The sequence below is a fragment of the Flavobacterium sp. CF136 genome (assembly GCF_000282055.1).
GTDB lineage: Bacteria > Bacteroidota > Bacteroidia > Flavobacteriales > Flavobacteriaceae > Flavobacterium.
The window spans coordinates 115344-173014 of record NZ_AKJZ01000010.1 but is presented as its reverse complement, the minus strand read 5'-3'; the positions used below and the strand labels follow the sequence as shown (position 1 = coordinate 173014).

Annotated in this window: 41 protein-coding genes and 1 riboswitch (2 of these 42 cut by a window edge); of the genes, 17 read left to right on the top strand and 24 right to left on the bottom strand. The window is 33.4% G+C overall.

Annotated features, from left to right (window positions below; all coding sequences use genetic code 11):
* Nucleotides 1–287, bottom strand: partial view of a sulfite exporter TauE/SafE family protein gene (locus PMI10_RS04395; RefSeq protein WP_007804942.1) — the 5' portion only. 616 nt of this gene lie to the left of the window's left edge; the window shows 287 of its 903 coding nt (coding positions 1–287); its start codon is at nt 285–287; its stop codon lies beyond the left edge, outside the window.
* A gap of 313 nt (nt 288–600) precedes the next feature.
* Between PMI10_RS04395 and PMI10_RS04390 the strand changes: the two genes are divergently transcribed.
* Nucleotides 601–1383 carry a sulfite exporter TauE/SafE family protein gene (locus PMI10_RS04390; protein WP_007804939.1) on the top strand — a complete coding sequence of 261 codons (783 nt, stop codon included), beginning with the start codon at nt 601–603 and terminating at the stop codon, nt 1381–1383.
* A 123-nt stretch (nt 1384–1506) separates the two neighbouring features.
* Here the strand turns inward: PMI10_RS04390 and PMI10_RS04385 are convergent, their stop codons facing one another.
* The 12 genes from PMI10_RS04385 to PMI10_RS04335 all read right to left on the bottom strand — a co-directional run bounded on the left by PMI10_RS04385 (nt 1507) and on the right by PMI10_RS04335 (nt 15839).
* The gene (locus PMI10_RS04385; protein WP_007804936.1) at nt 1507–1917 is read right to left on the bottom strand and encodes an RrF2 family transcriptional regulator; all 411 of its coding nucleotides are present in this window, start codon (nt 1915–1917) and stop codon (nt 1507–1509) included.
* A 130-nt stretch (nt 1918–2047) separates the two neighbouring features.
* Nucleotides 2048–2557 carry an RDD family protein gene (locus PMI10_RS04380; protein ID WP_007804934.1) on the bottom strand — a complete coding sequence of 170 codons (510 nt, stop codon included), beginning with the start codon at nt 2555–2557 and terminating at the stop codon, nt 2048–2050.
* Between the two features lie 108 nt (nt 2558–2665).
* Nucleotides 2666–3184: an RDD family protein gene (locus tag PMI10_RS04375; RefSeq protein ID WP_007804932.1), complete on the bottom strand. Its 519-nt coding sequence runs from the start codon at nt 3182–3184 to the stop codon at nt 2666–2668.
* Between the two features lie 161 nt (nt 3185–3345).
* Nucleotides 3346–4518, bottom strand: a complete 1173-nt coding sequence (locus PMI10_RS04370) for a trans-sulfuration enzyme family protein (RefSeq protein WP_007804930.1) — start codon at nt 4516–4518, stop codon at nt 3346–3348.
* Between the two features lie 177 nt (nt 4519–4695).
* The gene (locus tag PMI10_RS04365; protein ID WP_007804928.1) at nt 4696–5127 is read right to left on the bottom strand and encodes an OsmC family protein; all 432 of its coding nucleotides are present in this window, start codon (nt 5125–5127) and stop codon (nt 4696–4698) included.
* A 51-nt stretch (nt 5128–5178) separates the two neighbouring features.
* A complete protein-coding gene (gene thrA / locus PMI10_RS04360; protein WP_007804927.1) occupies nt 5179–7593 on the bottom strand; it encodes a bifunctional aspartate kinase/homoserine dehydrogenase I in 2415 nt (804 codons plus the stop codon).
* A 1-nt stretch (nt 7594) separates the two neighbouring features.
* Nucleotides 7595–8584, bottom strand: a complete 990-nt coding sequence (locus PMI10_RS04355; RefSeq protein WP_007804924.1) for an alpha/beta fold hydrolase — start codon at nt 8582–8584, stop codon at nt 7595–7597.
* Nucleotides 8585–8657: 73 nt separating this feature from the next.
* Nucleotides 8658–8765, bottom strand: a riboswitch (SAM riboswitch).
* Between the two features lie 182 nt (nt 8766–8947).
* A complete protein-coding gene (locus PMI10_RS04350; protein ID WP_007804922.1) occupies nt 8948–9148 on the bottom strand; it encodes a hypothetical protein in 201 nt (66 codons plus the stop codon).
* A 621-nt stretch (nt 9149–9769) separates the two neighbouring features.
* Complete coding sequence (locus PMI10_RS04345; protein ID WP_007804920.1) at nt 9770–10858, bottom strand: aspartokinase; 1089 nt, start codon at nt 10856–10858, stop codon at nt 9770–9772.
* Between the two features lie 168 nt (nt 10859–11026).
* The gene (locus PMI10_RS04340) at nt 11027–12331 is read right to left on the bottom strand and encodes an O-acetylhomoserine aminocarboxypropyltransferase/cysteine synthase family protein (protein ID WP_007804918.1); all 1305 of its coding nucleotides are present in this window, start codon (nt 12329–12331) and stop codon (nt 11027–11029) included.
* Nucleotides 12332–12381: 50 nt separating this feature from the next.
* On the bottom strand, nt 12382–12552 hold the full coding sequence (locus PMI10_RS22000) for a hypothetical protein (RefSeq protein ID WP_007804915.1): 171 nt from the start codon (nt 12550–12552) through the stop codon (nt 12382–12384).
* Nucleotides 12553–12992: 440 nt separating this feature from the next.
* Entirely contained in the window at nt 12993–15839 is a 2847-nt protein-coding gene (locus PMI10_RS04335) for a TonB-dependent receptor plug domain-containing protein (protein WP_007804912.1), read from the bottom strand.
* Between the two features lie 528 nt (nt 15840–16367).
* On the opposite strand from PMI10_RS04335, the gene metK reads away from it, so the two are divergent.
* Nucleotides 16368–17618 carry a methionine adenosyltransferase gene (gene metK / locus PMI10_RS04325; protein WP_007804911.1) on the top strand — a complete coding sequence of 417 codons (1251 nt, stop codon included), beginning with the start codon at nt 16368–16370 and terminating at the stop codon, nt 17616–17618.
* Between the two features lie 237 nt (nt 17619–17855).
* On the opposite strand, the gene PMI10_RS04320 is transcribed toward metK, so the two are convergent.
* Nucleotides 17856–19328, bottom strand: coding sequence for a M28 family metallopeptidase (locus tag PMI10_RS04320; protein WP_007804908.1), 1473 nt, complete (start codon nt 19326–19328; stop codon nt 17856–17858).
* Between the two features lie 140 nt (nt 19329–19468).
* Here PMI10_RS04320 and PMI10_RS04315 point away from each other — a divergent pair, with 140 nt between their 5' ends.
* The gene (locus PMI10_RS04315; RefSeq protein ID WP_007804907.1) at nt 19469–21241 is read left to right on the top strand and encodes a DUF4153 domain-containing protein; all 1773 of its coding nucleotides are present in this window, start codon (nt 19469–19471) and stop codon (nt 21239–21241) included.
* A 39-nt stretch (nt 21242–21280) separates the two neighbouring features.
* On the opposite strand, the gene PMI10_RS04310 is transcribed toward PMI10_RS04315, so the two are convergent.
* From PMI10_RS04310 to PMI10_RS04300, 3 genes are all read right to left on the bottom strand, one after another.
* Nucleotides 21281–23518 carry a hypothetical protein gene (locus PMI10_RS04310; RefSeq protein ID WP_007804905.1) on the bottom strand — a complete coding sequence of 746 codons (2238 nt, stop codon included), beginning with the start codon at nt 23516–23518 and terminating at the stop codon, nt 21281–21283.
* A gap of 95 nt (nt 23519–23613) precedes the next feature.
* Nucleotides 23614–26301 carry a carboxypeptidase-like regulatory domain-containing protein gene (locus PMI10_RS04305; protein ID WP_007804903.1) on the bottom strand — a complete coding sequence of 896 codons (2688 nt, stop codon included), beginning with the start codon at nt 26299–26301 and terminating at the stop codon, nt 23614–23616.
* A gap of 45 nt (nt 26302–26346) precedes the next feature.
* Nucleotides 26347–27246 (bottom strand): GLPGLI family protein, encoded by a 900-nt coding sequence (locus PMI10_RS04300; protein ID WP_007804901.1) that lies wholly within the window; start codon nt 27244–27246, stop codon nt 26347–26349.
* A 220-nt stretch (nt 27247–27466) separates the two neighbouring features.
* On the opposite strand from PMI10_RS04300, the gene PMI10_RS04295 reads away from it, so the two are divergent.
* Entirely contained in the window at nt 27467–28282 is an 816-nt protein-coding gene (locus PMI10_RS04295; RefSeq protein ID WP_007804899.1) for a hypothetical protein, read from the top strand.
* A complete protein-coding gene (locus PMI10_RS04290; protein ID WP_007804896.1) occupies nt 28282–28896 on the top strand; it encodes a deoxynucleoside kinase in 615 nt (204 codons plus the stop codon). The genes PMI10_RS04295 and PMI10_RS04290 overlap by 1 nt, the downstream gene beginning before the upstream one ends.
* 69 nt (nt 28897–28965) lie before the next feature.
* Here PMI10_RS04290 and PMI10_RS04285 read toward each other — a convergent pair whose 3' ends face one another.
* Entirely contained in the window at nt 28966–31845 is a 2880-nt protein-coding gene (locus PMI10_RS04285; RefSeq protein ID WP_007804894.1) for a triple tyrosine motif-containing protein, read from the bottom strand.
* Nucleotides 31846–32167: 322 nt separating this feature from the next.
* Here PMI10_RS04285 and PMI10_RS04280 point away from each other — a divergent pair, with 322 nt between their 5' ends.
* The 7 genes from PMI10_RS04280 (at nt 32168) to PMI10_RS04250 (ending at nt 44675) form a co-directional block, all read left to right on the top strand.
* On the top strand, nt 32168–35254 hold the full coding sequence (locus PMI10_RS04280) for a SusC/RagA family TonB-linked outer membrane protein (protein WP_007804889.1): 3087 nt from the start codon (nt 32168–32170) through the stop codon (nt 35252–35254).
* 28 nt (nt 35255–35282) lie between these two features.
* Nucleotides 35283–36827 carry a RagB/SusD family nutrient uptake outer membrane protein gene (locus PMI10_RS04275; protein WP_007804887.1) on the top strand — a complete coding sequence of 515 codons (1545 nt, stop codon included), beginning with the start codon at nt 35283–35285 and terminating at the stop codon, nt 36825–36827.
* 234 nt (nt 36828–37061) lie between these two features.
* On the top strand, nt 37062–38522 hold the full coding sequence (locus PMI10_RS04270) for a glycoside hydrolase family 30 protein (RefSeq protein WP_007804885.1): 1461 nt from the start codon (nt 37062–37064) through the stop codon (nt 38520–38522).
* Between the two features lie 120 nt (nt 38523–38642).
* A complete protein-coding gene (locus PMI10_RS04265; RefSeq protein ID WP_007804883.1) occupies nt 38643–40901 on the top strand; it encodes a glycoside hydrolase family 3 N-terminal domain-containing protein in 2259 nt (752 codons plus the stop codon).
* 155 nt (nt 40902–41056) lie between these two features.
* Nucleotides 41057–41896, top strand: a complete 840-nt coding sequence (locus PMI10_RS04260; protein ID WP_007804881.1) for an endonuclease/exonuclease/phosphatase family protein — start codon at nt 41057–41059, stop codon at nt 41894–41896.
* Nucleotides 41897–44125, top strand: coding sequence for a glycoside hydrolase family 3 N-terminal domain-containing protein (locus PMI10_RS04255; RefSeq protein ID WP_007804879.1), 2229 nt, complete (start codon nt 41897–41899; stop codon nt 44123–44125).
* A 52-nt stretch (nt 44126–44177) separates the two neighbouring features.
* Nucleotides 44178–44675, top strand: a complete 498-nt coding sequence (locus PMI10_RS04250; RefSeq protein WP_007804876.1) for a hypothetical protein — start codon at nt 44178–44180, stop codon at nt 44673–44675.
* Nucleotides 44676–44748: 73 nt separating this feature from the next.
* On the opposite strand, the gene PMI10_RS04245 is transcribed toward PMI10_RS04250, so the two are convergent.
* From PMI10_RS04245 to PMI10_RS04225, 5 genes are all read right to left on the bottom strand, one after another.
* Complete coding sequence (locus PMI10_RS04245) at nt 44749–47298, bottom strand: sodium-translocating pyrophosphatase (RefSeq protein ID WP_007804874.1); 2550 nt, start codon at nt 47296–47298, stop codon at nt 44749–44751.
* Between the two features lie 108 nt (nt 47299–47406).
* A complete protein-coding gene (locus PMI10_RS04240; protein WP_007804872.1) occupies nt 47407–47937 on the bottom strand; it encodes an inorganic diphosphatase in 531 nt (176 codons plus the stop codon).
* A 210-nt stretch (nt 47938–48147) separates the two neighbouring features.
* Complete coding sequence (locus PMI10_RS04235) at nt 48148–48747, bottom strand: DNA-3-methyladenine glycosylase family protein (protein ID WP_007804870.1); 600 nt, start codon at nt 48745–48747, stop codon at nt 48148–48150.
* Between the two features lie 282 nt (nt 48748–49029).
* The gene (locus PMI10_RS04230) at nt 49030–51531 is read right to left on the bottom strand and encodes a DUF5686 family protein (RefSeq protein WP_007804869.1); all 2502 of its coding nucleotides are present in this window, start codon (nt 51529–51531) and stop codon (nt 49030–49032) included.
* Between the two features lie 66 nt (nt 51532–51597).
* Nucleotides 51598–52575: a pyruvate dehydrogenase complex E1 component subunit beta gene (locus tag PMI10_RS04225; RefSeq protein ID WP_007804867.1), complete on the bottom strand. Its 978-nt coding sequence runs from the start codon at nt 52573–52575 to the stop codon at nt 51598–51600.
* A gap of 259 nt (nt 52576–52834) precedes the next feature.
* Between PMI10_RS04225 and PMI10_RS04220 the strand changes: the two genes are divergently transcribed.
* The 5 genes from PMI10_RS04220 to PMI10_RS04200 all read left to right on the top strand — a co-directional run bounded on the left by PMI10_RS04220 (nt 52835) and on the right by PMI10_RS04200 (nt 57551).
* A complete protein-coding gene (locus tag PMI10_RS04220) occupies nt 52835–53593 on the top strand; it encodes a hypothetical protein (protein ID WP_007804865.1) in 759 nt (252 codons plus the stop codon).
* A 467-nt stretch (nt 53594–54060) separates the two neighbouring features.
* Complete coding sequence (locus PMI10_RS04215; protein ID WP_007804859.1) at nt 54061–54807, top strand: electron transfer flavoprotein subunit beta/FixA family protein; 747 nt, start codon at nt 54061–54063, stop codon at nt 54805–54807.
* Between the two features lie 71 nt (nt 54808–54878).
* Nucleotides 54879–55847 (top strand): electron transfer flavoprotein subunit alpha/FixB family protein, encoded by a 969-nt coding sequence (locus PMI10_RS04210; protein ID WP_007804857.1) that lies wholly within the window; start codon nt 54879–54881, stop codon nt 55845–55847.
* Nucleotides 55848–56010: 163 nt separating this feature from the next.
* Nucleotides 56011–56634 carry a bifunctional nuclease domain-containing protein gene (locus PMI10_RS04205; RefSeq protein ID WP_007804855.1) on the top strand — a complete coding sequence of 208 codons (624 nt, stop codon included), beginning with the start codon at nt 56011–56013 and terminating at the stop codon, nt 56632–56634.
* Between the two features lie 65 nt (nt 56635–56699).
* On the top strand, nt 56700–57551 hold the full coding sequence (locus PMI10_RS04200; RefSeq protein WP_007804853.1) for a thymidylate synthase: 852 nt from the start codon (nt 56700–56702) through the stop codon (nt 57549–57551).
* Between the two features lie 29 nt (nt 57552–57580).
* Here the strand turns inward: PMI10_RS04200 and PMI10_RS04195 are convergent, their stop codons facing one another.
* On the bottom strand, nt 57581–57671 hold the 3' end of the coding sequence (locus PMI10_RS04195) for an isoamylase early set domain-containing protein (RefSeq protein WP_007804851.1). 206 nt of this gene lie beyond the right edge of the window; 91 of the gene's 297 nt are visible here — the last part of the coding sequence; its start codon lies off the right edge, out of view; the stop codon is at nt 57581–57583.

Below are 57671 nucleotides of genomic sequence, written 5' to 3'. Positions count from 1 at the left end.
ACCGGCGGCACTCCATAAGCTAATAAAAAAGATGTTGAAGTTGCTCCATACCCCATTCCCAAAGTTCCATCAACCAGTTGTGCAAAAACACCTATAAAGAAAAACACTAAAAACTCCTGATTAAATCCACTAATAAATCCGTTCCAGGAAAATTCAGCATGATGATTGTAAACAAGTGTCGTTATTAGACCGACTAATAAAACTACCGGAATTATAACCCACAATCTTTCTTTTAAAGACACTTCATTCTTTATTTCCACTGAGCCTGCTTTTAATCCTTTTCCCATATTTTTATTTTCAAATATTTCTTTTTAATCCATTACCCTATCGGCTTAGTAGATTACTGTGCAAAATTAGTATTTATTTGCAAATAACAAAACAATATTTAAAAAAATATTTTAAAAAAGAGCTGAATTTCAAACAATTAAAATAAAACTTACATTTTTTGTATAAAATCAATGATATCGAAAAAATATCAAAATCATTAAAAAGCTAAATTGCAAATACTTAACACACATTTATAAAATATTTCACATATAGTCTACAAGATCGATAGGATTATTATAAATTAGTTGTTATTTTTGGCAAAATTTTTTATTTATGGATTTCCAAATAGGGCTTATAATTGCAGGTTTATTCGTTGGTTTTGTGGTAGGAATGACCGGTGTGGGAGGTGGTTCACTGATGACACCTATCCTGTTATGGTTTGGTATTCCTCCTACTACTGCCGTTGGTACCGATTTATTGTATGCCGCTTTTACCAAAATAGGCGGTGTATATGTCCACAACAAAAAAAAGAATATTAATTGGACAATTACAGGCTGGCTTTCTCTGGGTAGCGTTCCCGCTGCTTTAATAACGTTATGGATACTGGAAAGTATCAAAACAGATATTACTGCCATGAACGCTATAATTAAATACAGTTTAGGCTGGGCTTTACTATTTACTTCTATTGCTGTCTTGTTTAAAAAGAGAATTATGATATTTTCTCAAAAACATGCCGGAGACAGATTTCATTACGAGAGCAAAACTCAAAATATGCTAACAGTTGCGATTGGTGTTTTATTAGGAGCCACTGTAACACTGACTTCGATTGGAGCAGGAGCTTTAGGAACTGTCACTTTATTTTTCCTTTACCCAATTTTACCTACGCCAAGGTTGGTTGGAACTGAAATTGCCCACGCTGTACCTTTGACTCTTGTTGCAGGAATAGGACATGCCTCAATGGGAAATTTAGATTTGGCTTTACTGGGACAGTTATTGCTAGGGTCTCTTCCGGGAATTTACATAGGCAGTATGTTAAGCGGAAAAGTTCCTGATTTATTCCTTAGAAATGCCATTGCCGTAATGCTGTTTATGGTAGGTTACAAATTGGTTTTTTAAATCTTTTATATTATTCTTAAAAAATATTACACAAAGATTCTTGATATCAAAACGACCATTTCAATGAGTTTTCTCAACGAAATGGTCGTTCTTATTTTGGTTGATTATTCGAGAAAAAGTGCTTTAAAAAGCAATATCAGCAAGTGAGTTGCTTTCTAATATCTTAAGTGTATTATCACGAACCTCAGTCATTAAACGACGGGCTGCACAAGTCGCTTCATTATCACAATCATCACATTTTTCGTAAAAATTGTGGCTTGCGCACGGAAGCAATGCAATTGGGCCTTCAAGAATACGGTATACTTTGGCCATACTGATATCTTTAGGATCTTTGATTAGATAATAGCCTCCGCCTTTTCCTTTTTTAGCTCCCAGAAAACCTGAATTTCGGAGCAATAACAAAATACTTTCCAGAAATTTAATCGAAATATGTTCACTTTTAGCAATTTCAGCAATTTGTACAGGCTCGTTATTCTCGCGTCTGGCCAAAAATGTTAAAGCTTTAATTCCGTATTTTGTTTTCTTTGAAAGCACTTTTTATATATTTAGATTTTAGATTTCTGACTAAAAGCAGTAATCTGCATATTTTTCTGCAACAAAAATATACTTTTTGGACGAGAATAATAACAAAATGAATGAGTATATTCTACTAAATTGATATAGTTTAGTCGTTTGTATCCTGAACTCCGATTAGTTTAAATTCATGAAACATTCTTACTTCTTCATCTAAAGCTTTTTTATTGACTACATAAGTGTCAGAAATAGAATCATGCCAGCCTCTACCTGAACTTCCCAAAAAAGAGAATGCATCAAAAGGAATCAACCTGCACAAACTTCTTTTAAAAATTGTTCCAAAATCAGGTTTTTCCCCGTTTTCATCTACTACTATAGTTCCGGTAATAAACTTTCCGAGCGATCTCCCGAAAAAACCTTCCATTAAAGTATAATATACAATCGAAATAACTATAATAACGCAATTCCAGCCTAAATCACCCATACTGCTAATCCAAAGACTTATACCGGTCATTCCAAATAATCCGATAAAAATTCCGAGTACAAAGCCAATTAGAATCAATATTAATACAAAAGCTGCCAGATCTAAAATATAATTTAAGAAACGACTTCCGTTAGAAGCTAATAATTTATCATCGAGAATGTAAGTAGAGTTACTCATGTGCAATTGGTTTTGTTTATGGTTATTAATATTTTTAGTTAATAACAAAAATATACTTTTTGATTGAAGAATTACAAAAGAATAAAAAACGATCCTATTCCTTTTATTTTATGATTCTGTTTCCTGAACTCCAATTAAGTTAAACTCATGAAACATTTTTATATCTTCTTCCAAACCTTGTTTATTAACTACATAAGTGTCAGAAATAGAATCATGCCAGCCAATGCCTGAGCTTCCTAAAAAAGAAAAAGCATCAAAAGGAATTGAGCGACATAAAGTTCTTTTAAAAATTGTTCCAAAACCAGGTTTTAAACCATTTTCATTTACAACAATTGTTCCGGTCATTAACTTACCTAAAGATCTTCCGAAAAAACCTTCCATCAAAATATAATAAATCATAGTCATTGCTATACCAACAAAAAACCATGTTATATTGCCTGCATTATAAACCCAAAATCCAAATCCTGTTAAACCAATAGAATCCAAAACATTGATAAAAAGAGGTAAAATCAGTCCAAATACATACGAAAAAGTATATGTAAAAGCATAATCGACAATATAATTTAAAAAACGTTGTCCGTTAGAAGCTAATAATCCTTCTTCTACAATATAGGTCGATTCACTCATGTTATAATTGGTTCAGTTTATAATCTTTTGACTTTTTCTTGACAAAAATATCCTTTTTACTTTTGCAATTACAAAATAAAATAACGATTTTTAACAGTAATAAATTTACAGTCAAAAATCGTTATTTATATCATTTTAGATTTCTAAAATCTAAAATATTTTTAAGAAAGCGCCTGCTCTAAATCAGCAATTACATCTTTTACAGTTTCCAAACCTACGGAAACACGTACTAAACCTTCGGTAATTCCAACAGCTAGCTTTTCTTCAACAGACAATTTACTGTGTGTTGTTGATGCCGGATGTGTCACAATAGTTTTAACGTCCCCAATATTTGCCGAAAGCGAACACAATTTAATCTTGTCCAGGAATTTTCTTCCTGCTTCAATACCGCCTTTAATTTCAAATGCAATAATATTACCTCCTAAAAGCATTTGTTTTTTGGCAATTTCATATTTTGGATGTGACTTCAAGAATGGATATTTCACACTATTTACATTCGGATGACTTTCTAAAAACTCAGCTACTTTCAATGCATTTTCACAATGTTTATCAACACGAACAGCCAAAGTTTCTAAGCTTTTTGACAAAACCCATGCATTAAATGGTGACATTGCCGGACCTGTATTTCTTGAAAACAAGTATATTTTACGAATTAACTCCGCATCTCCAACAGCAACACCGCCTAAAACACGGCCTTGTCCGTCCATTAATTTTGTTGCCGAGTGAACTACCAAATGTGCTCCGTATTTAATTGGCTGCTGAATGTATGGCGTTGCGAAACAATTATCAATTATCAAAATCAAATTGTGTTTCTTCGCTATTTGACCCAACAATTCTAAATCAATAACATCTACACCCGGATTTGTAGGTGTTTCAGCATATAAAATTTTAGTATTTGGTTTAATACAACTTTCTATCGTTTCCGGTTTATTGATATCAAAATAGGTTGTTTCAATCTTCCATTTCGGAAAATAAGTCATAAACAACGCATGAGTCGATCCAAAAACGCTTCCCGCAGACACAATATGATCACCTGAATCCAACAAAGCTGCAAAAGTCGAATAAATAGCCGCCATTCCGGTTGCAAAAGCATAACCTGCCTCTGCTCCTTCCATAGCACAAACTTTATCTACAAACTCTGTTGTGTTCGGATTACTGAAACGAGAGTAAATATTACGTACTTTTTCTTCAGTGAAAGACGCTCTCATGTCCTCTGCATCTTCAAATACAAAACTTGATGATAAATACAAAGGGGTTGAATGTTCCTGAAATTGTGTTTTTTCTAAATGTGTTCTGATGGCTTGAGTTTCAAAACCAAATTCTTGTTCGTTCATTTTGTTTTTTGTTTAACACGAATTGCATCAATTGGCACTAATTCGTTGTTTTTAAAATTTCACAAAGACTCGCAAAAAAACTCAGAGATAGACTAAGAAATATGATGCGAATTTTTATTATTTAATAACAAGTCTGAGAATTATCTCATACTTTAATTGATTAATTTTCTAATTATTTTATTTTTCTAATTCCACTCCATTCAAAATTACTTTGTAATGTATTGTTGCTGTTGGTTCTACTGTTTTAGAAACTGAGCAATATTTTTCGAATGATAATTGCGCAGCTTTTGCCGCTTTATCTTCTTTAATATTTCCTTCCAAAGAAAAAACCACATAAATATTTTTGAATGGTTTTGCTTCTCCTACCTGTACACGTTCGCCTTCGACCTCAGCTTTGAAAGAAGTAATTTCCTGACGTTGTTTTTTTAGAATCGAAATCATATCAATTCCGCTGCAGCCTGCTACGCCCATTAACACTAATTCCATAGGACTTGGTCCCATATCATTTCCTCCAAAATCAGGTCTGGCATCTACATTTACTATATGTCCACGTTCATTTTTTAATTGAAAATGGAAGTTTTCGTTTACTCTGTCTAATGTTATTTTCATTTTTTTGCTTTTTGTTTGAATCTAAACTCTAAAATCTGCAATCTAAAATTCTTACCCTTTATCTGACAACCTCAAAATATCTCCGAAAACTCCCCTGGCTGTTACCGCAGAACCGGCTCCGGCACCCTGAATTACAATTGGTCGGTCTCCGTAAGATTCTGTGTAAATTTCGAAGAAAGAATCTGAACCTTTCAATCCACCCAATGCTGTGTCTGATGGTACTGAAACTAATTTCACTTCAAGATTCCCTTTATCGTTTTGCAAATCACCGGACAATTCACCAATGTATCTTAATACGTGATTTGGTTTTTGTTCCGCTTTTATTTTGTCATAAATCGGGTCGAATTCTTTTAGTTTGGTTAAGAAATCTGAAACATTTCCTTCACGTAAATGTTCCGGAATTAAATTCTGAATTGAAATTTCTTCAAATTCATTCTGCAAATCTAATTCTCTCGCTAAAATCAATAATTTTCTTCCAACATCGTTTCCGCATAAATCTTCACGCGGATCCGGTTCTGTGTATCCATTATCAATTGCTTCTTTCAAAATTTCACTAAACGGAACATCTTTTGCAGAGAAATTATTGAATAAATAACTCAACGTTCCTGAGAATACCCCTTTTATTTTAGTGATATTTTCACCTGAAAGATGCAGTAATTTTATAGTATCAATTAATGGTAATCCCGCACCAACATTCGTTTCGTACAAATAATTCTTCTGGTTTTCAGCCAGAACTTTTCTTAGTTCCTTATAAAAACCATAACTCAAAGTATTAGCCACTTTATTAGAAGAAATCAAATCGAAACTACTTTCCGCAAGCGGAATATAATTTTCTATAAATGAAGCACTTGCCGTATTATCAATCGCAATTAAATTCTCTAAATGGTACTTATCTGCATACTCAATAATATCCTTGATGGTATAATCAAGTCCTTTGTTCTGAATTTCATTTTTCCAGTCAGAGGTTACGCCATTATTATTTAAAATCAGTTTTTTAGAATTTGCAATTGCAAAAACATTCAGTTTAATATCCTTACGTTTTTCGATAGCAGCTGCCGATTCTAAAATTTGATTGATCAACGTTCCGCCAACTAATCCATGTCCAAAAATCGCAATATTGATTTTTTTGGAAACTCCAAAAATCTCTCCGTGAATTACATTTAAGGCTTTGTTAAGTTCTGATTTTTTAACCACCAAACTCACGTTTTTACCTGTAACCGTGTTGTTAAATAATATTGGAACAATTTTGTTTTTGATTAATGCAGTGTATGGTTTATGGAAAGTACTCAGATCCTGTCCGATAATCGAAATTACCGAAACATTGTCTGTCACCGTGATTTGATTTACATCTTTGGAATAAAAATCATTTTCGAATTCTTTCTCCAATTCAACCATTGCTGTTGTAGCTTTATCGGTGGCGACAACAAGCCCGATTCCTCTTTCTGAAGAACCTTGCGAAATAATACTTACACTGATATTATGATCACCCATTACTTTGAAAATTCGGGCATCAACTCCTGCTTTCCCAAGCAATCCGCGACCTTCAAGATTCAAAAGCGAAACATTTTCAAGAACCGAAAGTGTTTTGATTCCTTCTTTTGCAGTATCAGATGTTATTAATGTTCCGCGATTTTCATGATTGAAAGTATTTAGAATCCTTAGTGGAATATTTTTTTCCAATAAAGGAATAATCGTTTTGGCATGCAAAATAGTAGCACCAAAATTCGCTAATTCATTTGCTTCATTAAATGATAAAAATTCTATTTTTTTAGCATCAGCAACTAAATCAGGATTTGCCGTATAGATTCCGTCGACGTGTGTAAAGTTTTGTAATTCTTCTGCATTTAAATAATTAGCAATTAACGAAGCCGTATAATTACTGCCGTTTCTTCCTAAAGTTGTTGTGTCATTGTTGTTATTCGAACCAATAAAACCAGTAACAACATTAACAGTTGAGCCATTATGCTCTTTGAAGTAATTGATAACGTTTTTCCTGGAGAGTTGTTCCAAAGGCTGTGCATCACCAAATTTAGAGTCGGTTTTTATTAATTCTCTTGTGTCGGCAAAATTGGCAGGAATTCCTTTTTCAATTAAAATAGCGGTTAATAATTTAGCCGAAAGCAATTCCCCTTTAGATAAAATCTGATCTTTAATTTTATTGCTGTAATCGCCAATCAGACTAACTCCTTCAAACAATTTATCCAGAATAATAAACTCCTCAGACAAATCAACTGTTGGATAATCTGAAATTTGGTAGGTTTTAAAATTTTCTAGTAGTCGTTTATAATCCCCGTTTTTAGCGGCAATTTTTAAAATATATTCTAATTCATCTGTAGCGTTTCCTCTTGCCGAAACTACTACCGCAATTTTTTCGCCTTGGTTTACTTTCTCTGTAATGATAGAGACTACTTTATTAAGCCCTTCTCCGTTTGATAACGATTTACCTCCAAATTTTAATATTTTCATTTTATTTTTTTATTGTTTCTGCCTTAAAAATATCGGCAAGTAAATGATCTAATTGTTTGTACTCTATTAAAAAAGCGTCATGTCCGTGTATCGAATTTATTTCGCTGTAAAAAACATTTTCTTTAAACTTTTTTAATTCCTGAAAGGTTTCCTGATTTTCTTTTGGCGTAAAAAATAAATCTGAATTAATTCCGATAATGTGGATATTCGCATTTGTTTTCGACATTAAAGTTTCAAAACTCTCTCTGTTTCTTGTAATATCAATCGTTTTAAGCAATTGATTCATCAATTTATAAGATGCCAATTGATATCTCTTTTGCAATTTTTCTCCGTGGTGCAATAGCCAGCTTTCTATATTAAAAATAGAAAGGTCTTCATTGACGGTACGTTGAAATTTTTCTTTGAATGATTCTGGAGATCTATAACATAACATAGCATGTATTCTGGCATCTTCAATTGGTTTTGACGAATTATTCAGGATTTGTTCCTGTAAAAAACAATTGGCAATCATCCAGTCTGTCGATTTCCAATCGGTTGCTATAGGAATTAAGTTCTCAGTGATATTAGGTTCAAGAGCCAACATTTCCCATGCTATTCCTCCACCAACTGAACCTCCGATAATGGCGTAAAGCTGTTCGATTTTTAAAATTTCAATTCCTTTCAAAAAAATACGGGCGATATCCCTGGTAGTAAAATCCTGGTAATTTTCAATAACAAACGAATCAATTCCGTTGCCGGGAACATTAAAGGATAATATCGTATACTTCCCGGTATCGATTGTCTTTCCTTCTCCAATTAAGTCGTTCCACCAGCCATTTTCGCCTGTAACCTGTGAATTTCCGGTAAGGGCATGATTCACCAAAACGACAGGTGCGCTATGTAAAGGTAAACCAAAAAAGGTAAAACTTAAGGGTAACGTACGGTATAATGCACCATTTTCTGTGGTGAAATTTTGTATATTAATAGGGCTTGGTATATTTTCCAATGTCAAATCTGTTGTATTATATGATTTGTATCTGGAAATATTAGAAAGAAAGTCTAGAGTGAAACTAGAAAAATTCTTGTTGTTATCTTTCCACGTTTGGCGTGGTAGAATGCAGCACCTTCTTCGCTTTACCGAAGGGTTGCTAAGGATTCATCGGGTCTAATCCCTCGTCCTTTCTTTATAACATTTCAATACGTTTTTGAACTTAAAGGTGCAAATTAACTACTATTTTCTTAAACAAACAAATTTATCTGAATAGATTATTCTGTTTATTAACTGTAACACAACTAAAAACTATTGTACGCAAAAAATTACCGAACAAATTGCCCAGTAAATTTAAGCAGGATTTACCCATTTGAAATGCTTTGATTAAATAAAAAGCGTTTCATTTTCTTTAGAATACATCAAAAATAATAGAGAGTTTGGTTCTTTTTTTTCGGCTTTTTTATCTGTTTCCGTTATTCCGAATCTTGGATGGATCAATTCGTTTGGCGGCGGTGGGATATTTCTTTTAGCCCTTATGCTTTTCAATGTTAAATATGCTTTTGATAAATAGTTTAGTGTGCTCATAATATTTCAGTTTTAGTTTGTTTATTTTTTATCTTATTATTGTTTTGTAATTACCTGATGAAATAAAAAAAACCCTTTTGGATTAAGATACCAAAAGGGTTTAAGTTTTTCAAACTCATATATACTTTTGGAATCAACAGACGCATACGCAAATAAATGCGACATTGAACATTTGGTTCATCTGTAGGGAATTATTCATCTGTGACTTATTTGTTATTTTAAAAAAATTCTGCATTTGGTATAAATTTAAAAAGCCTTCCAAAATTAGTGGGAGGCTTTGCTATATAAATATTGTTTTTACAATCTTAAGCAATAAACATCCCAACGGTTTTATCCGAAACGGCATAACTCATCTTATAGGAATTAAACATCATTTCTACGTTGTTTTTGGATTTAACAAATATGCAATTATTTTTTTAATTACACAAATGAAAACCAATAAATTAACACGAAAAAAACAACAAAAACTTACATTTTTATCAGTTTGAACATTTTTAAAGGTTTTACTCAATAAAAATAAGGTAAAAACTTACAAAATATGATTTTTAAACTTTAAAATTACCTCCACAAATCAGTTTATCAAAGAACAATCTTCATTCTATTCAATCTGGCCGGAGCTATTTAAAGCCAAACTGCTTCTTTATTTTTAATTTTTTCTGCAACTTTCAATATATCTGTAATAATTCCTCGCGAAATTGCTTCTTTCCCGCGTGCTGCACTTTGAATTACAATGGGAACGTCTGCATAAGATTGTGTATAGATTTCAAAAATCGTATCGGAACCTTTTAATTGTCCTATCGCCGAATTAATGGGTTCTGAAACCAGTTTTACTTCTAATTTATTTTTCAGGACATCAAATTCTCCTATATATCTTAAAACATGATTGTCAGCCTGAGTGATTTTGGCAATTTTGAATGCCTTATCCAGATATTCCTTATTCGGTATCCCATTTTTTTCCAGATGCTCTTCTTTAATCAAAGAATTAATTTTTATATCCGAAAAATCAAAATCCTTACCTATTTCCCTGGTTAGAATCAGCAATTTCCTTGCAGTATCATTCCCCGACAAATCCTCCAAAAAGGTAGAACGCATTAATCCGGACAAGCTGGCATCTTTTAAAACGACAGAGAAAGAAGTGTCTTCAGATGAAAACCGATTAAATACATAACTTAAATTATCAGACAAAACACCTCGTATTTTAGTAATTTTTTCTCCTGAATTATATAAATCCCTAAGTGTCTGCAATACCGGAATTCCTGTGTCTACCGATGTTTCATACAAGAATTCTTTATCATACTTCTTAAGATTTGAACGTATTTCTTTATAAAGGTCAATAGGCAGTGTATTGGCTTTTTTATTTACCGCTACAATATTAAATCCATTTTGAATTAAGGTATTATAGTGCCCAATCAGTTCATCGCTTGCGGTTGCATCAACTGCAATTAAATTTTCAAATTCATTTTCTTTGGCAAATTCAATAATATCCTCTACTTTAAAAGGTACCGCCAATTGCACAAAATTAGTCTCCCAAGCATATCCAACGCCTTCTTTCTCGAAAAAAGCCAGTGTAGAATTGGTAATAACCGGAAAATGAAAATCGATATTTTTGTTTTGTAAAAAAAACTCCTGACTCTCGATAATCTGATTGATTAAAGTGCTTCCGATATTTCCAATTCCGAAAAGGATAATGTTTATTTTTAGCTTTGACATAATTTTTAATTTTTTAAATAAATTCCAAAAACGTTTTATCTTTAAAATCTATCTGTTGATAACCATATTTCAGAGATAGTTTTCTGTTAAACCCTCATTTCGTAAAAAATTACCTCTAGTAAAATTCAGACTACTAAAGGCAATTTTTCTAACAAAAAACAAAAAAACCTAATTCTTATTAATACTATATTGTGATTGGGTAACGCTCGCGAAAACAGCTTTCAAATCAGCAATTAAGTCATCTATATCTTCGATTCCGACAGAAAGTCGAATTAAATCTTTTGAAACTCCGGTCTCCAATTGCTCTTCATCTGTCAATTGTTGATGTGTTGTACTTGCCGGATGAATTATAAGTGATTTGGTATCTCCAATGTTGGCCAAAAGAGAGAATAATTTAGTTTCATCTGCTACTTTTTTAGCTGCTTCAAAACCGCCCTGCAATCCAAAAGTGATAATTCCGCTTTGTCCTTCGGATAAATATTCTTTTGCTAAATCATAATATTTATTCGATTTTAATCCCGGATAGTTTACCCAGACTACCTGATCTTGTTTTTCTAACCATTCGGCTAAAGCCAAAGCATTTTCGCTGTGTTTTCGGATTCTAATTGGCAATGTTTCCAGTCCCTGAATGATTTGAAAGGCATTAAACGGACTCAAAGCTGAACCAAAATCACGTAAACCTTCAATTCTGATTTTTGCTATGAAAGCTGCATTTCCTAAAGCTTCGTGATATACCAAACCGTGATATCCTGCAGAAGGTTCTGTAAATTCCGGGAATTTTCCATTCGACCAGTCAAAAGTTCCTGCATCGATAACAACACCTCCTAATGAAGTTCCGTTTCCTGCAATATATTTTGTCAAAGAATGAATCACAATATCAGCTCCATATTTAATTGGGTTCAATAAATAAGGTGTAGCTACTGTATTGTCTACAATAAAAGGCACTTTGAAGTTTTTGGCTTCCGCCGAAATGGCTTTCAAATCCAACACATCTAATTTTGGATTCCCTAAAGACTCCACAAAGAAAGCTCTTGTATTTTCTTTTGCCGCTTTGGTGAAATTTTCAGCTTTCGAAGGATCAACAAAAGTGGTGGTAATGCCTAAACGAGGCAAAGTTACTTTTAACAAATTATAGGTTCCGCCATACAAACTATTTGAAGCCACAATATGATCGCCGGCTTTTAGCAGCGTCAATAAAGTTGTCGAAATTGCCGATGCTCCCGAAGCAGTAACTACAGCTCCAATTCCACCCTCAAGCGATGCCAGCCGCTGTTCTAAAATATCGTTTGTCGGATTATTTAATCGGGTATAAATAAATCCAGCCTCAGCCAAACCAAATAAATTGGCAGCATGATCTGAATTATTAAATACATATGATGATGTCTGGTAAATTGGTACCGCTCTGGTTCCTCCATTTTTAGTAACATCGTGTCCTGCGTGTAGTGCGTTTGTTGCAAATTTTTGTGTGCTCATGATTTCTTAGTTTTAAATATTATTAATTCGTTATAATAGGATTGATTTTTTTAGATGAAAAGATTTTCGTTTTCAGCTGAATACATTTGTGAAAGCAATGAATTTAGCTCTTCAGTATGTAATCCGCCTTTTAATATATTCAGTTTCACTTTTTGATTTTGAAATAAACTGTTTGTGCTTTTTGAAACGATTGTTCTTATTATTCTATATAGTGTTTTCATAATTTTATAATTTTAAGTATTGAGAGAAAAAAAGCCCTTTCGGATGGCTACCAAAAGGGCTTATAGTTTTAACTATAACAAAGATTGAATCTTTCTACTTTTGGCAATAGCAAATTGGTATGCAACACATACGCATCATACAGCACATCATCATTTTATTTTCTATTGTTTTCATTTTTATAAAATTGTATTAATTTAAAAATTCTTTGAGCTGTTTTAAATTCTACTAATTTGATAGAGTAAATATACTAATTATTTTTTAACTACCTAGAAGAAAATATTTTTTAACATTTAAAAGATTTTTATTTTAAAAATAATTGTCATCCTGAGCGTAGTCGAAGGCTTTTTTGCTTCGAAGGGTCTTCGGCTTCACTCAGAATAAACTTAGTCGAAGGCTTTTTACCGGAAAGGGCTTCGACTACGCTCAGCCTGACACTCATTTAAAATTTAAAGCTCAAACGGGCAAAACCAAATCTTCCGTTTAATCCGAATTGTGAAACAGCTCTCGAATACGCAAACTGATTTGCGTTTGTTAAATCTGTACTCGGCGCAGGAGACAATGTTGGAGTTGTATTGGTGAATGCAGGGGTTGAAGGATTGTTTCTGTCCGGATAAACGTCTCCTATATTATTAACTCCAAGCGTAACTCTGAATTTTTCATTGATCTGATATCCTAAAGACAAATCGGTAACAATTTTTGCGCTGTACTCTGGATGTTCGTACACAGAAGAAGATCCGTCTAAGTTTACATCTGTTGCTCCGGGATCTGTCACTTTGCCGAAATAACTGTTTCTTAAATAAATGTCCAGTTTCTTAATATTAAAAGTGGTTGCTAAATTGGCTTTCAATTTTGGAATTGCTTCTTCCAGATATACCCGGCTTGACTCAGGAAAAAATGAATATTTAAAAGGTTCTCCACCCGCATCAATAATAGACTGCGGAACATTTAAATCGCCAACTCTGTGTGTTTCGTTATAACTTACAGCAAAATCATTTCTAATTGTAAAACCTTCTATAACATCATATTTTTGAGAAATTACCACATCTATACCTTTTGTTTCTGAGTTGATTCCGTTTGTCCAGAATGAAGCTCTTTCTACACCTTTTAAATCAAATGCTTCCTGAAACAATGTTAATGCTTCTGCTTGTTCAGGTGATGTTGCACCGCCAATTTGTGCGTCTGTCGGTCTTGAATACTGACCGGTTAATACAACTCTGTCGTCAATTCTTGTAAAATATGCGTCTGTAGAAATCGTAATATTAGCCGATGGTATTTTGAATGTAAAACCTGTGCTGACACTTTTGGATTTCTCCGGTTTTAAATTTTCTACACCAATACTTTTAGCGGCCTGAGAGTCATTTGTAAAATAGCCTACCTGATATGGCGAACCATTAATAAATTGAGTAGAACTTGTTTCGAAATATTTTTGTTGCAATGATGGCGCCCTAAAACCTGTCTGCCCGGAAACTCTCCAATTAATAAAATCATTTAATTTTAAAAGAGAAGCTAATTTAAAGGTTACTGTATTTCCAAAATCCGAATAATTTTCAAAACGTGCTGCTCCGTTTAAAAGCCAGTTCTCTGTTGGGTTTAATTCTAAATCTACATAAGCAGCAACACTTTTTCTGTCTTTTTCTTTAGCATCAGCAGACTGAAATCCTGAGAATCCCTGCGCCCCTGCTCCACGTTTGTTTCCGAAAAAATCAGTCACAATTAACGGTGAAGTTGTTGGCAAAGTCCCGGAAACAAAATCTCCGTTTACATCATATAATCCGTAAGAAGCTTCTTCTCCGGCTTTAATCTGATAATTTTCATATCTGAATTCCCCACCAAAAGCAACATTCAAACCTTGCAAAACATCAAACTTTTTAGTTAAATCTAAATTGGTTGTACTTTGTAAAAATGAAACTTTACCTGCATCGAAACTAGATGGTGAATTTACTCCCAAAGTTGCATTTATAGTATTGTTTACACCATATTTAAAAGAATTTGATCCAAGGTTAGAACTGATATCAGTATCAAAACCAAATAGTTGAGTTGTAACTCCTACTGCTGCAGAAGCATCCAATATATCAGATTCTATTTCCGGTAAAAAACCATTTTCATATACTTGCGTGAAAGTTCCGGAACCATTCGGCAGTCTGTTGAAAGCATACGATTTTCCGTTTCTGAATGAAACTCCACCAAAAGAATACACAGACGTAACATCACTCAAAGGGTATTTAGCATTATAATACAATTGTCCCGTGGCCAATTCCGACTGACCGACACTCATATTATAGTCACTTCTTTTCTGGCCTCTGTAATTGATTTCGTTATTGGTAACATCAAAATTTAATGCTGTTTGCATTTGAGAAATGGATGTTGCTGAAGAAATTGCATTTTGCTGAGCTGTTGTAAAATAACCAACTTCTGGCGCATATTGCTGCAAAGTGCTGATAATTTGAGCAGAATTTGGGGTTGTATTAATGTTACTGAATAAAGAATTCACTGCTACTCCATCCTGAGCCGCTCTGTATTCGACAGCATTATAAGCATTAAAAATCCCATTACTTCTAATTCCCGCCCTGCTTGTTGCCTGTCTTGTAACGGCACTTCCTGTAACGTTTAAAAAACTGCCTTCTTTACCCAAAGATGTTCCGTAGTTTAAATTTAATTGTAGTGATTCTCCATCGCTTCCGCCTTCAAAATTATTAGATCCCGAAGATAAATTCGCTCCATACTGAATATCTCCCGAAATATATTTTGCATTCTTTTTCAGAACAATATTTATTACACCTGCTATGGCATCAGAACCATATTGTGCAGCAGCACCATCACGCAGGACTTCGATTCTCTCGATTGCAAATGACGGAATTGCATTTAGATCAGTACCAACAGAACCCCTTCCCGGTGATCCGTTTATATTTACCAATGCACTTGTATGCCTGCGTTTCCCATTAACCAGAATCAAAACCTGATCCGGCCCCAAACCTCTTAACTGAGCAGGATCAACGTGATCTGTTCCGTCAGCAGTAGAGGTTGGATTACTTGTAAATGATGGCGCAACATAATTCAAAATTTGAGTAACACTCGTTTGCGGTGCCCCTTTTGTTATTTCTGAAATATTAAATACATCCACAGGAACCGGTACATCAGTTTTTACCCTGTTTTTACTTCTTGAACCCACTATTGTCACTTCAGACAATTCATTATTTTTTAAAGTATCATTTTCTGTTTTATTATCCTGAGCATATAATCCGGAGAATGTGGCTAATCCTAAAATTATTATTAGAGTTTTTTTCATCTTATTTTGGTTTATTTATTAGGGTTTAAATGGTAATCTGACCGTTTTTCTTATTCTGACTTTATTCCAAAAAAAAACCTCCGCAGCAGCAGAGGTTCTATTAATATATTTTGAAAAATCTACAATAGTATCTCTGCGGAAGTTTCCGGCATCATACAAGACATCTTTTTTGCGATTAATTTCATGTTTTCTTTTATTTTGATTTGACAAATTTGCGAACTTTTTTCTGAACAGCCAAATAAAAAGATAAATTATTTCTATTACCCCATCAAATTACTATGATATGTTAAATTTCTACTTATATAATTAAAAAAAAGTAAACTTTAATTTGCAAATCAAAATGGTTTCATACCTTTGCACGCGAATACAGAGGAAAAATTTGAACTGATTGCAACCTCTTCATAATGAAACGGTTCATTATGAATGCTGAAGATTTAATTTCAGTAGTAAAAAATGCTAAAGCAGGAATTCTCCTTTAGCCTTTTCAGCAATTATTTTCCTCGCTTAATTTTAATTTAAAAAATTATTATGGCTTATTTATTTACGTCAGAATCTGTTAGTGAAGGGCATCCGGACAAAGTTGCAGATCAAATTTCGGATGCATTAATTGATAACTTTTTGGCATTTGATGCTGACTCAAAAGTAGCTTGTGAAACTTTAGTTACAACTGGTCAGGTAATTTTAGCTGGTGAAGTAAAATCGAATACGTATCTTGATGTTCAGCAAATCGCTCGTGAAGTAATCCGTAAAATCGGTTACACAAAAAGCGAATATATGTTTGAAGCAAATTCTTGTGGAATTCTTTCAGCAATTCACGAACAATCTGCAGATATTAATCAAGGTGTTGACAGAGCTAAGCCGGAAGAGCAAGGAGCAGGTGATCAGGGAATGATGTTTGGTTACGCAACTAACGAAACTGAAAACTATATGCCATTGGCACTTGATTTGTCTCATAAATTATTGCAGGAATTAGCAATCTTAAGACGCGAAAACAAAGAAATCACTTATTTACGCCCTGATGCTAAATCTCAGGTAACTTTAGAATATAGCGATGACAACAAACCAACTCGTATTGACGCAATTGTGATCTCGACTCAACACGATGATTTTGATGAAGAAGCTACAATGCTGGCTAAAATCAAAAAAGACATTATCGAAATTTTGATTCCAAGAATCATTGCTAAAAATCCAACTCACGCGCATTTATTCAATGATAAAATCAACTACCATATCAACCCAACAGGAAAATTCGTAATTGGAGGACCTCACGGAGATACTGGTTTAACAGGAAGAAAAATCATTGTTGATACTTACGGTGGAAAAGGTGCTCACGGTGGTGGTGCTTTCTCCGGAAAAGATCCAAGTAAAGTAGACAGAAGTGCTGCGTATGCAACACGTCATATCGCTAAAAACTTAGTAGCTGCAGGAGTTGCTGACGAGATCTTAGTACAGGTTTCTTATGCAATTGGAGTTGCTCAGCCAATGGGTATTTTTATTGATACTTACGGAACTTCCAAAGTAAACTTAACTAACGGTGAAATTGCCAAAAAAGTAGAAGCTATCTTTGATATGCGTCCTTACTTTATTGAGCAACGTTTAAAATTAAGAAACCCAATTTACAGCGAAACTGCTGCTTACGGACACATGGGACGTAAACCGGAAACTGTAACTAAAACTTTTTCTGCTCCGGGAGGAAATGAAAAAACAGTAACTGTTGAGTTATTCACATGGGAAAAACTTGATTTTGTGGACCAGGTAAAAACTGCTTTTGGATTGTAATTCAATCTGAAACATACATATCAAAAAAAGGCTTTCTAAAAATTTTAGAAAGCCTTTTTATTTTCAGTAGATTCGATCGTTTTCAAATTATTTTAAATCTGTTTTTTTTAGCGTTTTCGCGATAGCGAATCAGTTAAATCTGCGTATTAATTCAACGCAGATTTAACTGATTTACTTTGTAAAAACGCAGATAAAAACGGATTTTTATTCTTTAATTACACAACCTTAAAGTTTTCTTTATCGCTCTAATTGTACATTTGGCAACGTTTTAGGACGATTTGCATCATTAGATAAAATCCAGCCGGTACGATACATCCATTCGGTCATTTTACGCAATTTTACGTAATCAATATTTTCGGCTTCATCCATTGGCGTGTGGTATTGGCTGTGTAAGACACTTGTGAAAAACACAGACGGAATTCCCTTGCGTGCATAAGGCAAATGATCTGAACGGAAGTAAAAATATTCCGGATGCTCGGGTCTGTCCCAAAGTTTATCCAAATCAAATTTAGGGCCTTCATCATTTGCTCTTTTAGCGATATTAACTAAATCCGAAGAGTTTTCGTGAGGAGAACTTGAACCTAGCAAGGCTGCTTTATTTACATCATTTCTTCCGATCATATCACCATTTAAAACGGCAACTATGTCTTTTTCAGGAACAGTCGGATGTGCCGCATACCAGCTTGATCCCAACAAACCACGTTCTTCAGAACCATGAAAAACAAATAATGCTGTTCTTTTTCCGGGTTGCTTTTTATATGCCCTTGCAATTGCGAGCATTGCCACACATGTACTTGCGTTATCATCGGCTCCATTATAAATCGAATCCTGTCCGTATTTTTGTCTTACACCATCATGATCCTGATGTCCGCTAAAAAGCACATATTCACTTTTCAGCTTAGCATCTGTTCCCTCTATTTTTCCAACAACATTTACAGATGGATATTTATACGTTTCAGAAACTACTTCCGCAGACAATAGGTCTTTCGTGGTTTTTAAATATTCTAACTGATCATTATGAACCCAAAATGCAGGCATTCTTGGAGGTACTGGTATTTTATCACGAAAACCTTCAATTCCGTAAACTCCTCTTATCATTTGTGGCTCTACCTGAGACCAGCTTTTTTCGCCCAAATCATCGGCAACAAGTATAAGGGCAACTGCGCCTTTTGATAATAATAAATCATAATACTTTTGTTTCACCAAACCCAGATAACGTCTGTCAAAAAGAGAAATCTCATCTGATATTCCTTCCTTGGAAGCCAAAATTACGACAGCTTTTCCTTTAACATCTGTTTTTTCAATTTCTTCTTTTGTCGCTGCACCCAAATATAATAGTGGTGCTTCAACTTTAGTATTTGTGGTTTCTGCTACCAGAACTTCACTCCACAGTTTATATTGTTTTTGTCCGATTTTAAATTTTGTATTAGCCGTAACCTGATGCCTGTACAAATCAAAAAACTGAAAGTAAGTTCCATCATCACCTGCAGGTGCCATTCCTGCTTCTTTTGCTTTATCAGCCAGCCACATTGATACTTTTAATTCATCTAAAGTTCCTGCTTCACGCCCATTAAAGTGATCTCCAGCCATCTGATACATATCTGCTCTAAGGTCTTTATCTGTGATTGCTGAAACTAAAGGTTTTTTGATTGTTTGCGAAAAAGCTATACTTCCGAAAAGAATCAAACCGAAGATTATTTCATTTTTCATAAATTTTAATTTAATAATCAAACTTAGTAATTTAAAAAATAAAAATCTTCTTTCAATTTCAAAACCTGTCGGATCTGTTAGGCATTTATTTGTATATGTCTTACAATTTTCTTTCCTTAGTACAAAATAACTGACTAAAAATGAGCCGACTTCCCTCCTTACAAAATGTACTGAAAGCCATCCAAAGAACAGTACTTAGATTTCCATTAGAAACCACAACAGCTATTTGCGGAACCCTTTTCGCTATTTTGCTTTCTGAAGAAGATACTGATTCCAAGGAAAAATTATATGTAAAACTCATTATGTGTTGTTCATTGTGCCTGGTTTTGTTTCTATCGGTCAGTCTCTTTTTTATTGCAGCGAAAAAAAATAATATACTCAGGTTTTTAACCAGTTTGCTATTGGGCAGTTTAGTTGTTGCCTTTGTTTTTAGTTTTAAAGAAAAAGTAACAGATCTGGAATTTCAGCAATTTTTTGTACTTAATATAGCACTGCACTTACTGGTTTCTTTTTCGGGTTTTTTACCAAAAGTTTACAATCAGGAAGAATTCTGGGAGTTTAACAAACAGCTTTTTCTTAGAATTCTGACCTCAGCTTTATACAGCGGTGTTTTATATGGCGGATTGGCATTGGCAATAGTAGCTGTTGACAACCTTTTTAAAGTTGAGTTTTATAATAATATCTATGCACATGTCTTTTTTGTCATTGCCGGAATTTTCAATACAATTTTCTTTCTGAATGGCATCCCTGAGACTAATAATGAAGAGATTCCTCTTGTATTAAGTTACCCAAAAGGGCTTAAAAACTTTACTCAATATGTTTTATTGCCATTAATAAGTCTTTATTTGGTAATTTTGATTTGTTATGAAACAAAAATCCTTGTAACACTTTCGTTACCTGTTGGCTGGGTTTCTTATTTAGTTCTGGTATTTGCTATTTCCGGAATCCTTTCTTTTCTGTTAGTGCATCCAATTGCAACTGAAACCGGAAATCTCTGGATGCGAACTTTTAACCGATGGTTCTATTTCTTATTAATTCCGTTGTTGGGGTTGCTTTTTTGGGCCATTTTATACCGAATCAATCTTTATGGCTTTACACATGAACGCTATTATGTATTACTATTATCAATATGGTTAACCGTAGTTGTTGCCTACTTTTTAATTAATAAACAACCTGAAATAAAATTCATTCCTATTAGCATGTGCCTGGCAGGATTATTTTCTATTATTGGTCCGCAAAGTGCTGATTCTATTTCGAAGCATAGTCAGTTATCCCGATTTGAATCTTACACGCAAAAAACCGAAGGCAAGAAATTGACATTTGAACAGGAAAAAGATTTAAGCAGCATTGTTTCATTTTTAGAAAAAAACTATGGAGTTGAAATTATGGTCCCTTATTCCAAAAACAAATTAAATACACTTCTTAAAAAAGACAAATCTCCGAGTGATTCTGAAATAATGAAAGCTTTGGGTTATGAATATCGATCTCCTTACGACCGAAAAGATGAAAGCAGAAACTCATTCAATTATTATTTCTATCAAAATAATGAGAATACCGTTGAAAACATTCATGGATATGATATGGTTTTTATAATATCCAAGGGCATTCCTTTTAATTGTGAAAATTGTGTCGAAATTGAAGACAAAAGCTATTCCATTAAATCTGCAGAAAAAGATTATGGTGTCGATTTACAAATTAATAAAGACATTATTCCATTAAAAATTATTGAATTTGTCAACAAAAATAATGAATTCAAAGAAGAATATAATTCAAGTAAAAAAATCACTCAAAAAATAGAGACGCAAAAATATTCCGTTCTGTTAGTATACTTAAATGTAAATGGCAAATTTAAAAATAACAAAAAAGAACTCGATCATTATCAGATTAAAGTAATGGTAAAAATTAAGCAGTAAAAAAGAAGCCTTTGAAAAATCTTCAAAGGCTTCTTAATTTTAATACGTTCCGTTTTGCATTTTAGTTAAGGTTTCACGGATTTCTGATGCTGTTTGTTCTTCAACATCCATATTCAAAAATTTAACTGCCAACTCCTGAGTAATTATTGCTTTGTCTTTTTGTCCGTCTTTATAATACAATTGGGCCAGTGTATCTAAATAGTACGGGTTATTTTTGGCTACAATCAAACTGTATTCAGACCAATTTATAGCATCTTTCATAAAACCGGAATTTGCAGGTTTTAGGACTACCGCCCAGGCAGCTGAGTTGCATAAATTAGAATGATAGTCTTTAAATGAATTCCATCCGTCATAAGAATACTGAGAATTAGGATCGATTGCAGTATACATCTCATCTAATTTCTCAATTGCGTTTCCTTTTTCCGAAGACAAATAAGTATTAAAATAAGCATTGAATTCCTTTAAGTAAGCAGTGTTATTTGTACTTCCTTCACTTTCCTGACTCAAATAAGCAAAATAGTTTTTATAACATTCAAACCCGCCTTTTCCGATTGTTATTAATTTTTTATAGATAGAAATTATTTTATTCTGATTCGCATTTCCTTCAACTCCTTCTCCCGAAACATAACTATTTATTTGTAAAGCAGATGAAATTTCAGAACTTAAATTAGTGATTTTCGTGGCCGGATCAGTTGTGTTATCAACTTCTGCATTCGCTTTTTCAATTGCATTGTAATGTTTGATCAAATAATCTATAGACAGAAAATCAGTATCATTCAGAACTCTGTCATCTTTAAAGAATTGCTTAGAAAACCCTTGGTTTTTAATTTCTTTCAAAATTGTTTCTACCAAAAACATATTTGGCTTTGTATCTTTTTGATGCCCTTCAATTAGTTTTTTCCAGATTTGAGAAACCTCTTTTTTATCTAAAACAACTTTCACCAATTTAAAATCCGAAGAATTTTCTTCATTACTAACATCATCTGATTCATAATCATATGGTAATTCCGTTACGGTTGCATTATTAAAAGCCAAAATCAAATCAGCATCTGTTGCTTTTTTATTTTTTATTATTTTATTAAAAGAATAAAGAATATTTGCTTTTTTCAGTTTTTTATCAAAATAATATTCAAATGCTGGGTTTTTATCTGACAAACCGAACTTCGCAGTAGCCAAAACATCTCCATCATTGTTCAAAACGATTACGCTTGGATCATCAGTAATCTTATTCGTTTTAAGCCATTTTTTATCTTCGGAAGTGGCCAAATAATAATTAAAAAGATCATATTCCGGATTGTAAGCATCATACATATTATATCCGACTTGTGATTCCTGATCTTTCAAAAATGAATCAAAATCAGCTTTTGCCGAAGGATTCTTACTATCTACTGAAACTACTAAAAATTTACTTTTAGCATTTTTTGTTACGGCCAGAGCATCTTTTAAATTGTTTTCAATTTTGAATTTAAAATCGAATTTGGATAAAGGGTAAGCTACACTGTCAGTAACAGGAGATGCACTATCAACAGTTTCTGAGCCAAAATCCTCACTAATTAAACTTTCTTTTCCCGGATAAGTCCAATTTGAAATACTTTGTTTCTCAATAGCAATAATATTTGAAGCAACAGGTGGCGGCGGAGTGCCTTTTTCACTTAAAAAAATGATCGGATCTTTTCCTGATGGTCCGGTAATTTTAAGCTCATTTGATTTTTTATCAAAAAAACCGAAAATTTTCAGATCTTCTACAATATCAAAATCATATTTAATTGTCACTTCTGAAACATCTTTTGGCAAAGCATATTTATAAAGTTTAGTTTCAGTTTCATATCCTTCGACCACCAAATACAAATAATCTGTTCGGTCAATATCGAATTCCAAATCTGCATTTGCAAATTCAGGATCTACTTTAGTTTTAATATCTGAAAGTCTTTGATATTGAACTGATTCAGCTCCTTTTTGTGTCCCTATATAAAATGGATAATAAGAAGTGTCTAAAAACTTAATTTTAATTTTCTTCGCTTTTCTGTCATTCTTAAAAGTAAGATTAAAAGCATCATCTTCCTTTTTATTTTGAGAAAACAATAATGAGTCGCCCTTAACCTTATATTCGCCGGAAGACAGTACTAACTCGTACTTATTACCCTCTAAAAAATTTAATTTGATTGTTTGCCCTTTGTTTGTTGATGAATATGTCCCTTTTTCAATACTTTTTGATTGCGAAAAAGACGTAAACACTATACAAAAAAGCAATAAGGAACTCCATATACAATTGCGCATAATATAAAATTTTGGCTGTTAATATTCAGCGTAAAGATATTTGATTATTATCAAAATAAATTAGCTTAAAACCAAAAATAGATACTTAATAGATACTACAGATTATATTTCATTGAAAAAATAATGTAACGAGGCTGAACGGTATATTGCGAAACACGCGTTGAGAATTGTGAGAAACTGTCATCATTGAGATACCTTGTATTCAGTAAATTTGTAGCTGAGATTTTATACTCCCATTTGCTGTCCTTTTTTTGATAAATCAGGCTGGCACTTAAAAAATCATATTCGTTATCTACCGTTTTGTTTGAATTATAATAATGATAGAATTCATATTCGGAAACAAACGAAAAACTATTCAGGAAATAATAATCCAATCGGGCAAAAGGTTTATCGGTGTAATACGTTGAACCACTGTATTGATTGATTAAAGCATTATACCCAAACTCTATATTTGGAAGGTTTTTATAATTTGTCGACGCTTTTACAGTATAGCTTTGAGTAAAACTTTCTGTCGTTGTTACTTTTTCGTTTTGAATATTATTGAATTTTGACCAATTCAAACTGGCATTTACAGAAGCTTTATAATTCTTTAAAAATGATCTCCCGTAGCTTCCCATACCGGAAAGAGTTTCATCTGCCAGATTAGAATTATAAGGCGAAGAAGATTGATTGATTCCTGTAAAATCGGCTTTTGTTTTTATAGCATCTACTTTTTTAGTATACGTTGCATTGGCAAAAATATTCTCAAAATTGAACATATTATATTTAAAATACCGCAGCGAATGCACTTGCGAAGTTGCGTTTTCCAGAGTACGATCTCCTCTAAACAAACTGCTGTAATCAGACAAAACATAACCTGCGGCCAATTGATTAATATCGGTAAAATCATTTGTCAAAGAGAAATTATATGTCAATGTTTCTGATTTTTTGATTTGATAAAGCGCAAAGAAATCAGGCAGTACTTTTATGAAATTTTGTGAATAATCTGTTCCTGATTGTGTGTTTGTCATTGCGTATGAATGTACACTAACTCCAGGCGTTAGTGTAAATTTTCCGGTCAGGATTTTATAGTGAAATCCTAAAAAAACATCGTCGAAATTGTATTTAACCTGATTGTTATTTGCTGCATCATTTAAATCATTTTTATCTCCGTTGTCCAGAATCTGAAAAATATGAGAATTAAAATTTTGATAAGAATAAGTGTTTCCTAAGGTAATATTGATATTACTTTTTGGCGTTACCATATAATAATAATCCAGCTTAGCATCTAATTTATTGGTCTTTACAAATCGTTCCTGATTCAAATCATTTCTATTTTGTTCAATAGTATAACCCGACAAAACAAAGGGCTGAGATTGTAAATTGGCATTATAAAACGGATTTTCGTCCTGATACAAATGCTGCATTTCGAAAGCAAAAATATTTTTGTCACTTTGTGTATAGTACAAACTTACATTTTGGTTTATCGATGTCGGGTCTTGCTTTTTGTTTGTTAAAATAGTTTCGGTCGTAGATACATTATTTACTATTGATTCACGCAGCAAATCAGTATCTTCTTCCTGTTTTGTCAGTTTGGTCAGAATATCATAATCGAACTGAAGTTTTGTATTGGGTTTGTAACTTGAACTCAGTTTAAAAAGACCCAAATTGTTTTTCTGATGTGTCAGTTCCTCTCTGTTTTGTTGATTTCCTGAGTCTAAAATCGTTGTCTGGGATTTTGTTTCAAGATCTGTTTTTGAAGTAGAAAGTATTCCGAAACCACTAATATTCCATTCTTTTGTAACCGAATAAGCAAAATTGGTGGCGCCAAACTTTGTTTCAATTTCCTTGGCGCGATTATTTCTCAAAAGTGAGATTCCGATATCATTCGAAGAAACATTAAAACTGCTTCCTCCTTTTTTCATCATGTTTTTAAATCCGCCGGTAAACTTAAAATAATCCTGGGCCGTAAGTGGTAATTCGCCAATATTATTAAAATTGGTAATCAAATTAATACTGTATTTTGGGCTGTAATAAAACAATTTTGGATTAATAATATATCGACTGTCCAATTCCCCAACACCAATTCCTGCCGTCATATCCCCAAACCAAAAGTTCTTTTTACCTTCTTTCAGTTTAATATTCATAGCTACATTATCCTGATCATTTTCGAGGCCTTTTAAAGCACCAACTTCGTTATAATTCCTTAAAACCTGAATTTTATCAATCGCATCGGCCGGGATGTTTTTAACTCCTAATTTGGTATCTCCATCAAAAAAATCTTTGCCTTCAACCATTAATTTAGAAACTTTTTTTCCTTCAACTTCTATTTCTCCATCGGCATTTACCTCAACACCGGGAAGTTTTTTAAGCACGTCTTCCAGTTTTTTCTCTGTTCCGGATTTAAAAGAATCAGCATTATAAACAATTGTATCTCCTTTTATAGAAACAGGCATTTCGCGTACAATCTCTACTCCTTCGAGTTCTATTTCCACATCATCCATGGCAATATTTTGAGATATATTCTCAGTTTTAGTCGAAATTTCAATTTCTTTTGATTTCATTCCGAGGTAACTAATTTTTACCGTATAAGAAGTATTGGGCTTCAAAGTCAATTGAAACCTTCCTTTATCATTTGTAATTCCATAAGAATCCATTGCTTTTGTAGCTGAATTTACGGCCATAATATTGGCCATTTCCAATGGATTTTTTTGTCCGTCCTGAATAAAACCATCAAAACGGATACTTTGAGAAAAAGAAACAGAAGTAATTAAAAAAACGAAGAAACAAAGTATTTTGTTCATTAAAAGAGAATTATAATAAGTAGTAATTTATCAGGACAGCAATTTTTATCTTCCTATCATTGGAGGTCCTCCTGCACGGCCACGATTCATTTCTCTAAACTCTTTCATTTTTTTTATAACTGTTTCGTCGTAATCCTTCTGAGAAATTTCTTTTCCTTTTGTTGGTGCTTTTATGTCCACTTTTTCTTTGGCATTCAAAATAATTTTAGAACATAAAATAGTTGTTGTTCCATCATTAATTTCTAAAATCAAACCCGGTAATCCCCAATAACTCTCAGGTCCTTGATTGATTGGAATTTCAGGCGAGTACCAGGCAGTTATTGTAATTTCTTTGGGAATTTCAAAATTATCTTCAAAATTGGTTTTCTTTTCAGTAGTTTGTTTTTGAGCATCTTCCTTTTTTACTTCAGTTTTTTTATCGTCATCATTCTTCGGTCTGAAATTTCTGAAATCAGTTTTACTGGCTTCACGAACAGCAGTTGCCTTATAGCAGGTATAGCCTCCAATTTGTTTGGTTTCAGGTTCTAATTTCCAATTTAATTTCGGCAATGAATCTTTAACCAAAAATTCTTTACCCATAAATTCTTTATCTACCATATACACTTTACTTTTTACATCTTTGTAAAAAGTTCCGCCGCCACCCATCATAGAATTCATCATCATTCGCATTCCTCCCTGTTGTCCGGGTGCCTCTAATTTTTCTTCTTCCTTATAAATAGAAGCCGATTTATCAAAATTCAGAATAAATGTTTTTTCCAGCATTTTTTTCATCCGCTCCTCCATATTCTTTTGCATTTCGGGTGTAATATCCCTGTTTCCGCGCATTCCTTCAAACTTAGGCGCCTGGGTTTTTGACTCATAAACTGCCATTCCCTGAAAATCTTTTTGAGCTTGCATTTGACTGAAAGCAAGAATTAAAAACAAATAATATGATATTTTTTTCATTGGTTTTCTTTTAAAGTTGGATAAATCCGATAAAACTTACATTCAAATGTATCATTAATTTTAAAGAAGGAAAAATTAAATATATAAACCCTTATAAGCTATCGACAGAGTTCGGTATTAATCAGACTATTAGAAATGAGTACCGTTAAATGATAAAATCTTATCTGCATAATCCATTTTTACTATAGTTTTTCGTAATTTGGCATTTTAGAAAAAACCCATGAAAAAAACAGCCTGCAAAATTTTATTCCTATTGCTTTTTGCCTGTTTTATTTCAGTAGTTTCTGCTCAGAATAAAAAAATAAATATTCTTTCAACCTCCCATTTTACTATTGATGCTGATGAATTTTTAGGTTATGATTCTTTTGGATATTCTTATCAGATAAAAAATAATGTGTTTAGTAAAATCAAAGAAAATGAAGTCTTTGAATACAAAAATGTTTCATTAGGAAAAATCACTAAAGTCGATATCCTGAATCCCCTGAAAATAGTATTGTTTTATGAAGATTTTAATAGTGTTGTCTTACTTGACAATCAATTGAATAAAATTGCTGAGATTAATTTTTCTCAAAACAGTATTCCTATTGTTGTTACGGCAATTGGAATGTCTTCTCAAAACCAATTATGGATTTATAATGCTTTAAATCAACAAATTGGACTTTTCGATTATTTGAAAAATGAATATAAAACCGTTTCTACTCCATTAACAGAAAATATAAAATCTTACCAGACTGATTTTAATACTTTTTATTGGATAGATGAAAAATTCAATTGGTATTCCTGCGATATTTTTGGAAAAACAACCGGCTTGGGAAAAGTTTCAGATTTTGATGAAATCCAGATTTTAAGCCCTAAGCAATACATTTTCAGTAAAGGTAATTTCTTGTATTTTAAAGACATTCATAATGATAATTCTGACACTTCTTCTGAAATTGAAGTTTTAGAAAAAACCTTTGATAAATTCTGTTACAAAGACCAAATTTTATCTATTTTTACAACCAGGGAAATCACAAATTATAAAATCGTAACACCGTAATGCACATAGCAATAGCAGGAAATATAGGAGCAGGAAAAACAACATTGACTAAATTATTGGCCAAACATTTTAAATGGGAACCCCATTATGAAGATGTCGTTGACAATCCATATTTAGATGATTTTTACCACCAGATGGAACGCTGGTCTTTTAATCTGCAAATTTATTTTCTGAACAGCAGATTTCGTCAGGTACAGCAAATCCGTGAAAGTGGAAAAAAAATAATTCAGGACAGAACCATTTACGAGGATGCGTATATCTTTGCTCCCAACTTATATTCGATGGGATTGATGACAAGCCGTGATTTTGAAAATTACACCTCATTATTTGAATTAATGGAATCATTGGTAAAAGCACCGGATTTATTGATTTATTTAAGAAGTTCAATTCCAAATCTAGTGGGTCAAATCCACAAACGCGGACGCGAGTACGAAAACTCTATTTCTATCGAATATTTGAGTCGTCTGAACGAAAGATATGAAGCCTGGGTTCAAACTTATACCAAAGGAAAATTATTGATTATTGACGTTGACAATATTAATTTTGTAGATAACCCTGAAGATTTAGGAAATATTATTAATCGAATTGATGCCGAATTGAATGGATTGTTTTAAAAATCTGTATTTCAAAAATTAAACACAATACAAAATGCCTCTAAAGTTTAGAGGCATTTTTGGTAAACACTAAATACTCATTAAAAACCCAATAAGATTCTCTTTCTTATTCAGACCCAGCTTTTTTCTTAATCGATATCTCGCCAATTCTACTCCACCATTGGATATATTCATGATTTCTGCAATTTCCTTGGTCGACATATTCATTAGTAAATAGGTTGATAAATCTAATTCCCTTGGTGAAATTGTTGGATATTTCTCTTTTAGTCTTTTTAAAAAATCAAAATGTACATTTTTAATATGCTTTTCTAAATCTTTCCAGCTTTTATCGGTATTGACTTCCTTTACGATACTTTTATGAAGTTTATTGAACTCAAATTTCGTCGTATCATCCAAAATATTGGTGTCGATGTCTTTAAGTTTATGAATGATTCCGTTTAAAACTTTGTTTTTCTTTACTACCTGCAAAGAGTTATTTACCAGTTCCTTATCTTTTGCCAGAATTTTAATTTGAAGCTTATCACTTTTCAGTTTTTCAATTTCTTTTTCGAGTTCATGCTGTTCATACCTTATTTTCGATTCTCTTTCCAGATACAAACGCCTTTGCTCAATAGTCTCATAATATTTATTTTTTCTGATTTTTAATTTAATTCTATCCGAAATCACATATACCGCTGTAAGAATTAATAATAAATAGAAAATATAAGCTAAAAAATGTCTGTACCATGGGGGTGAAATAGCAAACTTAATTTCGTTAATTTCCGATAGTACACCAAAACTGTTTTTAGCTCTTAATTTCATAACATAATTCCCTTCTCTTAAATTGGTATATTCCTTTATTGAAATGGCAGACCAATTACGCCATGTATCTTCAAAAGGTTCCAGTTTATAGGAATAAGTAACATTTTCCTGATTTTCGAAAGTCGGAGAAGAAAAAGTAAACTTAACATGATTAGCACTATAGGGTAAGCTGAATTGTTTTTCATTCATTTTTAAATTTCCCGTAATTATAGTATCTCCCGGAAAAGAAAAACTTTCTATAAAAGCAATGGGCTTAGTAATAAATTTATTTGAAATTGTAGCATCATAATGCGTTAATCCATCCGTTAATCCAATAAAAATGTTTTTTGGATCAATTGTATTTACTGAGATATAGTTATTAACCAGATTCCCTGTTAAATTAGAAAAGGGAACTTCATTCCGGATATAACTTCCATTAGCTGATTTTTCCAGTACCCCTAAAGATTCATTAAAAGAGTACCATAAATTACCCTTAGAATCTTCAATCAATGTGTTAATTACAGGGATATTTTTAAAAAGCGTACCTATTTTCCTGTCTTCAAAAAAGCCATCCTGTTCTTTAGAAAATCTATAGAAATGATTCTTAGTCTGAAAATAGATTTTATTATGAATAAATTGCAGACTTCCAATTCCTTTATTAATTGCTGATATTTGTGTGTGCTTTTTTATAGATTCAAATTTTTTTAAGTCATCCGAAAGTTCCATTTGATATAAATATGGACTTTTCTTTAGCCATAAATAATCGTTGTCCAGTTCGACTTCAAAAGTATTGGTGGTTTCATCAAAACCCTCAACCTGATTTACAAATTCAGCCTTGCCTGATACAATTTTAAAAATTGAAAAACCATTATAACTTTCACCAATTGCATATTGAGGATGTTTTGGTATTTGCTTAAAACCGAAATATCCTTTAGTATCTAATATTTTCGAGACTCTGTTATCTTCTATAACTAAAGCCCCACTATTGCTGGAACATAACAACGTATTATTTATAACCTGAACATTCCACGCCTGGGCAATTGTACCTTCAACCCTTTTAAAAGGTTCGTCAACAAAAGAAGCATTCCAGGAATGATAGAATAACCCTTGATTTGTTGCTACGTACAAATTATTCTGATACAAAACTGAAGCATAAACTGTTCCTATATTATAACTATAATCGAAATAGGTAAAAGGAGAATTTTCATTTATAAACGTTATCCCATTATCAAGACCCAGCCAGATATTATCTTTATTATCAACAAATGACGTTAAGATTGTATTGTTTTGAAGTCCCTTTTGGCGGTTTAAATGCTGGATTATTTTTCCATTCAAATCACAAATTATGATACCATTTAAAACTGAATTTAAAACGATAAATTTATTTTTTATGATTGCTCCACCCAGAGAAGTATTCTTTTTTATAAAATCATTTGCCTCGGTATTCCATTCTTTCACTTTATTGTAATCATATACAAAAAGGCCTTTTTCTAAAGTAGCAAGAAGAATTTTATTATCCGGCAACGGAAACATAGCCCAAATTTCTTTATCATTTAGGACTGTAGTACCTTTTAATGGATATAATTTTTGATTTTTATATTCTAAAATACCCAATACTTTATCCTGAAAAAAAAGACGATTGTTTACCAGAAAAGAAAATTGAAACTTTCTTGGAGCATCCACGATATTCAATTTATCATTTTTGTAAAACAGTGCTTTTGTAAAAGATTGAAAAATTACCTCTCCTTTAAAAATATGAATCCTCCATATTAAATTTATATTTTGACTATCCTTTTTAGCAATTAATTTCGAAAGTGAAAAGTATTTTAGTTCCCCTTTTTCATTTGCCTTGAAATAACCAAATTCGTTATTCCCACCAACAAAAATTTTCCCTGAATTATCAATTTTCAAGCTCCTGATTGCAGTATTATTTGGCAAAGAATATTTACGCCATGTAGAACCGTCAAATTGTATTAGTCCACTGTTATTTGCAAAATAAATATTTCCGTTTTTATCCTGATCAATACTCCAATTTTGAGTACCGCCTTTATATTCTGTTCTTTTATAATTTTTAATATTCGGCATTCCGATGTCTTTGACCTGACATAAAGCGTCAAAAGAGAAGAAAAAAAATGTAAGAATGCAAAAAAGCTGATTTCTGAATTTCATGTATTTTATATATAATTCAATTTAACAGTAAATATCACACTTATTAAAACCTGTACTGTCAGTAGGATAAGGACATAAAAGCTTAAATATTTGATTTTTAATAAATGTAGTGTTTTTTTCAACAATTAACATTATAGTAACAGTTATAAATTGTTTTTTAAATATTTGCAAATCAATTAATTAAAATTATTATGATGTGTTTTTGTAAAGTAAATATTTATAGTTTGATGTGTTTTTGTAAGGATTAAAAAATACAAATACTAAAAATTTAACTTTATTATTGCATCAAATTACTAATTAATTAACCAAAATTTTTAGAAAAATGAAATTAACAAAATTACTTATTTTTTGTTTTTCATCTCTGTTGTTCTCAGTTATCACAATGGCACAAGATGTTACTGTAAAAGGAACAATAAACGATGAAAGTGGGCTACCCGTCCCAGGCGCAACAATTTTAATCAAAGGAACGAGCAAAGCAACTGCTTCTGATTTTGATGGAAAATTTCAAATAAATGTTCCTTCAAACGGGATTTTAACAATTAGTTTTGTAGGATATAATACTGTACAGGAAGCTGTAAATGGAAGAACTCAAATTGAAATTAGATTAAAACCGGAATCTCAAAACTTAAATGAGGTAGTGGTTGTAGGATATGGAACTCAAAAGAAAAGTGTTGTTACCGGAGCTATTTCTTCAATAAAAGCAGAACAAATTGCAAATCTATCAGTTGGCTTATCGACACAAGTATTACAAGGACAAGCTGCTGGTGTAACTGTTATGGCACAATCGGGAGCTCCGGGAGCAGGGGCAAAAGTTCGTATTCGCGGGGCCGGATCTAATGGCAATTCTGATCCTATATATGTTGTTGACGGAATGCGTACAAGCAATATCGACTTCCTGGATTCTAACGATATTGAAAAGATGGAAATCTTAAAAGATGCCGCATCTGCAGCTATTTATGGAGCTGATGGTGGTAATGGAGTAGTAATGATTACGACTAAAAAAGGCAAATCAGGATCTATGAAGGTTACTTACAGCAATCAATTTGGTTTTCAATCTTTAAGAACAAAACTAGAAATGATGAATGCTGATCAGTATGTTCAATGGATAGACGAAACAAAACCTGCAGGAAACAGACCAAGTGTAGCTGAGTGGAAAGGCAAAGAAGGAACAAACTGGATTGATGAAGCAGCTGAAGATGCAGCACCAATGCAACACCATACGCTTCAGCTTGCCGGCGGAAATGATGTCTCCACTTTTTTACTTTCAGGCAACTTTTTTACACAAGACGGTATTTTTGGAGGAGACAAAACCAATTTTAAGCGTACAACAGTAAGATTCAACTCCAATCATAAAGTGAGCAAATATTTAGAAGTTGGAGAAAATTTCTCTCTTTCAGTAAATAAACGTAAAGCATTTACCGAGGATGACAGCTTTAATGGTATTATGAATCATGCCATGCTTATGGATCCTGTAACTCCTGTTTTTTATCCGAAGGGAACTACATTACCTCAACATGTTCAGGATGCATTGGCAGCCGGAAAACCAATACCAACTAATGAGAATGGTGAATATTATGGTATCTCTAATTATGTTGACGGAGAAATAGCCAATCCTATTGGACAAATTGCAATTGACCATGGACTAACACAAGAAACCAAAATTATTGGTAATGTATATGCCAACATTAAACCTTTTGAAGGATTTGTTTTTACAACTCGTTATGGTATAGAACAAGCATTCAACAATTATGATGACTGGACTCAAAAATACTGGTGGAATGCAACTAAGGAAAATACTACCAATAGTAAAACTTATAACCAGGGGATTTTTAAAACATGGCTTTTTGAAAACTTTATCACTTACAGCAAAACCATTAATAAACATGAGTTTTCTGCGATGGTGGGTATGTCTGCACAAGATACTGAATATCGTTATTTGAATACACGTACAGCTGGCATGATTAAAGAAGGTGATGAATGGGCACCGGTTGGTGAAGCTCCTGTAGCAGGAACTGTATCAGGTAATATAACGCCTTCATCCATGAATTCATATTTTGGACGTCTTACTTATTCATACGATAATAAATATTTATTCCAGGCTTCTTTGAGAAATGACAATTCTTCTCTTTTTGCACCTGATAAACGTGCCGGATATTTTCCTGCTGTATCTGCAGGCTGGATAATCTCAAATGAAGCATTTTGGCCAATTGAACAGGTAAACCACTTAAAATTAAGAGCTTCCTGGGGTGAAAACGGATCTACGTCTAACATTGGAGCTGGTCAATGGAGAGCCTTTATTACAAAAGATGGTTTAAAATACCCTGATGTCCTTGGTAATTATCACCCTGTTGGAGAACTTAAGGCATTACCAAATGAAGACATTACCTGGGAAACTACTGAGCAAACCGATTTAGGATTTGATGTAAGAGCTTTTGACAACAGATTAACATTTGGTTTTGATTACTATAAAAAAATAACAAGAGATTTATTAACTCCTTCTTCACCTCCTTTATCTACAGGTTATCCTGCTCCATATGCAAATGCAGGTGATGTAACAAATAAAGGTTTCGAGATCGAAGCGGGATGGAGAGATTCAAAACATCAATTAAAATATGGTATAAATCTTAATTTAACTACCATTAAAAATGAAGTAACCTATTTAAATCCATTACTTACAAGAGTTGATGGAGCCAGTCTTCCTGTATTAGGAACTGTAACTTCTTTTGAATTAGGAAAACCGGTTTGGTATTTTAGAGGATATAAAACAAATGGTATTTTCCAGAATCAGGCACAAGTAGATGCGTATAAGACATCATTAGGAAATGTTACAACCTGGAATCCTACACCCGGAGAAGCTATAGTGGTTGATACTAATGGTGATGGTGATATTACTGATCAGGACAAAACATACATTGGAGATCCTCATCACGATTTAATAATTGCTACAACTATTGACTTCGAATACAAAGGTTTTGATCTTAAATTTTTTGTTCAGGGGGCATTTGGAGGAGAAAACTTCTTAGCATTAGCCAGAGTTGATAACCCGAAGTCAAATCGCCCATCATTCTTTTACACCGACAGATGGACAGGGGAAGGAAGCACCAATAGTTTTCCAAAAGCTTCTTATAGCGACCCTATTCTTTACACCAGTGATTTAATGGTTCAGGATGCATCCTATGTTAAAATCAAACAAATACAATTAGGATATAATTTCAAATCAGAGTTATTGGATCAAATTAAAGTATCCAACTTAAGAATATATATTTCACTTGATGATTATTTCACATTTACAAAATACAAGGGAATTGATCCTGAAGTAGGAAGCTTTTCAAATAACTCACAAGGTATTGACAGAGGTTTGTATCCAAATGCCAGCCGTATCATGACAGGATTGTCAGTAACATTTTAATTCAAGACGAATACAAAAATAAATAACGATGAAAAAATTAATTTATAAAATATCATTTATTGCAGGGCTGGCTATTATGCTGATATCCTGTGCAGACGATTTCTTAGATCAGCCGGTTTATGGTGTTCTCCCTGCTGATGATTATTTCAAAACCGAAGAAGAACTTCAGGAAGGTGTGCTTTCATGCTATGACGTTTTACAATGGGCATATGCAGCTGACTGGAATTCAATGTATGTTGTAAAATCATTTCCTTCAGATGAAACACACGCTGGCGGTGGTTCAGATGGTGACCAGCCGCCATACCAACAATTAGATGACTTCTCTTATACAGCTGAAAACAAACCAATTGAACATTCTTTTAAAGCGATGTATTTTGGAGTTATGAGAGCTAATGCAATTATAAATATTGCAAAAGACGATACTCCGGCGAAAAAGCAAATGATAGCTGAAGCCAAAGCTTTAAGAGCCTTTTTTTACTTTGAATTAGTTTCAATGTGGGGAGGCGTTCCATTAAGATTAAAAATTCCAACAGCATCAGAATTTGCAATGGCAAAATCGACACCTGAAGAAATTTATGCACAAATACACAAAGATTTGAACGAAGCAATTCCGAATCTGCCTAAAAAAAGTGAATACGCTGCCGCAATGCGTTTTAGAATGTCAAAAGGTACTGCTCAGGCTATAAATGGAAAAGCTTATTTATATCAAAAAATGTATCCTGAATCAGCCGATGCATTTGATGATGTTATTACTTCAAATGAATATAATCTTGCTCCTGATTATTCAAAACTATTTTTAAAGGAATCAGAATATGGATTGGAATCTTTATTTGAAATTGGCTACGTTACTTCTGCAGGTTATGATTGGGGAAATTTCCAATGGGGAGGAAATCGTGCGATGGAAAACAATGTTAACTGGCAATTGATGGGACCCAGAGCGGCTAGTTTTGTAGCAGGAACTTCAGGGCTTCTGCCTGGTTGGGGATTTAATTATCCAACAGCTAAAATGGCAGATGCTTTTGATGCAGAAGGCGATATGGTTAGAAAAAATGCGTCAATATTATCAGTAGCAGATCTTAGATCAAAATACGGTGGTGACTGGACAGAAGACTGGACAATCCCTAATCCTGTATGGGGAATGGAGGGTTACTTTAGACTAAAATATGGTTCTTTGGCTTCTGAAACAGGCACACCTGTTGCAGAATTGAATTATGGAACAAATGTAAGATTAATTAGATATGCTGACGTTCTGTTAATGGCCGCAGAAGCAAATCTTTTAGCAGGAAATGTTTCAACAGCACAAGGTTATTTTACTGAAGTACGTGACAGGGTAGACTTACCGGTTAAAATTGTTACCCTGGATGCGATCAAAACAGAAAGAAGATTAGAGCTTGCATTTGAAGGATTTAGGTACTTGGATTTAATTCGTTGGGGTGATGCCGCAACTGTTCTTAAAAACCAAGGATTTAAAAAGAATGGAAACTTTGCAGACAAACACAATTTATATCCAATACCTGCTGCAGAAATTCTTAACAATAATAAAATGACACCAAATCCGGGTTGGGGCAATTAAGCTCTGAATTAAAATTAGTGAATGAATTGACATTATTCACAAAAAATATTTCTCTACAAAAACATGAAAAATGTATTCACTTTAATAATTGTGAATTATTTTAAGTTAAGTTTTAAGTTAAGTTTGGTTGTTAGAATAGCCCATCTTCTTTATGATTATGGGCTATTTTTTAAACCAATGCTAAATAAAATAATGAGTTTTAAATCTAAGTTTTAATTATTTAAAACATTTGCAATGAAAAAAATCGGCTTTATTATTACTTGTTTATGTTTTTCTTCTACTGTGTTTTCACAAGCGAAGAGCCAAAAACAACAACAGGAATTCTCTACTAAAAATAAAAAAATTACAGTTTATACTACAGCTGAAAATTCGAATTTAAAATTAACTTCCACCGATAATTTAGTATTCTCAGCCTCTAAACAGCCTTTAGAAACTGAAACTTCTATTTTTGTGGAACCTTCAAAAAAGTTTCAAAAATTTATGGGAATTGGTGGCGCCGCAACCGATGCCAGTGCTGAAGTTTTTGCAAAACTTTCAAAAGAAAAACAAACTGAATTTCTGAATGCCTATTATGATAAACAAAAAGGGATTGGCTATTCATTGCTAAGAACAACGATACAAAGCTCTGATTTTAGCAGCGGAAGCTATTCTTATATCAAAGAAGGAGATAAAGATTTGAAGACTTTTTCTATTGAACATGACAAACAATACCGTATACCATTAATAAAACAAGCCATAAAAACGGCAGGAGGAAAATTAACCACATATGCTACTCCGTGGTCGCCAAATGCTTTTATGAAAAGCAATAATAACGTTTTGAAAGGCGGAACATTACTGCCTGAGTATTATCAGACATGGGCTAATTTTTATGTTAAATTTATAAAAGTCTACGAAAAAGAAGGAATTCCAATTTGGGGAACCTCAACTCAAAACGAACCAATGGCGGTTCAATCCTGGGAATCTTGTATTTACACTGCAGAAAACGAAAGAGATTTTATAAAAAATTATCTGGGACCAACTTTGAAAAAAGAAAAACTCAATAATGTAAAAATTATAATTTGGGATCATAATCGTGATTTAATGAACCAGAGAGCTAACGTTATTTATTCTGATCCCGAAGCTTCAAAATATGTTTGGGGTACAGGTTTTCACTGGTACGAAACATGGTCCGGAGGTTTACCAATGTTTGATAATGTTAGAAAAGTACATGAAGCTTATCCCGACAAAGGTCTTTTATTTACCGAAGGTTGTGTCGAAAGATTTGATGCCGCAAAATACCAATTCTGGCCAAATGCAGAAAAATACGGCATCGCTATGATAAACGATTTTAATAACGGAACAAATGGCTGGACTGACTGGAATATACTTTTAGATCAAAATGGAGGTCCAAATCATGTGGGGAATTTTTGCTTTGCACCGATCCATGCCGATACAACTACAGGAGAATTAATTTACACTCCGTCCTATTATTATATTGGACATTTCTCAAAATTCATTCATTTAAATGCAGTTCGTATCAGTTCCGCAGTAAGTAAAAGCAATTTATTAAGTACTTCATTTCTAAATACCGACGGAACTGTGGCAACTATTGTAATGAACCAGACTGATAAAGAAATAAATTACAATCTTATTATAGCTTCTGAAAAAATACTAGTCAAAATACCTGCGCACGCCATACAAACTTTAGTTTATTAAAGGTTTTATCTTACAAAAACAATATCTTGTATGATAATGGCAGCTTAAGGTCAAATTTAATTCGAGCAATAGATTATTCTAAAAATATTCATTTGTTCCAATCTTAATTAAAATTACAAAATGAAAAATGCAATTTTGCTACTATTCGCTTTCTCCATTTGTGGAACAGCATGGAGTCAGGTAAATAAAAAAACTGAGATTGACACCAAAGTCTCTGAGTTACTTTCAAAAATGACCCTTGAAGAAAAAGTGGGTCAAATGACTCAGATTACCGTAACCATTTTTGAAGACCCAAAAAGACCGGGTTATTTTGAACCTTCAAAATTAAAACAGGGAATACAGGACTATCATATTGGTTCGATTTTAAATGTTCCAAATCCTGGCGCTCCAACATTAAAAAGATGGCAGGAAACTATGACTGCAATTTCTAATGAAGCCAATAAAACAAGGCTTAAAATTCCGGTTTTATATGGTATCGATGCTATTCATGGGGCAAGTTATACAACTGGGGCAACCTTATTTCCACAGCAAATAGGACTTGCTGCTACTTTTAATACCGATTTAGTAAAACGTGGTGCCGAGATTTCTGCTTACGAAACCAGGGCTTCGTCAATTCCCTGGGTTTTTTCTCCCGATTTAGATTTCCCAAGAAATCCGGCCTGGTCAAGAATGTGGGAATCCTTTGGAGAAGATGCTTATCTCTCATCAAAAATGGCCGTAGCATTAGTGGATGGTTTTGAAGGAAATAATATAGGGTCTAAATATAGTGTTGCTTCCTGTATGAAACATTATATTGGTTACGGAAGTACAACAACAGGAAAAGACAGAACTCCAAGTATAATACCGGAACGTCTCCTAAGACAATACGATTTAACGATTTATGAGGCCGCCATTAAAGCCGGAGCAAAAAGTGTCATGGTAAGTTCGGGTGAAATAAACGGAACTCCCGTGCATGCAAGTAAACATCTGATAACTGATATCCTAAAAAATGAGCTGGGCTTTACAGGAGTTGTAGTAACAGACTGGAAAGATATCATCTACCTAAACACAAGACATAAAGTTGCAGAAACCAAGCGCGATGCAGTAAGAATAGCAGTTATGGCCGGTATTGATATGAGTATGGTACCCGAAGATTTTTCTTTTTATACTGATTTAATTGATTTAGTTCAAAAAGGCGAAGTTCCCATGTCAAGAATCGATGATGCCGTAACGCGAATTTTAAGAATGAAATTCGAGTTGAATTTATTTCAGAATGCTGTAGCCAATTTAAAAGATTATCCAAAATTTGGATCGGCAGAACATATTCAGGAAGCTTACAAAACGGCGGCAGAATCGATTACTTTATTAAAAAACACAGCTACAGCCCTGCCATTGAATAAAAATGAAAAAGTACTAATTACAGGGCCTACGGCGAATAGCATGAAATACCTGAACGGAGGCTGGTCATACACCTGGCAGGGTGAAAATTCAGATACTTATGCTGCTGATAAATTAACTATTCTGGAAGCTTTTCAAAACAAACTAGGAAAAGAGAATGTATTTTATACACCAGGTGCCGATCTTGAAAAAGAGGATGATTCTGCTATCGAAAAAGCTGTTGAATTAGCAAAAAATGCTTCCAAAATAGTTTTGTGTTTAGGCGAGAAAAATTACACCGAAACCCCTGGCGACATTAGTAATATTTACATGAGTGATTCGCAAATTAAATTGGCATTGGCCTTATCAAAATTAAACAAACCGATAATTTTAGTGCTAAATGAAGGAAGACCAAGATTAATCAGTGATTTTGAAGATAAAATGAGCGCTGTTATTCAATGTTATCTTCCCGGAAATGAAGGAGCAAGAGCTTTGGTTGATATTATTTACGGTGACGTAAATCCTAGCGGAAGATTACCATATAATTATCCGAGATATCCAAATTCCTTAGAAAAATACAATCGAAAATACACGGAGAGCATTTCTGAAGGTGAACAAAATGATGACGCTAAATATGAAAAAAGCTATTTGCCACAGTATGAATTTGGAACAGGATTATCCTATACCATTTTTACATATTCTAATTTAAAAATTGATAAACCTGAAATCAATTCCAATGATGAAATCAATGTTTCTGTAGAAGTTACAAACTCTGGTAAAAAAGCTGGTAAAGAATCCGTTTTATTATACCTGTCTGATAATTTTGCTTCAATTACACCGGAATTTAAAGCCCTTAAAAGATTCGACAAAATTAGTTTAGAACCGAACGAAACCAAAACAGTAAAGTTTACACTGAACCAAAAAGATTTGCAATTTGTGAATGAAGATTTAAAATGGATTTCTGAAAAAGGGACATTTACAATTCAGATTTCAAACTTGAAAAAGGATTTTTCTTTGAAATAAAATCAGAATAAAAAAAGCATTCAAAAAAGTGAAAGGTGTTAAAAAAAACAATATTAACCGTAAGATAAAGTCAATAGTTAATTATTTTGTTACATTAGTTTTTCCCATGAAATCCCATAAAACATTGGGCATTTTCTAAATTAAAATTATTTTATATGAAAAAATTTAATGTTCTGTCTTCCGTTTTAATGCTGCTTTTTGTCAGCCTCTCTTCTTATGGTCAAAACTTAAAAATTATGACCTATAATATTCGTTTGGATATTGCTTCTGACGGAGAAAATGCATGGCCAAACCGAAAGGATTTTTTTACTTCCCAAATTCAGTTTTACAGCCCGGATATTTTTGGGGTTCAGGAAGCAACACCAAATCAGGTTGTTGATATAGCTTCAGCTTTGCCGGATTATAACAAATTTGGAATAGGCAGAGAAGATGAAGGAAAAGGCGAAGCCTGTACGATTTATTATAAAAAAAACCGTTTTAAAATAGAACAATCCAATACATTCTGGTTGTCTGAGACCCCAAATATTGTGTCAAAAGGTTGGGATGCCGCTTGTAATCGAATTTGTACGTATGCTCTTTTTAAAGATTTAAAAACGAAAAAATTATTTTGGGTTTTTAACACTCATCTTGATCATATTGGTAATGAAGCGAGAGTCAAAGGTGTTCAACTCATTTTGTCAAAAATAAAAGAAGTTAATACTAAAGAATATCCTGTAGTTTTTATGGGTGATTTTAATTCAGAACCAAATACCCCGCAAATTATTGAAATTAGAAAAGTAATGGATGATACTAAAGACGTTTCAAAAGAAAAGCCTTTTGGGCCTTCCGGGACTTTTAATGATTTCAATCATAAGGAACCCGTTACACTTCTAATAGATTATATTTTTATTTCTAAAAACAGCAGTTTTAAAGTTCTGAAACATGCAGTTTTGAGCGATTCTAAAGATTTGAAATATCCTTCAGACCACCTTCCCGTCTATATTGAAATTAATTAAATGAAAAAAATAACCACATTTACCTTGTTGATAATCTCACTTTTTGCAGTCGCTCAACAACAAACAATCGATCAAAAAGTAAATACCTTATTGGAAAAAATGACCATTGAAGAAAAAATTGGTCAGCTTAATCAATATACAGGCGATAATTCGGCAACTGGTCCAATTACAATAAATCCGAATAAACAAGCCGAAATAAAAGCTGGTTTAATAGGTTCAATGTTAAACGTTATCGGAACAAAATACACCCGACAATATCAGGAACTGGCGATGCAGTCCCGTCTTAAAATTCCGTTGTTGTTTGGTCAGGATGTAATTCACGGATACAAAACAACTTTTCCAATTCCGTTAGCAGAAGCGGCAAGCTGGGATTTACCTGCAATTGAATTGGCTGCCAGAATAGCTGCGACAGAAGCTGCTGCGAGTGGAATTCACTGGACATTTGCTCCAATGGTAGATATCGCCCGCGACCCGCGTTGGGGACGTGTGATGGAAGGCGCTGGCGAAGACACTTATTTGGGCTCTAAAATTGCTTATGTCAGAGTAAAAGGTTTTCAGGGGAATAAATTGGGAGATTTAAACTCAGTTATGGCTTGTGTAAAACATTTTGCCGCTTATGGTGCCGCAACAGGCGGAAGAGATTATAATTCTGTTGACATGAGTGAACGTATGTTGTTTGAAACCTATTTACCTCCTTTTAAAGCTGCTCTTGATGCCGGTGCTGCAACATTTATGAATTCATTTAATGATTTGAACGGAATTCCTGCTACCGGTAATGTACATCTGCAACGCGATATTTTAAAAGGAAAATGGAACTTTCAGGGATTTGTAGTTTCAGATTGGGGTTCTATCGGAGAAATGGTCGCACACGGTTATTCAAAAGATCTTAAAGCTGCAGCACTTTCTGCGATTACAGCAGGAAGTGATATGGATATGGAGAGCAATGCATACCGTTATAATTTAGCCGAATTGGTTAAAGAAGGTAAAGTTTCTGTTGATTTGATTGATGATGCAGTAAAACGCATTCTTCGTAAAAAATTCGAATTAGGATTATTTGAAGATCCATACCGATATTCAGATGAAAAAAGAGCTGAAAAAGCTTTAAACAATCCTGAAAACAGAAAAGCAGCGCTTGAAGTAGCTGAGAAAAGTATCGTTTTATTAAAGAATGACAACCAAACATTACCACTTTCTAAAAACCTGAAAACAATTGCATTTATCGGACCAATGGTTAAAGAATACAAAGCAAATATGGGATTCTGGTCCGTTGAATTACCAGATGTAGATTACGATAAATGGGTAGTTTCGCAATGGGATGGTTTGCAGAATAAAGTGGGTAAAAACACAAAATTGCTTTACGCCAAAGGCTGTGAAGTTGACGGAGATAATAAAGACGGTTTTGCCGAAGCTGTTGCAACAGCCAAACAAGCCGATGTTGTGATTTTGAGTATAGGAGAAAGACGAGACATGAGCGGCGAAGCCAAAAGCCGAAGCAATCTTCATTTGCCAGGCGTTCAGGAAGATTTAGTAAAAGCAATTCAGGCAACAGGAAAACCGGTTGTAGTTTTAATAAATGCCGGAAGACCACTTATTTTTAATTGGACAGCAGATAATGTTCCTGCAATTGTTTATACCTGGTGGCTGGGTACTGAAGCAGGAAACGCTATTGCTAATGTTCTGTTTGGAGATTATAACCCTTCCGGGAAATTGCCAATGACTTTTCCGAGAGAAGTGGGTCAGATTCCAATTTATTATAATCATTTTAGTACCGGAAGACCTGCTCCGAATGAAGATGCAACCGGATATGTATCAGCTTATATTGATTTAAAAAACTCTCCCAAATTTCCTTTTGGATATGGATTAAGCTATACGAAATTCAATTATAGTGGTTTGAAATTATCTTCAGCTAAAATGAAGAAAAAGGAAACCATTAAAGTTTCTTTTCAATTATCAAATGTTGGAAAAGTTGCCGGAGAAGAAGTTGTTCAGTTGTATCTAAAAGATAAATTCGGATCTGTTGTAAGACCGATTTTAGAACTAAGGGATTTTCAAAAAGTGAAATTAAATGCTGGAGAATCTAAAACTATTGAGTTTACGATTGATAAAGAAAAACTTTCTTTCTATAATGATAAATTAGAATGGATTGCTGAACCAGGCGATTTTGAAGTCATGATTGGAGCTTCATCTGCAGATATTAAACTGAAATCCAGTTTTGAATTAGTAAATTAAAAACCGGTTTTAACAGAAAAAAATTACATTTGCTGTAAATAATTTAGACCAAATGACAATTACAAATAAGCCTTTATCTGAAGATGAAAAAAAGACACTCAAAAAGGCATTTAAAATTCGTTTTATTCTGGCTGTATTTTTCCTGTTGCCTTTATTTTGTTTACTGCTAATTACATCTAATATTACCATTCAGCAATTTGTGGATTCTGATTATGACGGAATGTCATTTTTTGTTCTGGGATTAATAATTATAGTAGTCTTTTTAGTTTTTAAATATGTAATTCCATTTTACATGAAAGCATATAAAAACACTAAAGAAATTAACAAATTGGTAATAGCTACGCATGTTATAAATTTAGAAAAAAAAATCACTCCAAAAGGAATTAGACACATCATAACAACTGAATACAGAACAATCGACCAATGGACGACATCGATCCTTGACCATCAAACACCATTTTATTTTTCAGATGCGTATGTTGGAATGTCATTAGAAATTCATTGTTTGGAGAATAATAAAACAGATATTCTTAGGATCAAAAAAACGTAGTTAAAAAAATGCCTCTAAAATTTAGAGGCATTTTTTATTTCTAAAAGCTTTGACAAAGCAATATAAGATATCTTTATTTCGCAGCTTCAATTTTTTCTTTCACTTCAGCTTCTGTTCCTTCAAAAACTTCTGTCGTAGTTTTTCCGTTTTCGGTTTTCGTTACTGTTCCAACCGTAACGCCATTTGTTGTAGACAAATTAACCTCAACACGATTTTTATCATATTTTCTGGTATCAAAACAATCCGTTTTTTGGTGAACATATTTTCCGTTTGCATCGTAATGTGCTAAACATTTTGCTGTTTCTTCGGCTGTGCAGCCTTTTTCTTTGCACATTTTAATACATTCTTCTTTAGTCATTCCTGCCATATCTCCACATTTGGAAACTCCGCCTGTATGCATTTCCATTTTACAGCACGAACCTTTTTCGATAATGGCTGAAGACGAATGTCCTTCTCCTAAAATTGGCGCAACTACCAAACCAATCAGACAAGTCAACTTGATTAAGATATTCATTGATGGCCCTGAAGTATCTTTAAACGGATCTCCAACGGTATCACCCGTTACAGCAGCTTTGTGTGCATCAGAACCTTTATACGTCATTTCGCCATTGATCATGACCCCTGCTTCAAAAGATTTCTTGGCATTATCCCACGCACCTCCGGCATTGTTTTGAAAAACTGCCCAAAGTACACCGGAAACGGTAACTCCTGCCATATATCCACCCAACATTTCAGCAACCAATTGATTGTTATCTGCATAAACTAATTTCCCTAATAATACAATTGCAATCGGGAAACCTATTGTCAAGATTCCAGGCAGCATCATTTCACGTAAAGCAGCTTTTGTTGAGATTTCTACACATTTTCCGTACTCCGGTTTTCCGGTCCCTTCCATAATTCCTGGAATTTCCTTAAACTGACGACGAACTTCATACACCATATCCATCGCAGCTTTTCCAACCGAATTCATAGCCAAAGCTGAGAAAACTACGGGAATCATTCCGCCCACAAATAACATGGCTAATACAGGTGCTTTAAAAATATTGATTCCGTCAATTCCTGTAAAAGTTACATATGCTGCAAATAATGCTAACGAAGTTAAAGCTGCAGAAGCAATTGCAAATCCTTTTCCGGTTGCTGCGGTTGTATTTCCTACTGAATCTAAAATATCAGTTCTGGTACGTACTTCTTTTGGTAATTCGCTCATTTCGGCAATTCCTCCGGCGTTGTCTGATATCGGTCCGAAAGCATCAATTGCCAATTGCATAGCTGTAGTTGCCATCATTGCAGAAGCTGCCAAAGCCACACCATAAAAACCAGCCAAAGCATACGAAATCCAGATTGCTGCAGCAAATAATAATACTGTTGGAAAAGTAGAAATCATTCCGGTTGCCAAACCTGCAATAACGTTTGTTCCCGCTCCCGTTGATGATTTTTGCACAATAGCCATTACCGGTTTTGTACCTAATCCTGTATAATATTCCGTAACTGAAGAAATTGCTCCTCCAACTACCAATCCGACTAATGTGGCATAAAAAACACGCATTGATGAAATATCTCTGGAACCTTCGCCAAAAAAAGTCATCTGCATAGTTTCCGGAAGCATATGCTGTACTAAAAAGAAACAGGCAATTGCAGTTAAAACAATCGAAACCCAGTTTCCTATATTTAATGCTTTTTGCACTTGTGCTTCTTTAGCATTATCATCAGATATTTTCACTAACATGGTTCCGATAATGGAGAATAAAATTCCGAAACCGGCAATTGCCATAGGAAGTAAAATTGGACCAATTCCTCCAAAAGCATCCTGAATATTGCCTCCCATATCTTTGATTACGTAGTTACCTAACACCATTGCCGCCAGGACTGTTGCTACATAAGATCCAAATAAATCGGCTCCCATACCTGCCACATCACCTACGTTGTCTCCTACATTATCTGCAATTGTTGCAGGATTACGAGGATCGTCTTCCGGGATTCCAGCTTCAACTTTACCTACTAAATCAGCTCCAACATCGGCAGCTTTCGTGTAAATTCCACCACCAACTCTGGCAAATAAAGCAATTGATTCTGCTCCGAGAGAAAATCCGGCCAATGTTTCCAGAACAACGGTCATTGTTTCGGTATCTTTCCAGACGCCACCGGATAAAAGATTAAAGAAAATTATAAAGAAACCTGTTAAACCTAACACTGCCAGACCTGCAACACCTAAACCCATTACGGTCCCTCCGCCAAAAGAAACTTTTAAAGCCTGCGGTAAACTTGTACGAGCTGCCTGAGTGGTTCTGACGTTTGTTTTTGTTGCTATTTTCATTCCCATATTTCCCGCTAAAGCTGAAAAAAATGCTCCAAAAATGAATGCTACTACTATTAATAAATGTGTTTTAACTCCCGGAATAAAAGTAATTCCGGCTAACGCAATACTTGCAATAATTACAAAGATTGTCAATAATTTGTATTCTGCTTTTAAAAAGGCGAGTGCCCCTTCGTAAATGTGATCTGAAATCTCTTTCATTTTGCCATCACCAGCATCTTGTTTTAAAACCCAAGTCCTTTTTATTCCCATGAAAAGTAATCCAATAATTGCCATAACAATTGGCAAGTAAATCATAAATGCATTCATATTTTAATGGTTTTGGTTAATAGTCAACAAACTAACTAAACGAATTTAAACAAAAAAGCAATACTCCTGACGGGGTATTGCTTTTTTTATAAAATATGAACCTAAAAATTATTTAATACTAAATAATCCTTCTGGTTTATTCTCAATATCATCAAAACGCTTTGTACATTCAGCAATAATTGCAAATGCTTCGTTTATATCTCCCCATCCTTCAACATCTACTTTTTTGTTTTCAAGATCTTTGTAAACCTGGAAGAAATGCTCGATTTCTTTTAATAAATGCGGATTAATATCCGAAAGGTTTTCTAATGAATTCCAGATTGGATCAGAAACTGGTACACAAATAATTTTTTCATCCGGTCCTTTATCATCAGCCATGTGGAAAACACCAATTGGTTTTACTTCAATAACACATCCTGGAAAAGTTGGTTCGTTTATCAAAACCAATACATCAAGAGGGTCACCGTCAAGAGCTAAAGTTTCCGGAATAAATCCGTAATCTGCCGGGTACATCATTGAAGAGAACAACATTCTGTCGAAACGCATTCTTTTGATTTCAAAATCGTACTCATATTTATTTCTGCTTCCTCTTGGTATTTCGATTAATACATCGAAAGTTGTTAGTTTGTCTGCGGTCATTTTTACTATTTATTATTTCTATAATTTCTTCCCGATAATATTTAAATTTTGGTTGTCAGGAACCCACTTTATTTCATCGGAATATTTTTTAATTTTGTGGGTTTCGATTGCAAAAGTAACCCAAAGAATCCTTTTTTACAATGAAAAATACACATTAATCTATGCCTTTTATTCATTAATTAATATAGTTTCCTTTTACATAACAGATAGTTAATACGTAATTTTTCGATTTCGTTTGTTTAAGTAATAATGCCAAAGCAAATATGTGGCATAAGATCGATATGGGCTCCATTGTTCGGCATGAATTTCCATCTCCTGTTTGTCGTGGATATTAAGCAATTCTTTGATTGTATTGACTACTGCAATATCGCCAAGCGGAATTAAATCCGGTTCCTGCAAACAGAACATGAGATAAATATCGATAGTCCAATTTCCGATACCTTTTAATTTTATGAGCTCTTCCCTAACTTGTTTTGCCGATTTCATTGCCAAGCTTTCAATGTCCAGTTCCTTGTTTAAAACGGCTTCTGCCAAGATTTTGATGTATTTTGTTTTTTGACGGCTAACTCCGAGCATTCTAAATTCTTCGTCCGGTAAAACAATCATTGTTTCAGGATTACAAGTTGTATGTGCTTTGATTTTTAAAAATGTGGCTTTCGCCGAATCTATTGAAACTTGTTGTTCAAGAATTAGCAATACCAAAGTTTCAAAACCCTGAGGACGTTTTGGAATTGGAGGTAATCCGTATTTCTCAATGATTTCCTGAAATATTGGATTTTTGGTTAATAAAAAATCGATGGCTTCCCGCATTACTTATCTTTTGCTGTTGATTCAAAAATAAGAAAAATGAAACAAATTCTCGCAAAGACACAAAAACACAAAATTTTTTGCACACAGATTTTGCAGATAGGGCTGATTTATATTTTTTAAATCTAAAATTTATCAGCTTAAATCTGCAAAATCTGCGTGAAATACTTTGAGCTTGCTTAAAAACTCAAAAACGCCAAATCTCTAAGAATAAAACTTAGCGACTTGGCGTCTTTGCGAGATTATTAAAAGGTTTCGACTTCGCTCAACCTGACAATATAGTTTTTAGAAATAGAATCCGAAAGATCCTTTTACTGCAAATTTACTAGCATCCGGAGTATTTAAATAATTACCTCTCCACGAAAAATCGATTCGGAATACTTTGAAGATATTTCCGATTCCGGCATTGTATTCCCAATATACTTTTTCTGGCGCATTATATGGCAATCCTGAAGCATTAATCTCTCTATTGGCACCAGAAATCGTTCCATAAACGCTTTTTACACCAACAAATTCACGCCAGTTTAATTTTCTCATAAATGGAATTCTCGCAAATAACCTTCCTCCAAAATCATGGTTCCATTGCAAAGTTACGTACTCATCTGATATAAACTCATAGAAATTTAAATTACTAAAAGTGTTATCTATCGTAAAATAGGTCTGGTTTCCGGGAATTACACTCATTAATCCTAACGGGATTGTACCAAATGTTTTTCCGGTTTCAAGAATAATATTTGATCTTCCTAGCGGACCAATAACAATAGGCTGTTTATAGTATAACTGCACTTTTTCATAAGCAAAGTCGCTTTTTAAAACTCCTTTAAGACCATAGCTGAAATTAATAAAGAAATGACTAAACGGACTATCAACCAGATCTCGCTCTACCCCAAAACCAATAGTTTTACGGTTTGGCATAAATTCAAATTGAATATTAGCTTCTGATTGAATTACTTTACTTTCCACAATTCCCGCAGGATTTGCTATTGTAGGTAAAGTGGTGTAATAATCTAAACTAAAAGTCTTTGAAGCCGATTCTAATGTTCGATAAGAAAATCCTGCCTGTACAACAAAATTCTTCAATGGCTCAATTTCAAAGGAAACACTACTCAAATTAATATTCGTTAATTTTCCGTTACTGCCTGATGTAAATAAAGCTGATGAAGCAAAACTTCGTCCTAAAATATCATTTGTAGTGGTTAAACTGGCTCCAATCTGCTCTATATCACGCCTGTTCCCTCCCGAAATAATGATGCGTTTTTTCTTGTCAACCATCCATTTCCCGGAAACTCCATATTTAAATTTATTATCATCAAAACCATAAGCTGTATAGGCTTGCACACGCCATGGGTCATTTGGTCCAAAATAAGTTCGCCCTCCTACACGCACTCGGAAACCTTCTACCTCATTATAACCAAATGTGGAAAAAATAGGCCCATAATCAAAGTTTTTAAACTCGACATAACCGCTTCCTAAAATGGAGACGAGACTATAAAGCTGCTTAAACCTTTTGACAGTTTGCAAAGTATCAAGCATTTTATAAATACCTGCTTCATCTTTATTCAATTTTTCAAAACGATTTTCCTTCCAAAATTCAGGCGGTCGGTCATAAACAGCGTTGTCTATAAAATTGACTTCTTCTTTATAAAATTTCTCAGGCTTTTGAACATTGAATTTATGATTTCGGAATAACGTTGTTCGTTTACCGTAAACTCCTTTTGACTTTTCTTTTTTATTTAAAGCAAAATCAGACATCATATAATCTCTTGTCAATAAAAAAATCGAATCATTTTCTACATCAAATTCCTGCTCGATATAAATATCTTTTACCCAGTTAATATTAGCGCTTTTAGTAACACCCATATTAATTTTTTTGATAGCAAAAGTGGTATCATTTACCCAAAAATCCCCTTTAAAGGTTAATTCGTTTTTCCGCCTAGGGTAAAAAACAATATTATAACACCATTTTTTATCAATAAATGCACTGTCTTTCAAGACATAATTGTAAACGTCGATTCCTGTTTTTGAAAGAGGACTTGTAAAACTCTTATCAAAAAACTTAAGGTGATTATCGTAAATATTATAATCTGAATAAAGATCTTTTACGAAAGATAAAATCTGTTGATTTCCGTTAAAACCGGACATTTTATTTCCGGTCATATTTTCTTTTACCTTCTTTAATTTGTTATCTCCGTAAACATCATAAACAGATTCATTAATAAAAATTGGCAGATATGTTTTTCCTGTAACATCAGAAGTATCAACATGATTGAAAACAAACTCCATTCCTTTAAAGAGTTTATTTTTCATGAAAGCACTGTCGATCGTATTCATATCAAATTCGACTTTCTCATACTTCTGCATTTGATATTGATTAAACTGGTACAAACCGTTTTTACGCTTTCTCTCCCAGATTTTTCTCAATATATCTAACGCCGGATTATTTTTCTTGGATGTTTTTCCGGTAAAAATTACGACTTCATTAAGTGCTTCAGGTTCATTTAAAACAATTTTAAAATCATAATTTACTGCTTTTTCCAAAGGAACTTCTTTATCTGAAAATCCTGCCGAAGTAACTAGTAAAGCGGTATAATCATTAGGTGATTCTAAATAAAATCGTCCGTCTTCATTAGAAACTATTCCAGTATTTGAACCTTTGAAAACAATATTTGCAAACGGGATTGGCTGATTAGATTTATCTAAAACAATTCCGCTCACTTTTGTCTGTGCAAAGGCAATATTTGCAAAAGCAAATACAAAAAATAGACCTAGTAAAATTACTTTTTTCATAACGTGCAAAAAAAAACTTCATCAATTAATCTGACTGATGAAGTTTTATAAGTATTGTTTATTTGACTATTTGTACATTACTTTCTTTACTGCTTTTACTACATCAGCTGCATTTGGCAACCAATCTTTCAGTAAAACAGGAGAGTAAGGAGCCGGAGTATCTGCTGTCGTGATACGCTGAATTGGCGCATCAAGAAAATCGAAAGCCTGCTCTTGTACAATATATGTTATTTCAGAAGAAATACTTGCGAATGGCCATGCTTCTTCTAAAATTACCAAACGGTTTGTTTTTTTAACTGATTTTAAGATCGCTTCGTTATCCATTGGACGAACAGTTCTTAAATCGATAATTTCACATGAAATTCCTTCTTTAGCCAATTCATCAGCAGCGATAAAAGCTTCTTTGATGATTTTCCCAAAAGAAACGATAGTTACATCTGTACCTTCACGTTTAATATCTGCAACTCCAAGTGGAATTGTATATTCTCCGTCCGGCACTTCACCTTTATCACCATACATTTGCTCAGATTCCATAAAAATTACAGGATCATTATCACGAATTGCAGATTTTAAAAGTCCTTTCGCATCATAAGGCGTTGAAGGCACAATAACTTTAAGACCCGGAGTGTTGGCAAACCAGTTTTCTAAAGCTTGTGAGTGAGTTGCTCCTAATTGACCTGCAGAAGCAGTTGGTCCGCGAAAAACGATAGGCACATTAAATTGCCCTCCTGTCATCTGACGCATTTTGGCAGCGTTATTTATAATTTGATCAATACCAACTAAACAGAAGTTGAAAGTCATATATTCTACAATAGGACGACAACCATTCATAGCTGATCCTACTGCAATTCCTGTAAAACCAAGTTCAGCAATTGGAGTATCAATCACTCTTTTTTCACCAAACTCAGCAAGCATTCCTTTTGAAGCCTTGTAAGCTCCGTTATATTCTGCAACTTCTTCGCCCATTAAATATATGGATTCATCGTGACGCATTTCTTCACTCATCGCTTCGCAAATGGCCTCTCTAAATTGTATTGTTCTCATAGTTGTATTTTATGTTCTTTTTTCTGATGAGCAAAAATAAATATTTTAAATAACTTAAAAGCATAAATTGAATTTAAAATGACACTAACTTCTCACTATCTTTAGGTTTTAACTTTTTAAAATTTATTGTGATATTTACGAAAACGATATAAACCATCTTTTTTATAAAAATAAATTCAGAAAAATCAGCGTTACATTTATTTTTTATAAAACTTCTATTACATTTGCTACAGTTGAATTTAACCAAAAGCACAACTTTATGAAAAAAAAATATTTATTATTATTTTTACAAGTTTTAATTTGTTTCAGCTGCAGTGACAATGAATCTCTTAAACAAGAAACAAATGCAGAAGAAGTACAACATATCGCAAAAGAACACCATTTTAAATTTTCTAATTCAGACTCAGAAACCCCAATTTTTAAAGTCTCTACAACAATAGAGCTTAAAAAGATTCTAACTCAATATGAAAAAACTCTTAAGACAGTAAAAATCAAAAACATCAATAGCTCACTAATTAGTAAAGATAATAATGCAATAAGTGAACTTATAACCAATACCTACAATTCTTACAAAAACCAACAAAAAACAAATAAAACTTCCGGTTCCAATGAGGAAGATCCACCATATAAATACTCTACGACAGTATATTTTGACAATACATTTCCTGCCTCAAATGTTTATATTAGAATAGATTACAACACAAATTCAGCAGGTCAGATAACTGAAGTATCCGTTTCGTCTGGATCATATGGATATGCATTAGGTAATACTTATACACAAACAGGAGTCAATACATATACTCAGAATGGAGTTCTCGCTTTTCAAGTTAGTGGTCAATTTTCTAGCTCTATAGGTATTGGATCATTTTCAATGACAAATTCTAACAATATAACTTACACAGGCTTTATAAGTATTCCTAGTGGAAATGGTGGAAGCAACCCAACTGGCTGGATTAGACAAGTCCCAGAGCAACTCCCTCCTGGAGAAAGTGAAGAACCAGGCAAAGAAAACGATTAATGAATATTTCAGAACAAAATATGGAAAAGAGTTTAAAAAAAATTATATTATATCTAAGAATAGCTGGAACAGCTTCGCTAATTGTATTCTTTATTATGCAATTGTTAAACAACAATAACAACATTAAAAACTACGTATTGTATTTCAGCGCAGCTTGCTTTGGACTAATTTTAATTTCTGGCTTAATACGTTATTTAAAGAATAATTATTTTAAAGAGTAATTATATTAAAAATATCTTTCAAAATGTCTTCTTCGAAAAATCCTTTGAAGAAGACATTTTTTTTATATCTAAATTCCTCAATAATTACATCTCTAAAAAATCAAAATATAACCTCACATTACATTAATAAACCAACAATTTCCGAAAACGTAATAGTTTTACAAAATATTATGCATGCATAGTATAATTATTCCAAATTAAATTCTAAATTTGTAAAAGAATATTATAAATATAAAATATATACTTATGAAAATATTAGTTTGCATCAGTCATGTACCTGATACTACTTCAAAAATTAACTTCTCCAATGGTGATTCAGAATTCGATACCAACGGTGTACAATATGTAATCAATCCTAATGATGAGTTTGGTCTGACACGTGCAATCTGGTTTCAGGAACAACAAGGTGCCACTGTAACTGTTGTAAACGTTGGAGGCCCTGATACTGAGCCAACTTTACGTAAAGCCCTTGCTATTGGTGCCAACGAAGCAATTCGTGTAAATGCAAACCCAACTGATGGTTTTTTTGTTGCAAAACAACTTGCTGAAGTAATTAAAAACGGAGGTTATGATTTGGTAATTGCCGGTAAAGAATCTTTAGATTATAACGGAGGAATGGTTCCTGGAATGATTTCGGGAATTTTAGGCTCTAACTTTTTAAACTCCTGCACAGGCATAACTGTTGATGGTAACAACGTAAAAGCAATTCGTGAAATTGATGGTGGAAAAGAAACTGTAAGCACTACTTTACCTTTAATTATTGGAGGCCAAAAAGGACTTGTTGAAGAAAAAGATTTGCGTATTCCGAACATGAGAGGAATTATGACTGCAAGAACAAAAGCACTTACTATTCTTGAACCGGTTGATGCTCCTGTAAATACAAAAGCGGTAAAATTTGAAAAACCAGCTCCAAAATCAGCAGTAAAATTAGTTTCAGCTGACAATTTGGATGAATTAATCAATTTATTACACAACGAGGCGAAAGTAATCTAGTAATCAGTATTCAGTCGCAGTTTTCAGGAACAACCTGAAAACTGAAACTTTAAACTTCTAAACAAAAAATTATGTCAATATTAATATATGCAGAATCTGCAGAAGGAAAATTTAAAAAAGTAGCTTTTGAATTAGCTTCATACGCTAAAAAAGTAGCAGAAACTTTAGGAACGACCGTTACCGCTTTAACAGTTAATACTGGCGACGTAAGCGAATTATCAAAATACGGCGTTGACAAAGTATTAAAAGTTACTAACGATAAATTAACAGGTTTTACAGCAAAGGCTTATGCCGATGTTATCAAACAAGCTGCTGAAAAAGAAGGAACAAAAGTAGTTTTACTCTCTTCTACAACAGACAGTATTTATCTTTCATCATTAGTTGCAGTAGCTCTAAATGCCGGATTTGCTTCAAATGTTGTTGGATTACCGGTAAGCACTTCTCCTTTTCAGGTAAAAAGAAACGCTTTCTCAAACAAAGCATTCAATATCACCGAAATCAATACAGATGTAAAAGTTCTTGGTTTAGCTAAAAACTCATACGGAATTTTCGAAAATGCAGGATCAGCAACCGAAGAAGATTTTAATCCAACCATAGGAGACAATGACTTTGGTGTAAAAGTAGAATCTGTAGAAAAAGGATCAGGAAAAGTATCTATCGCTGATGCTGATATCGTAGTTTCTGGTGGACGCGGATTAAAAGGTCCTGAAAACTGGGGATTAATCGAAGATTTAGCTGCTGTTTTAGGTGCAGCAACTGCATGTTCTAAACCCGTTTCTGATCTAGGATGGAGACCTCATAGTGAACACGTTGGACAAACTGGAAAACCAGTTGCAACTAATTTATATATTGCAGTAGGAATTTCCGGAGCAATTCAGCATATTGCAGGTATCAACTCATCAAAAGTAAAAGTAGTAATCAATAATGACCCTGAAGCACCATTCTTTAAAGTAGCTGATTACGGTATAGTTGGAGATGCTTTTGAAATTGTACCAAAATTAACTGAGAAATTAAAAGCTTTTAAAGCACAGCATTCATAATTTAGAAATTCTCTGCAAATATAGCTACCTAAAAATAAGATAATCGTATCTTTGCTTTAGGTAGCTTTTTTGTTCCATATTTTTTGATTAAAATTGCAACTTTATTTTCCAATCAAAAAAAGTATTAAATTGAGGCAGTAAATTGCCCTTTTTACCCATACATATGAGTCTAGTAAAATTATCTATAAAAGGAATATCATACAGTCAAACTCAAAATGGCGCTTATGCCCTAATTTTGAATGAAGTTGATGGCGAGAGAAAATTACCAATTGTAATTGGTGCTTTTGAAGCCCAGTCGATTGCTATTGCCTTAGAAAAAGAAATTAAACCTCCTCGCCCATTAACACACGATTTATTCAAAAACTTCGCCGAAAGATTTGATATTGTAGTAAAACAGGTTATCATTCATAAATTGGTCGATGGCGTTTTTTATTCCAGCCTAATCTGCGAAAGAGATAAAATCGAAGAAATTATTGATGCCAGAACATCTGATGCTATTGCATTGGCATTACGATTTAGTGCTCCGATTTTTACTTATAAAAATATTTTGGATAAAGCCGGAATTTATTTAAAATCAAATACAGCAGAGACAGACCCGGGTTCACAGGAAATTGATGATGTACTTTCGAATCCAGAAACTTTCGGACACGAAGAAGAAACTAATCAATCAGGTGATGTTTATGCAACGCACACTTTACAAGAATTAAATGAACTTTTAGATCAGGCAGTTTCTCAGGAAGATTACGAAAAAGCTGCTAAAATTAGAGACGAAATTTCAAAAAGATAAATTTTATATACAGCTTTAGGCAATAAGCTTAAAGCCTGTAGCGTAAGTCACAAAGCCAAAACAAAATGAAGCAATACTTAGATTTAGTACAGCATGTTTTAGAAAACGGCTGTCAAAAAGGGGATCGAACGGGTACAGGAACAAAGAGTGTTTTTGGATACCAGATGCGTTTTGATTTAAGTGAAGGTTTCCCAATGGTTACAACCAAAAAATTACACTTAAAATCCATTATTTACGAATTACTTTGGTTTTTAAAGGGTGACACCAATATTGCTTATCTTCAGGAAAACGGAGTAAAAATTTGGGATGCCTGGGCAGATTCCAAAGGAAATTTAGGACCTGTTTACGGACACCAATGGCGTAATTGGAATAGTGAGGAAATTGATCAGATTTCTGAGTTAATTACTGAACTAAAAACAAATCCGAATAGCCGAAGAATGTTAGTTTCCGCATGGAATCCATCAGTTCTTCCGGATACAAAAAAATCATTTGAAGAAAATGTAGCCAATAACAAAGCTGCATTACCTCCCTGCCATGCCTTTTTTCAGTTTTACGTGAGCAGTCCTGATCCTGAAAAAGGAGAAACAAAAGGAAAATTATCCTGTCAATTATACCAAAGAAGTGCTGATATTTTTTTAGGAGTTCCTTTTAACATTGCTTCTTACGCACTTTTAACAATGATGATTGCACAGGTTTGTGATTTAGAACCATGTGAATTTATCCACACTTTTGGAGATGCACATATTTACAATAATCATTTTGAACAATTAGAATTGCAATTAACAAGAGAACCAAAGCCATTGCCAAAAATGATTTTAAATCCTGAAATCAAAAATATTTTTGATTTTGATTATAATGATTTTACACTTTTAGATTACGAGCCGCATGCCGGGATAAAAGGAAATGTTGCTGTATAAATATAAAATCCGCTAAAAAGCGGATTTTTTTATACTACTAAAACACTATTTTCACTTCCGGCAAAATCATTCCATTTATATGAATCTGCTTCAGGATCATTCACATAAATCCCGTCAATT

Bases quoted from the DNA above. Each gene is read 5' to 3' on its own strand.
- PMI10_RS04390 (WP_007804939.1), top strand. From the start codon at position 601: ATGGATTTCCAAATAGGGCTTATAATTGCAGGTTTATTCGTTGGTTTT.
- PMI10_RS04380 (WP_007804934.1), bottom strand. From the start codon at position 2,557: ATGAGTAACTCTACTTACATTCTCGATGATAAATTATTAGCTTCTAAC.
- PMI10_RS04375 (WP_007804932.1), bottom strand. From the start codon at position 3,184: ATGAGTGAATCGACCTATATTGTAGAAGAAGGATTATTAGCTTCTAAC.
- PMI10_RS04370 (WP_007804930.1), bottom strand. From the start codon at position 4,518: ATGAACGAACAAGAATTTGGTTTTGAAACTCAAGCCATCAGAACACAT.
- PMI10_RS04365 (WP_007804928.1), bottom strand. From the start codon at position 5,127: ATGAAAATAACATTAGACAGAGTAAACGAAAACTTCCATTTTCAATTA.
- thrA (WP_007804927.1), bottom strand. From the start codon at position 7,593: ATGAAAATATTAAAATTTGGAGGTAAATCGTTATCAAACGGAGAAGGG.
- PMI10_RS04350 (WP_007804922.1), bottom strand. From the start codon at position 9,148: ATGAGCACACTAAACTATTTATCAAAAGCATATTTAACATTGAAAAGC.
- PMI10_RS04345 (WP_007804920.1), bottom strand. From the start codon at position 10,858: ATGTCAAAGCTAAAAATAAACATTATCCTTTTCGGAATTGGAAATATC.
- PMI10_RS04340 (WP_007804918.1), bottom strand. From the start codon at position 12,331: ATGAGCACACAAAAATTTGCAACAAACGCACTACACGCAGGACACGAT.
- PMI10_RS22000 (WP_007804915.1), bottom strand. From the start codon at position 12,552: ATGAAAACACTATATAGAATAATAAGAACAATCGTTTCAAAAAGCACA.
- PMI10_RS04335 (WP_007804912.1), bottom strand. From the start codon at position 15,839: ATGAAAAAAACTCTAATAATAATTTTAGGATTAGCCACATTCTCCGGA.
- metK (WP_007804911.1), top strand. From the start codon at position 16,368: ATGGCTTATTTATTTACGTCAGAATCTGTTAGTGAAGGGCATCCGGAC.
- PMI10_RS04320 (WP_007804908.1), bottom strand. From the start codon at position 19,328: ATGAAAAATGAAATAATCTTCGGTTTGATTCTTTTCGGAAGTATAGCT.
- PMI10_RS04315 (WP_007804907.1), top strand. From the start codon at position 19,469: ATGAGCCGACTTCCCTCCTTACAAAATGTACTGAAAGCCATCCAAAGA.
- PMI10_RS04310 (WP_007804905.1), bottom strand. From the start codon at position 23,518: ATGCGCAATTGTATATGGAGTTCCTTATTGCTTTTTTGTATAGTGTTT.
- PMI10_RS04305 (WP_007804903.1), bottom strand. From the start codon at position 26,301: ATGAACAAAATACTTTGTTTCTTCGTTTTTTTAATTACTTCTGTTTCT.
- PMI10_RS04300 (WP_007804901.1), bottom strand. From the start codon at position 27,246: ATGAAAAAAATATCATATTATTTGTTTTTAATTCTTGCTTTCAGTCAA.
- PMI10_RS04295 (WP_007804899.1), top strand. From the start codon at position 27,467: ATGAAAAAAACAGCCTGCAAAATTTTATTCCTATTGCTTTTTGCCTGT.
- PMI10_RS04290 (WP_007804896.1), top strand. From the start codon at position 28,282: ATGCACATAGCAATAGCAGGAAATATAGGAGCAGGAAAAACAACATTG.
- PMI10_RS04285 (WP_007804894.1), bottom strand. From the start codon at position 31,845: ATGAAATTCAGAAATCAGCTTTTTTGCATTCTTACATTTTTTTTCTTC.
- PMI10_RS04280 (WP_007804889.1), top strand. From the start codon at position 32,168: ATGAAATTAACAAAATTACTTATTTTTTGTTTTTCATCTCTGTTGTTC.
- PMI10_RS04275 (WP_007804887.1), top strand. From the start codon at position 35,283: ATGAAAAAATTAATTTATAAAATATCATTTATTGCAGGGCTGGCTATT.
- PMI10_RS04270 (WP_007804885.1), top strand. From the start codon at position 37,062: ATGAAAAAAATCGGCTTTATTATTACTTGTTTATGTTTTTCTTCTACT.
- PMI10_RS04265 (WP_007804883.1), top strand. From the start codon at position 38,643: ATGAAAAATGCAATTTTGCTACTATTCGCTTTCTCCATTTGTGGAACA.
- PMI10_RS04260 (WP_007804881.1), top strand. From the start codon at position 41,057: ATGAAAAAATTTAATGTTCTGTCTTCCGTTTTAATGCTGCTTTTTGTC.
- PMI10_RS04255 (WP_007804879.1), top strand. From the start codon at position 41,897: ATGAAAAAAATAACCACATTTACCTTGTTGATAATCTCACTTTTTGCA.
- PMI10_RS04250 (WP_007804876.1), top strand. From the start codon at position 44,178: ATGACAATTACAAATAAGCCTTTATCTGAAGATGAAAAAAAGACACTC.
- PMI10_RS04245 (WP_007804874.1), bottom strand. From the start codon at position 47,298: ATGAATGCATTTATGATTTACTTGCCAATTGTTATGGCAATTATTGGA.
- PMI10_RS04240 (WP_007804872.1), bottom strand. From the start codon at position 47,937: ATGACCGCAGACAAACTAACAACTTTCGATGTATTAATCGAAATACCA.
- PMI10_RS04235 (WP_007804870.1), bottom strand. From the start codon at position 48,747: ATGCGGGAAGCCATCGATTTTTTATTAACCAAAAATCCAATATTTCAG.
- PMI10_RS04230 (WP_007804869.1), bottom strand. From the start codon at position 51,531: ATGAAAAAAGTAATTTTACTAGGTCTATTTTTTGTATTTGCTTTTGCA.
- PMI10_RS04225 (WP_007804867.1), bottom strand. From the start codon at position 52,575: ATGAGAACAATACAATTTAGAGAGGCCATTTGCGAAGCGATGAGTGAA.
- PMI10_RS04220 (WP_007804865.1), top strand. From the start codon at position 52,835: ATGAAAAAAAAATATTTATTATTATTTTTACAAGTTTTAATTTGTTTC.
- PMI10_RS04215 (WP_007804859.1), top strand. From the start codon at position 54,061: ATGAAAATATTAGTTTGCATCAGTCATGTACCTGATACTACTTCAAAA.
- PMI10_RS04210 (WP_007804857.1), top strand. From the start codon at position 54,879: ATGTCAATATTAATATATGCAGAATCTGCAGAAGGAAAATTTAAAAAA.
- PMI10_RS04205 (WP_007804855.1), top strand. From the start codon at position 56,011: ATGAGTCTAGTAAAATTATCTATAAAAGGAATATCATACAGTCAAACT.
- PMI10_RS04200 (WP_007804853.1), top strand. From the start codon at position 56,700: ATGAAGCAATACTTAGATTTAGTACAGCATGTTTTAGAAAACGGCTGT.